Origin of the sequence: Amycolatopsis albidoflavus (assembly GCF_039525725.1) — a bacterium.
In the GTDB taxonomy this organism is placed as follows: Bacteria; Actinomycetota; Actinomycetes; order Mycobacteriales; family Pseudonocardiaceae; genus Amycolatopsis; species Amycolatopsis albidoflava.
Genome location: NZ_BAAAHV010000027.1, coordinates 170,948 through 227,256 on the forward strand (window position 1 = coordinate 170,948; position 56,309 = coordinate 227,256).

Below are 56,309 nucleotides of genomic sequence, written 5' to 3' on the forward strand. Positions count from 1 at the left end.
GCGGCAGTACAACCAGGCCTCCCGCGCCGACCGGGTGTGGAACGCCCGCCGCCTCGCGGCCAGCCCCGCCTGGTTCCATCCGGTGTTCGAGGCCGAGCAGGAAGCCGCGATCGTCCTGAAGTGGACCGGCGAGCGCATCAGCGGGATGCTGCAGACCGAGGACTACATGATGGAGCAGTTCCAGGCCTACGGCCGCACGGACGTGACCGACGCCGTGCACGAACGCAAGCTGCGGGCCAAGCTCCTCGACGACTACCCGGACCGGACGTACAAGTTCATCCTCAGCGAAAGCGCGGTCCACCGGCTGACGCGGGCGCACACGGACAACCCGTACGTCGCGCTCGGCCAGGTCCGGCATCTGCTCGGCCTCGCCCGCAACCATCCCGGGGCGACGATCCGGTTCGTGCCTTTCGAGAAAGGGCCGCTGCACGTCGGCCCCGATTTCACGATTTTGCAGTTCGCCAACAGCAAGCTCGACCGTTCGTTCGCCGAAACGTCGAATGGCGTCCAGACGTTCATGAACGACTCCGAAACCTACGACACCGATCTGCAATCCTGGGAATCCCTTTCGAGTGTCGCCCTTTCGGCGGAGGAATCGGCAATTCTTCTCGAAGAAGCCGAAGCGGATCTGATCAGCACCCGTACGCCCGCTGTCCGGCGGCCCGGAGAGCGGCTACGCTGATCCCGCGCCGTCGACCACGAGGAGAAGCTGGTGACTGGCCTGGAACACGAGTCCTTTCCGCCGCCGGGGATCGACCTCAGCCATCCCAGCGTGGCCCGCGTCTACGACTATTACCTCGGCGGAACCGCGAACTGGGAAATCGACCGGCAGTTCGCCGAACGCATGCTGCGCGATTACCCGATGGTGCGCCCGATCGCGCAGGCCAACCGGAGGTTTCTGCACCGGGTGGTCCGGCATCTCGTGCGCAAGGGAATACGGCAAATCGTCGACCTCGGTTCCGGCGTCCCCACGATGGGGCACGCGCACGAAATCGCCGAGCAGATCGCCCCCGGAGAGGTGAAAGTCGCCTATGTCGACTGCGAACCGGTCGCCGTCGCGCATTCCACCAGCCTGCTGCGGGACCAGGGCGATCCGGCCCGGCACGTCGCCCTGCACGCCGACCTGCGCGACCCGCGGCGGATGTGGTCCCTGCTCGCCGGATCGGGCGTGATCGACCTGGACCAGCCGGCAGCCCTGCTGCTCATCTCCGTCCTGCATTTCGGGCAGCCGCCCGCCCCGGACAGCGGCGGCACCGAAGACCTCGGGCCCGGCTCCGTCGCCGCCTACCGAGATCTCCTCGCGCCCGGGTCGTACCTGGCGCTGTCCCACGTCACCGACGAGGGCGTCCCGCCGCACTGCGAGCAACTCCTCGCCGACGCGAAGGAGCGGTACGCCAACGCGGGCACCGATCTCATCTACCGCAGCCGGGCCGAGATCACCGAGCTGTTCGGGGACTTCGCGCTGCTCGACCCCGGCGTCACCTGGACGCCGCTGTGGCATCCGGAGGAGGCGGGCCCGGACGACCAGCCGCTCCCGCTCTGCGCGGCCAACGAGTCGCTGCTGCTCGCCGGGGTGGCACGCAAGGAGCTACCCATCTGAAATAACGGAGATTTGCGTTATCTCAGTCATTACGCTAACTTGAGCTGCATGGACGAGGACTGGGAACTCGCGTTCGCCGACGACGCCGGCCGCCACTTCGCGCGGCAGTACGGCATGACGCCGATGACCGGGCGGGTGATCGGCTGGCTGCTGCTCTGCGATCCGCAGCAGCAGACGATCGCCGAACTCGCGGGCGCGCTGCGGGCCAGCCGCAGCGCGGTCACCAGCGCGATCAGCGAACTCGAAGAGTGGTCCTGGGTCCAGCGCACGCGAACGGCCGGGGAACGGGTCGACCGCGTGCGGCTCGCTCCGGACGTGTGGCTGCGCCTGCTCGACAACCAGTCCGAGTACGCCTCGCTCAGCGCACTGGCGCGACGCGGACTGGAAGCGATGACCGATCAGCCCGCTGAACGGCGGGCGCGGCTGGAAGAACTCGCGGAGTTCACGAAGTTCCTCGCCGAGCGGATGCCCGAGCTCGCCGTCGAATGGCGTGCTCGGCGCGAAGCCTTGCACAGCAAGTAAATCCGGCTTCACCACGCGCCTGGCGAACCTCGTCAGGCGATTTCGCCCTGCCCGAAATATCTCACTGGGGAGAACTGATGTCCTTCAATCACGCGCACTGGCAGGCCCGGCTCGACACTCTGCGCGCCGCCCACGGCGTTCCGGGTGCGTCCTTGGCCGTGCTCGCCGGCGGAGAGGTGCACGAACTCGCGAGCGGCGTCCTGCACCGAGGGACCGGCGTCGAGGTCACCACCGACTCGGTGTTTCTGTCCGGCTCGCTCGCGAAGACCTACACCGCGACCGTCGTGCTGAACCTGGTCGACGCGGGCGCCCTCGACCTCGACACCCCGATCGTCAAGCTGCTGCCGGAATTCGCGACACCGGACCCGGTCGCCACCGAGACCATCACCGTCCGGCAGCTGCTCAGCCACACCGGTGGCCTGACCTGCGACTTCACCTACGACTCCGGCCGCGGCGACGACTGCCTAGCCCGCTACGTCGAGGCCGCCGCCGGGGTGGCGCTGGACTGCCCGCCCGGCACCGCGCTGTCCTACAGCAGCGTCGGGTACGCCGTGCTGGGCCGGGTCATCGAGGTCGTGACCGGCAAGACGTGGGACCAAGCGGTTAAAGACCTGCTCTTCACCCCGCTTGGGCTGGAACACTCGATGACGCTGCCCGAGGAAGCTTTGCGCTTCCGGGTGGCGATGAGCCACCTCGGCGAGGAACCCACGCCTGCCTGGGATTTGATGCCGCGCTCGGCCGGACCGTACGGCCGCGTCATCATCTCCGCCGGCGACGTCGCACGCTTCGCGAAGATGCACCTGGACGGCGGCGTCGCGGCCGACGGCACGCGCGTGCTGTCCAGCGAGGCGGTCGCGCTGATGCAGCGCCGGGTGGTCGACAGCCCGGACAAGTGGACCGTCTCCGCCGACGGCTGGGGCCTCGGGTGGACGCTCTACGACTGGAACGGCGTCGCCGGGTTCGGACATGACGGCAGTTCCGTCGCGCAGCATTCGTTCCTGCGAGTGGTGCCGCACGCCGGCGTGGCGCTCGTGCTGCTGACCAACGGCGGCGACTTCGACCGGCTGTACCACGAGCTGTTCAGCGAACTGCTGCGCGAACTGGCCGACGTTGAGATGCCTCCGCCGTTCGCGCCGCCGACCGACCCGCCCGCGGTCGATATCGCGCCGCTGGTCGGAACCTATGTGCGGGAAGGCGTGATCACCACGATCAGCCGGGCCGACGACGGCAAAGCGCGGATCAGGTACGAGTTCGTGGACGGGATGAAGGACCTGTCGCCGCCGCTGGAAGCGGAACTGGTGCCAGTGACCGAGACAGTGTTCGCTGCGTGCGGGGAATCTTTCGGCGCGAACCCGGTACCGGTGGTGTTCTCAACGCTCGCCGACGGCAGCCCATGCGTCTACATCGGAATGCGAGCCACACCGAAAACCTCGTGACCGCAACTCACGACAACAACCGCTGTTCCTTCGCGACGGCGACCGCACCGGCCCGGAACCCGTGCCAGAAGGCACGATCACCACGACCAGCCGGGCTGACGACAGCACAACGCCGATCAGTCACCACCGCTGGAAGCGGAACTGGCGCCAGTGACCGAAACAGTGTTCGCCGCCTGCGGAGAATCCTTCGGCACGAACCCAGTGCCGGTGGTGTTCTCAACGCTCGCCAACGGCAGCCCATGCGTCTACATCGGAATGCGAGCCACACCGAAAACCTCGTGACCACAACTCACGACAACAACCGCTGCTCCTTCGCCACCGCGACCGCACCGGCCCGGGTATCCACGCCGAGCTTCTCGTAAATCCGCCCCAGATGCGTCTTCACGGTCGCCTCGCTGATGAACAACCGTCGCGCGATCTCCCGGTTCCCCAGCCCCTGCGCGAGCTGTTCGAGAATGTCCCGTTCGCGGTCAGTGAGCGTCGGCCGCGGCGCGCGCAGCTGGGCCATCATCCGGTCGGCGACCGGCGGCGACAACGCGGTGCGTCCCGCCGCGGCCGACCGGATCGCCGCGTACAGCTCGTCGGCGGACTCGGCCTTCAGCAGATATCCCGTGGCACCGGCCTCAATGGAGCGCGTGATGTCGGCGTCGGTGTCATACGTGGTCAGCACCAGCACGCGCGGCGGCGTCGGAGCCGAGCGGAGCCGCCGGATCGCTTCCACGCCGTCCATTCCGTCGCCCAGCTGCAAATCCATCAACACCACATCCGGTCGCAACGCGGCGGCGAGGTTGAGCGCTTCCTGCCCCGTCGCCGCCTCGCCGACGACCTCGATTCCACCGGCGCCGGCCAGCAGCGCGCGCAGTCCGGCCCGGACCATGGCGTGGTCGTCGCAGAGCACGACGCGGATGGGCTGATCGTCAGACATGGTTGGGTCCCAACGGAATCGCGGCCGAGATGGCGGTGCCCTGTCCGGGCGCGGATTCGACGGTCAGCCGGCCGCCGAGCTGCGTCGCCCGCGCGCGCATGGCGGGCAGGCCGTGGCCGCGGCCCTCGGCGCTCGGGGCGGCCGGGTCGAAACCCCGGCCGTCGTCGGTGATGTCCAGCACGACCTCATCGTCTAGGTAGGTGAGGGTGAGCGCCACTCCCGACGCGTCCGCGTGTTCGCGCGCGTTGGCCAGCGCGCCCTGCGCGATCCGGACCAAAGTGGACTGCACGCGGCTGGGCAGCGGCCGGGCAGGCCCGTCGACCTGGACGCGCACCGGCCGCGGTTCGCGTTCGGCGACGTTGCGCAGCGCTTCCTCGACCGAGTGTCCGTCGAGATCGGCCGGGGCCAGGTCTTGCACGAGACCGCGGGCTTCGGCCAGATTTCGCGTGCCGATCTGTTGTGCCGCATGCAAATGCTCGCGCGCCAGGTCCGGGTTCGCCCACGCGCGGTCGGCCGCTTGCAGCAGCATCGCTTGGCTGGACAGACCTTGCGCCAAGGCGTCGTGGATCTCGCGTGACAGCCGCTGCCGTTCGTCCAGCATTCCCGCGCGACGCTCGGTTTCCCGCAGCCGCACCGCCTGCCGCCGCAGGTACGTGATCACCGCGGCGGTCACGGCGGCGACGGCGACCGGCACGATGGTCAGGTTCGGGTCGAAGCCGGTCGAAAGCCGGTTCTGGGAGAGCACCACCAGCGCGGTCACCAGCGTCACCAGCACTAACGCGGGAACGGTCGGCAGCGTGCGGAGGCCAGTGACGAACAGCGGGACCGCGCACCACGCGAAACTCGGCGCGAGCAGCACGAGCACCACCCACAGCACGGTCACGACGGTCAGCCAGGCCAGATACGGCACGGTCACCTCCTCCGGACCGGTCACCCGCAGCACCAGGCCGACCGCGTAGACCGCGGCGAGGCAGCCGGTCAGCGCGATCACCCAGGGCGCGGCCGGTTCTCCGTGATGGTGGTCGAGGAAGCGCACGATCGACGCGACCAGCAGCAGGAAGAACGCCGTGTGCATGGTCGCGGCCAGCCACCGCGCGTCCCGATCAGTCATCGCCACCTCCGTTTCGGGTCCTCAGTGGAGCCTGACCTGTGCGAACCCGGCCGGCATCAGCCGATCGGATGACCTGAGTGTCGGCCGTTCCGCGCCGCGAGGCGAGCCGAGACTCCGATCCGGTGAAGGCGGTCCCGGACGCACGATGAACGCATCAAGCCGGACAAGCCAAGGAGCACCCGATGAAGAACTTCACCGCCAAGACCCGCATCGCCACCGTCGTCGGCGGCCTCGCCGTGATCGGAGCCGCCACCACCGGCGCGCTGGCCGCCAACGCCGCCACCCCGGCCGCGTCCGCCGCGCCCGCCGCCGCTCCCGCTCAGGCCGCGCCGAAGGGCCTGGTCCAGACCACTCACCTGTCGATCGCCGCCGCGCAGAAGGCCGCGCAGGCCGCGCTCGCCGCCGCCGAGAAGGCGGGCCAGCACGTGTCGGTCGCGGTGGTCGACCGCGACGGCAACACCATCGTCACCCTGCGCGGCGACGGGGCGGGCCCGCAGTCGTACTCGTCGGCCGAGGAGAAGGCGTTCACCGCGGTTTCGTGGAACGCCAAGACCTCCGAGCTGACCGGCCGGCTGCAGCAGGCCCCGACCCTGAAGGACATCAAGGGCACCCTGTTCCTCGCCGGAGCGGTCCCGGTGGACGCGAACAACGCCCCGATCGCGGCGGTCGGCGTGGCCGGCGCGCCGTCCGGTGCGCAGGACGAGAGCTTCGCGCAGGCCGGGGTGGACGCGCTCGGCAAGTAAGACTCCCGCGGAGATGCGGCCGGTGGTCCGGTTCCGGTTCGGCGGGCCTCGTCGTTGACGGCGAGGCCCGCAGGCCGGGCGAGGCTTTGGCTGAATCCGCCGGTGTTGGTCGCCTCGAGCCCGGGCTTCGGGTCTGGGTGAACCTGCCGATGTTGCCCGCCTCGATCCCAGGACCATGCCCTGGTTGAGCCCGAGCCACCCCCGCGACAGGAACCGGTCGACCTCGCCGATAACCGGCAGGCGAACTGCCCGAGCAGCCGCCCCGGCATCAGCCCGTTCGACCCCCTGCCGCTCACGAAGTCCGCACAGCCCCGTACCGCAATCCGTCCAGCAGGATCTCCGTGATCCGGACTGCCTCGTCCCGCCAGCCCTCCGTGATGCGCATGCCGCACATCCCGCCGAGCGCGCGCAGCACGGTGCGTCCGCCGATGTCGGCGCGGAGCTTTCCGGCCGCGGCACCGGCGTCGAGCAACTCGTCGAGCGCACCCGCCATCTGCACACGGGCGTCCTCGAACACCGGCGAATCCGTCGCCATGATGCTCTCCAGCGCGACCGCCATCCCCTTGCCGACGGCCGCGTGATCCACCAACCGCAGCAGGAAATGTCTCAACGCCTCGTCTGGCGCGTGCTGCGCGAGCAGTTGAGCCGGCACAGCGCACAACTGGTCGACCTCCTGCCGGTACACCTCTTCCACGAGCGCTTCCCGCGTCTCGAAGTGCCGGTAGAGCGTGCCGACCGCCACCCCGGCCCGCTTGGCGATTTCGTCGACATGTGCGTCGGACTCTCCGGCGAGGAACGCTTCTCGCGCGGCGGCGAGGAGCGCATCACGGTTGCGTCGCGCGTCGGCGCGCAACGGACGGGTGGACGGCACCAGCACCTCCATAAAGTGAGTCCGGTTCAGTTTAGTGTATCGTTTCCGGAGTCAGACTCACCTTAGTGCGGGAGCGATGCCATGACAGTTCCGGACGAGGGTCTCGAGGGCCTCCGTGTGCTGGTGACCGGCGGCAGCCGAGGGCTGGGTGCGGCAACGGTCCGCCGCTTCGCCGCCGCCGGCGCGACCGTGTTGACGGCTTCGCGCAGCGCACCGCCGGACGATCTGCCCGCGACGTTTCTCCCCGCGGACCTCTCGACCGAAGCAGGCGCGGCGGAGCTTGGCCGCCGGGTGGTCGAGAGCGTCGGCGGGGTCGACGTCCTGGTCAACAACGCGGGAGCGGCGACCGAACCCTCGCCGACACTCAAGCGGACCGACGAATCCTGGTTCGCCGACCTGGAGATGAACCTGCTCAGCGCCGTTCGCCTCGATCGTGCGCTGGTGCCGGCGATGGTCGAGCACGGGTCCGGCGTGGTCGTGCACGTGTCGTCGATCGCGAGTCACCTGCCGCAGCGCGGTGAAGCTCCTTATGCGGCGGCGTAGGCCGCCCTCAATGTGTACAGCCGCTCGCTGGCGACGGAGGTCAGCGCGCAGGGCGTGCGGGTCGTGTGCGTGTTGCCGGGGTTTGTCGTCACGGAGGGCGCGGCCGCACATCTTCAGCAGATCGCGTCCCAGGAAGGCGTTGGGGTGGACCAGATCCAGCAGCAGATCGTGGACCGGCTGGGCGTGCCGATGGGGCGGCCGGGCGATCCGTCGGACGTGGCGGAGATGATCGCGTTTCTCGCGTCCAGCCGGGCGAAATGGCTGACCGGGGCGGAATTCCGGGTCGACGGCGGGATTATCCCGGCCGTCTGACCGTCGCAACAGAGGGAGTGTCCCATGGATTTGAAGCTTGGTGCGGTGATCATCGACGCGGCGTCGCTTGGGGAGGAGAGCGCGTTCTGGCATCGGCTGCTCGGCGGTTCGGTCGCGACGACGGAAACTCACCACTTCCTGCGGGCTGAAGGGTTTCCGGTGCTGGTGATTCAGCACGCCGCCGGGCAACAGCCGCCGGAATGGCCGGACGGAGGGTCGCAGCAGATGCATGTGGACGTCACCGCGGATGATCTTGCCGCGGCGGAGAAACGGGCAGTGGAGGCGGGTGCGCGTCGGCTTTCCGGCCGCGTGTATGCCAGTCCGGCTGGGCATCCGTTCTGCCTCCGGCAGGCTTGAAGCTCCGATAGGCTCGGTGGATGAATCACCCTGCCTTGTCGTTCGGTGCGGCGGCGTCCGCGTACGCCGAGCATCGCCCGGACTACGCGCGGGCCGCGGTGCGCTGGGCGCTCGACGCGGCACCTGGGCCTCGGGTGCTCGATCTCGGCGCGGGCACCGGAAAACTCACCGCCGCTTTGGGCGCCGACGTGATCGCGGTCGAGCCGGACCCGGCGATGCTCGGCGAACTGCGGCGCGCGCTGCCGGACGTCCGCGCCGAGCGAGGCAGTGCCGAAACGATCCCGCTGCCGGACGGGTCCGTCGACGCCGTGCTGTCCGGCAACGCGATGCATTGGTTCGACATGGACGCCGCCGGACCGGAGATCGCGCGAGTCCTTGCGCCCGGCGGGATTCTGGCCGGATTGTGGAATGTCGTGGACGACCAGGCGGACTGGGTCGCCGAGCTGGCCCGGGTCAGCGGCAGCGCGGCGATCGGGCCGCGCGACACCCCGTCCGGCTGGCGTTCCGCGACCGCGCATCTTCCGGAAGCCGGTTCGCCGACCAGGTTCGAGTCGCCGGAGCGAGCCGAGTTCCCGCACGGTCAGGCCCGGACCGCTGACACGTTAGTCGCGACTCTGTCCACCCGGGCCGGGATGCTGGTGCTGCCGAAACCTGAGCGGTCCGCGGCGCTTGACCGGATCCGTGGTTTCCTCGCGGAGCGGCCGGAGACCGCGTCAGGCACGTTCACGCTGCCGATGTCGACTTGTGCACTGCGCGCTCGACGGCTCTGAAACAGCCATCGCGGCAGGAAATCTGATGCCAAAGAGCTAGCCGCCGAACCGCTTCACGTAGTCCTCGACGATCGGCCGTTCCGGGGCGATGATGTCGTCCGGCAATCGGTCCAGCTCGAAGAATTCGTACCCGGTGATCTCCGCCCCGTCCACAGTGACCTCGGTGTTCTCGACGGTCGCGGTGAACGCGGCGGTCACGTTATGGACCTCGTCGCCGTGTGGGTACCGGTAGAAGTACTCCGGTCCGGAATAGACACCCAGCAGTTCGAGATACCTTACCACCAGGCCGATTTCCTCCCGAACCTCGCGCCGGCCAGCGTCCTCATAGGACTCCCCGGGGTCGAGGAACCCGCCGGGCAGGCCCCAGTCCTGGCTTTCCCCGCGGAACACCAGCAGCAGCCTGCCGCGTTCGTCGGCGATCAGCACCGACGTTCCGGGCAGGATCAGCGGGCGAGTGCCGACTAGTTCGCGCAGTTCGGCGATGTAGTTCATCAGCGGTCTGTACCTTCTTGGTCGGTTTCGGCTCCGCCGCGCGGACGGAAGGCGACGATCGGCAACTGCTGGACCATCCGGTGTCGCGCCGCGTCGGAGCCGTCATAGTGCCAGCCCAGCAGTTTGCTCAGCACGGGATGCAGGACTGGGCGCAGCAGCAGGTTTCGCCGTTCGTAGTCCGCGATGGCGTCGGCTGCTTCGGGTTCGTCGAGGATCCGGTACTGGGGAGCGAACTTTCGGCGACCGATCGCGACCTCCGCCGCGGGAGCCGCCTGGATGTTGCGGTACCAGTCAGACGACGGGCCCAGACCGGCGATGGCCAGTACCTCGTCGGTTTGAGGACGGAGGCCGATCACTTCCAGCACCGTCCGGTACTGCCGGCCGGATTTGCGGCCGACGTGCGTGAGGCACAGGAAACGCTTGCCCAGCACCCAACCCAGGTCGCGGTCGTACAGTTTCGCCGGCGCCTTGAAGACCGTGCGCGCTATCGGGTTCACGGTCGGACTCCTTCCCTCGCCGAATGGTGCAGGTTCGTGATGAGCGCAGTGGATTTCCCGGTCAAACTCCCGGCCACGAATCGGTCAATTCCGGGCACCCGCGCCAGTTTCAGCGCGAGCCGACGCAACTGGAGCTGCGGTTTGCTGTCCGGGAGGAACCAGCGCGCACCGTTGCGGGCGACTTGCTGTTTGTCAGCCGCGACGGGACGCCAGAGCCGCTCGTACTCCGCCAGCCCCTCGGAGATGGTCGACGCTCGGCTCAGTTGATCTGCCAGCACGTACGCCCCTCCGATGCCCAGTGACGCGCCCTGTCCGGCCAGCAGCGACACCGCGTACGCCGCGTCCCCGACCAGCGTGACCCGGCCCTTGCTCCACGTTGGCATCTCAATCTGGGCGACCTGGTCGTAGTAGATCTCCTCGGACGGCGGACAGTGCGTCAACGCTTCCGGCACCATCCAGCCCAGCGAGCCGTAGGTGTCCAGCAGCGACGCCCGGATGTCGTCGGGCATGGTGGGATCGGGCGTGCGATGAACGGCGAAGGCGGCGACTGTTCCGGCGCGCAGACCGTAGAAACCCATCTGGCGGCCGACGGTGTCGGTGAGGCAGAACCGGCCAGCCGCCACCGCCTGGATCTCGGGCGACTTGAACAGGAACGCCGCGGTGTGGAAGCCGAGATAGCGGAGGAATTGCGATTCCTCGCCGAACACCAGCCGCCGGACCGTGGAATGGATTCCGTCGGCGCCGACCAGCAGATCGGCTTCCAGGACTGAACCGTCCGACCGGGTGGCGACGACTCGGTCTCCGTCGTCCTCGACTGCGACTACGCCGCTGTCGTACCGAAGCTCGACCTCCGCGGGCAGCGTCGCGCGCAAAGCCTGTTCCAGATCCGGCCGCAGGACGCTCAGCAACCGGCCGCCGACGGTGCGCGCGAACCGGCCGAACTGAATATCGGATCGGCGCTTCCCTTGTGCGTCAAGGAGAATCGCTTCGGAAACCGGGTACGCCGCCTCCTTGATCGCGGGCAGCACACCCATCGCCTCGGCCGCGTCGTAGCCGGTGCCGAAGAAGTCGATCATGTATCCCTGCCGGCGCGGGCCGGGCGACCGCTCGACCAGCGTCACCTCGTTGCCCAGCGCGGACAGCCGGTTCGCCGCGGCCAGCCCGGCGATGCCAGCGCCGCAGACCAGGACTCTCATCGCATCCCCCTAAGGTTGAGTGACCAGCCCTCGCAGCACGGCGGTGACCGCCGCCGAATCGCCGCCGGGGGCGAGGCCGCGGTGCAGCAGCAGGCCGTCGATGGTCGCCACCAGCACCTCCGTGGTCGCATCCGGTTCGGGAACGCCGCGTTCGGCGAGCCAGCGGCTGACCTGCGCGCGGAACGCCAGGAGCAGTCCGCCGATCTGTTCCCGCAGCTCGTCGTCGCGCCGCGCCGCCAGGTAGGCCTCGACGAAGAGCACCGACAACGGATCCACTCCGGTGTACGGCTCGACCGACCCGAACAGCGCGGACACCAGGTCAGCCGGGTTCTGCGTCGCGGCCAGCGCCGGGCCGACGCTCTCCAGCACCTCGCGCATCGCGTCGAGGACCGCCTCGCGCAACAACGCCTGCAGGGACGGGAAGTGGTAGTGCACCACGCTCGACGTCACCCCGGCACGATCCGCCAGCACGCGCGTGCTCACCGCGGTCCAGCCGCGTTCCGGCACCAGCTCCGTCGCCGCTGCCAGCAACCGCTGCCGTACCTCTTGGCCGCGTGCCGCCGCCGGAGAACTCATCCCGCCCCCATCTCGGTCAATCGCCCTGTGCAGTCGTACAGGGCGATCGTCCTGTACGACTGCCCTGATCGTAGCGCGGCCCGATGGACCAGGTAAAGCGAGTGATCCAAGACTCACCTGAAGGCGGGAGGCGGCGTCATCCACGGACGCGCACTCGAACAAGACCCGGGAGCGGTCGGGCAGGCATCGCCAACGTCGTCACCGGGATTTTCAGCGGCATGGGCGGCTGCGCGATGATCGGCCGGACGATGATCAACGTGAAGGTCGCGGGCAGCCAGACCCGGCTGTCGCCGTTCCCCGACAACCTCGCGTCCAGCAACGATCTTGTCTATCAATTCGACTACGCCGACGACCCGGATCGAGTAGTCATCGGCCTCTCGTCCACGCACATCCGGGACGCGCGGCGATGCACGAGAAGCTGTCCGGGGAGCTAGCGGCCAGCTGAGGTCAGCTCCGTCGCCCGCTCGCGGATCCGCGGCCGGACAGTGAACCCGCTCGGCTTCAGCGTCAGCGATTCCACGATCTTCAGCTCGTACGCTGGATCTGCCTCGAAGTCGTAGCGCTGCAACATAATCCCCAACGCCAGCACCGCTTCGTGCAACGCGAACTGGCGGCCGATGCACGCGCGTTCCCCGGTGCCGAACGGTTTGTACGCCTGAGCCGGACGCTTCCGCACCTCCGCCGGCTCGAAGCGGTCCGGGTCGAATTTCTCCGGGTCCGGGCCCCACACCGTCGGGTCGCGGTGGAGCATCGGCAGCGGAACGATGATCGAATCTCCCTTGCGCATCCGGTATTTTCCACCCAGCACCAGGTCTTCGCGAGCCTCCCGGGTGTAGCCGGGCGCGGTCGGCCACAGCCGCATCGCCTCGTCGAGCACGCGCCGGACGTACCGCAGCTTCGCCACATCCCCGAACGCCGGTTCGCGATCGCCCCACACCGCATCGACCTCGGCGCGGGCCTTCTCCAGCATTTCGGGATGCCGCGTCAAGTAGTACAGCGCGAACGACAGCGCGCCCGAGGTCGTCTCATGGCCCGCGACCACGAAAGTGATGGCCTGGTTGCGAATGTTCACCGGGTCGAGCCGCTCCCCCGTCATCGGGTGCCCGTCGGTGAGCATCAGGCCGAGCAGGTCACGCGCTTCGCCGCCTTCCCGGCGGCGGCTCTCGATGACCTCGTCGACCAGATTCGTCATGGTCGCGATGTCAGCCTGATTCTGCGCGGACGACCCGGCCAGCGCACGCCGCACGAACGGAAGCTTGACGTTGTCCAGCTGCGCGAACCGCAACGCCCGGATCATCGCAGTGACGAACGGATGCGGTTCGGCCCGCTCGAACGACCCGAACCGGTACCCGAACCCGGCGAGACCGATCGTCTCGAGAGTCAGCCGCGTCATGTCGGCCGCGACGTCGACCGGACCGGTCGCCCCGTCCCACGACGCCGTCAACTCGCGGGCGACCTCGAGCATCATCGAGTGGTAACGGCGCATCGCCTCGGCGGAAAACGCGGGCTGCAGAATGTCGTGAGCCAGCCGCCAGTTCGGCTCGCGCGTGTGCGCGGTGAACAACCCGTCGCCGACGACCCCGCGCAAACGCTCGACGCCGAGGCCGACGTGCTTGCCGAACCTCGACTCGTCGTTCAGTTCGGTGACCAGGTCGAGCCCGCAGGCGAACACGATCTCCAGCCCGAAGAACTTGCGGGTGAAAATCGGCCCCAGCCCCGCGCCGGCGCGCATGGTGCTCTGCAACGGCGTGCGCACATTGGTCCCGAGCAGGTCCCCGAGCACCGGCAACCGACCCGGCCGGTGCGGAATCGCGGTGGTGTCCACAGTTCGCTCCCTACTGAACCCGCATCCAATAGGGTCACCATCCCCCGCTACTGAACCGGTGTCAAGTAAGCTGGGAAGATGCGGACGCGCCTGAGCACCGAACAGCGGCGCGAACAGCTGCTGACCATCGGCGCAGGCCTGTTCGCGGGACGCCCCTACGACGAGGTGTGGATCGAAGAGGTAGCCGAAATCGCAGGCGTCTCGCGCGGCTTGCTGTACCACTACTTCCCCACGAAGAAGGACTTCTTCGCCGCGATCGTCCGCGTCCAGCGCGACCAACTGCTGGCGATGAGCGAACCCGACCCAGCGCTGCCGGTGGCCGAGCAACTGCGCGCGGGGCTGGAGGTATACCTGGAATTCGCCCGCACCCATCCCGACGGCTACCGCATCGTGCACCGCAGCGCCGGCGACGCGGACCGCGAAATCCGGGAAATCTGCGAGGCCGGAATGGCAGCGAACGCCGAGCGAATCCTGGCCGCGGTGAGTTTGCTGCGCCCAGTAACCGCAACGACGCAACTGGCGGTCCGAGGGTGGCTTTCGTTTGTGGCGACGCTGATTTTGGATTGGCTGGACGAGCCGAAAATCAGCACGGAGGAGCTGCGGGACCTGTGCGCACGGACTCTTTTCGCCGCAGTTGACGTAGATCCCGGCACGATCTGATCCACGGGGCTGCTCCCTTGCCCGCGTCCGTGAGGGGAACCCTGAGGGACTCTGAGTCCCTCAGGGTTCCCCTCACGGACCACCCACCGCCGCAACGCACCCAACGCCACTTCGGTGCACCCCACGCACCCAACGCCACATTGGGTGCGCCACATGCACCCAATGCGGCATTCGGTGCATGTGACGCACCCAATGCCACATTGGGGCGCAAGCCCCGCCTCACTCACCAAACCGCAGCCGATGCACCCAACCGTCAAAGCACCCACCCCGCCCCCAACCCCGATACGAAGCCAAAAACACGGCGCGAGGGTGCTTGTCAAGGCATCTTTCCAGCCTTGACAAGCACCCCCGCGCCGTAGTCACAATAAAACTTCGGGGTGGTGGCCCCCACTACGGGCGCAATGTCGCCGCCAGGCGACGAGCCGCCAGCGATCAGAGACTCACCACAACCTCATCCCCCACCACCCGAACCGGTACCCCTCGCAACCCCACCCGATCATCCGCCGGATGCCGCCCAGTCAAGATATCGAACTCGAACCCATGCCAAGGACAAACAATATTCCGATCAGCCGGATGAAACGCGGGCCCGGCACTCTTCCGATCCTCCCGAACCGGCTGAATAGTCCGAGGCATGATCTTCCCCTGGCAAACCGGCCCGCCCTGATGCGGGCAGACGTTATGCCAAGCCCGCACCTCCCCAGCATGGAAGTAAAGCCCCACTTCCAGCCCGTCAACCTCCACCACGATCCGCCCGCGCGCCTGGAGATCCGCCAGACCGGCAACGACAACATCCCGCCGCACAGCGCTCATTCGGCCCTCCGATACCAGATCGCCATGTCGAAAAGGTTCACATCCGCCGCGTCCAGCAACGCCGTCACCAAGACAACAGTCTCCGTCGCGGTCAGCGCATCCTCACGAATCGGCCACGCGATCTTCCCCACCCGATCAGTCTTGGCAGAGAACAACCGAGCCGCCGCATACAGCAAATCCGCGATTTCTTCGTCGGGAACCGCAGCAGCCTGGTCCTCCGAAACAACCTGGGAGGTCAACTCACCCAACCGAGACACCAGCGAAGTCAACTCAGCGGCCGTCATCACGAAACCCCAGGACGGTCGTGGAGCACGCTCCGCGCAGCGGGCTTCCGGCGGTCAGTGGGCAGATTGAAAACGCGAGCCGCGTTAAGACCGAGAATATTCCGCTTAGCCTGCTCAGACAAAAACGGCAGCCGAGTAATAGTCGAAGGCGCGTCCCAGTCCCAATGCGGCCAATCCGACGAGTACAACAACTGCGTCTCCGCGTTGAACGCCTTCATCCCAGCCTCCAGCAACTCCATGCTGGTCCGCTCCATCGGCTGGCTCGTATACCACATTTCCTTCATGTACTCACTAGGCAACCGATTCAACCCAGGAGCCTCGCTAGGCCGCATCAGCACCTCATGGTCAAGCCGCTGCATGAGGAACGGAATCCAAGCAAGCCCGCTCTCCACCCAGACCATCTTCAGCCGAGGAAACCGCTCCGGCATCGCGTTGATGATCCAGTTGGTCACATGAATCTGATTGTAATGCGTAAAAGACAACGCATGCATCGACAGAAACCGGTTCAGCTGAGCGAAAGACGGATCGCCCCAGTGGTACCCGGAGTGAAAAGCGAGCGGCTTCCCACTGTCCTCAATCAGCTTGTACAGCCGAGTATAAACATCCGAATGAACCGGATTATTGCGAGTCGAACAAACCGTGTACCCGATAATCCCGTCGTCATCGGCATACTTCTCGACCAGCTCCTCGCAAACCTCAGGCGTGTTGTACGGCAGATACAACATCCCCTTGAGCCGATCATCCTGCGGCAGAACAACCTCAGTCAGCCACCGGTTGAAAGCCCGCCCCAGCACGACCTCGATCTCATCCTGCGGGTGCATGCCCAGCAGCAACATCGCGCTGGGAAACACAACCTGATAGTCCAGCCCCATCGCGTCCATGCCACGCCGGGCAGCGGCGACGAACGGATGTCCGGACACCCCGTCAAGGGGCTCCTTGCGGCCTTGATGACCGATCCGTCCGCCGACACTCTGATGCGACATACCAGGCTGGATGTTCAGCAACGCGTTATTGCCGGCGAACTTGCCGAACTGGTCCATCCCGATCTGCCGCCACACATCGTTGTCGATGAGTTCCAGCACCTCGCCCCAGAAGTGATCCTCCGAGACGTGCGCGTCGATGTCGACGATGAAATAATCGTCGTACTCCCGCTCGGCCTGTTTGGTCGCGTGGGCGAGAACATCCCGGGTGTCGGTCCGCCCGCCGATCTCGGCGAGTTCCCGGATCCGAGGCCCGTCGGAACGGGGCGTATTCAAGGGCACGGATTCTCCCCTTCGTCCGGCGTCAGCGAGGCGCGACGGCGGCATCGGTCATCGTGGTCAGGTAGTCGTCGTCAGCGGGAGCCGCGTTCTCGTGCGGAATCACGACAGCCCGCTCCGGGCTCACCGCGAAAGTGTGTTCCTCACCCGCGGTTGGCACGGATTCCGCGGACAGCTCAGCCGTTTCGGTCCGCACTCGCATCGGGAGCCCGTCCGCGCGGACCAGAAGGTTGACGGCACTGCCGAGATAAGTAGTGCGCTCAACAGTGCCACGGAATCGGCCCAAACCGGAACTGTCCGAGGAAAGCCGAGCATGCGCCGCACGAAACGCGATGTCAGCCCGGTCGCCCACGGAAACATCCCCGGTCGTGATCCCGGAGAAGACCAGCGAGGTGTCATCCACTCGCACCTCAGCGGTTTTCCCGCGCACCCCAGTGACCGTGCCGGGAAGGATGTTCTGAAAGCCCATGAAATCCGCGACATAGGCCGAATTCGGCCGGTCGTACAGGTCGCTCGGCGTACCGGACTGAACGATCACGCCCTCGCTCATCACGATGATCCGGTCGGACAGCGTGATCGCTTCCTCCTGATCGTGCGTCACGTAGACCGACGTCGTCTCGAACCGGTTGTGCAGCGAGCGCACCTGCTGGCCCATCTGGTACCGCAGTTTGCTGTCCAAATTGGACAATGGCTCGTCGTAAAAGATGATCCCCGGCCGGGCGGCCAGCGCACGCGCGAGTGCCACGCGCTGCTGCTGACCGCCCGACAGGGCAGTGACCGGGCGCTTCCCGAGATCGGAAAGGCCAACCGCGTCCAGCATTTCCTGAACCCGCTGCGCCCGCTCCCGGCCGGGCATCCGCGCGACCTTCAGCGGGTACGCCACATTGTCCGTGACATTCAGGTGCGGCCAAAGCGCATAACTCTGGAACACCATGCCGACCCGGCGCTTGTCCGCGGGCACGAACGTGCGCCGCGCGGTGTCGACGACGACCCGGTCGCCCATGACGATCCGGCCCGAGGTCGGCCGCTCCAGCCCGGCCAGGCAGCGCAACGTCGTCGTCTTTCCGCAGCCCGAGGGGCCGAGCAGCGTCACGAACTGCCCGGACTCGATCGTCAGATCCAGTTCGTGCAGCGCCGCCTTCGCGCCGTACTTCTTGGTGAGTCCGGATACCTGGACCTCGGTCATCGTGACCTGCGCTTTCTCTTCGGCCGGGAGGCGAGGCGTTACTTCTTGAAGGCCTGGGTGATGAAGTCGAAGTAGGGCTTGTTGAACGCCGGGTCCGGGTTCGAGAACGGCAGCCGCGGCAGCTTGTCCAGAGACGGCAGACCCGCAGGGCCGGGCGCGGTCGGCGTGCGGCCGTAGGAGTTGTCCTTTTCCGCCAAGGCTTTCTGGCCTTCCGGCGAGTACAGCCAGTTGACATACAGCTGCGCGGCCTCGGAATGCGGCGCGTCCTTGATCAGGCACAGCGCCGAACGCGCCATGTAGTTTCCGCCGTCCTCCAGCGGGAACACCATGCCGATCGGCGCGCCCTTCTGCTTCTGCGCCTCGAAGTAGCCCTGGTACACCGCGATGCCGACCGGGAACCGGCCGCTGGCGACATCGGTGGGCACCATCGGCTCGGACTGCGAGATCTGCAGGTCCTGCGCGGCCAGCTTCTCCAGGTAGGAACGGCCCCACTTCTTCTCGTTCTCGGGCAGCATCAGCGATTCGAGGATGTACCGGATGCCGCCGGGCACGGTCATGTCGCCGACCGCGATCTTGCCCTTCCACTTCGGGTCGAGCAGGTCGTGCCAGTTCTTCGGCGCGTCCTGCTTTTGCACCTGGTCGGTGTTGTAGACGAACCCGAAGTAGCGCAACGCGAAGTAGGTGAGCCTGCCGTCGTTGTCCGTCGGCACCTTGAACCCGGGGTCGGCGGTGCGCACGTCCGCGGGCGTGCAAATGTTCGGCTTCGCGGCGGCCTGCGGAGATTCACCGCCGACGTAGATGTCCGCGATCCGGTTTCCGCTCTGCGCCTCGGTGTCCAGCTTGGTGAGGATCTGCGCGTCGGCCTGGTCCTGCGGAAGCAGTTTGATCCCGGGGAAGCGCTTCGTGAACACGTCGTTCAGCGCCTGGTTCGCGGTCACCCCGGGCCCGTACAGCACGAGCTGGGTGTGGTTGGCCGCGAAGGCCTTGTCGTACAGCTCGTTCATGTACTTGTTGGCCGAAGCTGAGGCACCGGGGACCTCAATCGGCGTGCTCGACTTGGACGCGCCCGCGGACGCACAGGCGGTAAGCGCGGCGAGCAGGCCGGCGGTGACCGCCAGCGCCGGCGCGCGCAGTTTCGTACGGGAGAACTTCATTGTTCTTCCTCTCGGGTCAGGGGGTGAGACGGGAGAGCGGACCTGCGGAACGGTCGCGGCCGAGGATCCGGCCGCCGAGCTTGACGGACACCGCGGCGAGCGCCAGCACGACGAACGCGGCGATCAGGATGATCATGAACAGCGCCGCGCCCCGGGACATCTCGCCGGTGAGGAACTGCTGGAAGGCGGTCAGCGACACGGGTTCCAGGCCGGGCGGGGCGAGCAGCATCGGCACGGCGAGGTTGCCCGAGATGAACAGCGCGGAGAGGAACCAGCCGGCCAGGAAGCTCGGGATGACCAGGCGCAGCACGATGGTCACCAGCACCCGGCCCGCGCTCGCGCCGGACATCCGGCCCGCTTCCTCCAGTTCGGGCGACAGCTGGGCCAGCGCGCCCTCGGCGATCCGGCTCGAGACCGGGATCGTCGCGACGACCAGCACGAGCGTCATCAGGAACGCCGAACCGTAGAGCCCGCGGAAGGCCGGGAGGTAGAGCACGGCGAACATGTAGGCCAGGCCGAGCACGACGCCGGGCAACGCCCAGGGAATCCAGACGGCGAACGAGGTGTAGCTCCGCAGGAATCCCCGGCGCCGCGCGGTGACGTAGGTGGTGAGCAGCGCGATCGCGATCGAGCCGAAGCCGCCGATGACCGCGAGCCACGCGGTGAGCGCCAGGCTCGAGCTGAACTGCGGGTCGGTGAGCATCGTGACGTAGTTGTCCAGCGTCAGCCCGGTGCTCATCACCCCGAAGATCGGCTGGAGGCTGCCGAGCACCATCGCGAACAGCGGCAGCAGGAAGTTCAGCAGCACCACCACGACGATCAGCGCGGACAGCACCCAGCGGACCGGGCCCAGCTCCTGCGGGTCGCGCCGCGACGTCTTGCCGGTGAGCGTGGTGAAGCTGCGGCCGCGCAACATCCAGCGCTGGGCCAGGAACAGCAGCAGCACCAGCAGGATCAGCACGAGCGACAGCGCGAACGCCTTGGTGTACTCGGCTGGCGCCTCATCCCGGACGTAGTGGTAGATCTGCGTCGAGAACACGTAGATGCCCGCTTGGCGGCCGATCAGCTGCGGTCCGTCGAACGACTGGAACACCAGCACCGCGATCAGCAGGGCCGCGCCGGTGATCGCCGGGCCGACCGACGGGATGGTGATGGTGAAGAACGTCCGCACCGTTCCCGCGCCGCTGATCGCCGCGGCCTCGTCGAGCGACTGGTCCCGGTTCTTGAACGCGCCGAGCAGCAGCAGGTACGCGAACGGCATGTAGCCGAGCGACGTCAGCAGGATCAGCCCGCCCCAGCCCTGGATGTTGATCAGCGGCCCGTGCGTGCCGAGCGCCCGGCCGAGCTGGTTGAGCAGGCCGTTCTGCGCGTTGCCGAGCATGATCCAGCCGAGGGTGTGAAACAGCGGCGGGACGAAGAGGTTGATCACCATGATCGGCGTGAGCAGCTTGCGGCCGGGCACGTTCGTGTTGGCCGCGATCCAGGCGAACAGCCCGCCGCCCGCCACCGAAATCGTGCCGCACACGACGACCAGCACGATCGAGTTCCACAGCGTGTGCCAGGTTTCCGGCGCCTCGAACGCCGCGAGCAGGCCGCCCATCGTGAACGGCATGTTGTCCGAGGGCAGCCCGTCGCGGAAGGCGCCGAGCACGATCATCGCCACCGGATAGACGAAAATCAGCGTGAGCCCGGCGAGCAGGGTCGCTTTGAGCACACCGCCGGTCACCGAGCGGCGCATCGAGGCCCGCCGGTCGTGCTCGAATAGGCGCTCGGTCACTGCACCGTTCCTTCCTGCGAGCGATCGGTTACCCGCCGCGTGAACGAACCGCTTCGTCCGTCCTGCCGGTTAGCGTAAGAACTCGGGTGCGGCGGCTCATCGAGCGGCTCTCCGAAGTCCTTCCGGTTTCCTCAGACACGGTGTCGGAGGAAACCGCTGATCAGATCAGAGCGGCGAGCACCGCGTCGTTCTCTTCGGGCAGCCCGATCGTCACGCGTGCCCCGCCCGCCTTCGGGAACGGCCGGGCGAGCACGCCGCGAGCCTCCAAACGGGACAGAAGATCGGCCGCATCCCCGGGCAGGAAAAGGAAATTCGCCTGGCTCGGCACATACGCGACGTTCGCCGCCTTCAACGCGGCTTCGACGCGAGCGCGTTCGGAGACGATGACGGCGGTTCTTTCCTTCGCCACAGCCAATCCTTCCGCGCTCAACGCCGCGATGACCGCCGCCTCGGCCACACTGTTGAGCGCGAACCCGACGGACGTACGGCGCAGCGCTTCCGCGATCCTCGGTGCCGCAGCGGCATAACCGACACGGATTCCCGCCAAACCGTGCGCTTTGGACAGTGTCCGCAGCAGCACGAGATTCTCGAACTCGTCGAGCAATCCGACAGTCGCGTCCAGTGGTTCGACAGACACGAACTCGCGGTACGCCTCGTCGACAACAACCAGCACGCTCGACGGGACGCTTTTCAGGAAGTCGCGGATATCCTCGACGCCGCGCAGCCCGCCGGTCGGGTTGTTGGGATTGCAGAGGTAGACAATGCGGGTTTCCGGGCCGACCGCGGCGAGCATCGCGTCGAGATCCATCGCGCCGTTCGCGTCGAGACCGACCTCTGTGGACTCCGCGCCGGCCAGCGAAAGCGCCGCCGCATACGCCTCAAAGGACGGTCCCGGACGCACCCCGTGCACGCCTGGTTCGCACACCAGCCGGGCCAGGGCGTGCAGCAGAGTGCCGGAACCGTTGTCGATCGCGATGCGCCTCGCGTCCAGCCCCATCGCCTCGGCGACGGCGGCGCGTGCCGCGGTGCGGTGGTAATCGGGATAGCGATGGGCATTCCGCGCCGCCTCGGTCATCGCAGCGACGATGACGTCAGCGGGCGCCCACGGCATTTCGTTCTGTGACAAGCGGATCGGCGGCTGCGCACCGCGGGACGAGCGATCGGGGGCGGCGAGCACGCGGTCGACCACACTGCGGAGCTCCAGCAGCATGCATCCTCCTCAAGCCGGACGATTAACTGTAATGAATATACATAATTCTGAGCGCGTGTACATCCATCAGTTCTCCGGCTGGCGAGGATCAGGAAGGCCGGGCTGCCACCGCAGGACGCCGGTGCCGCGAAATCGCCGACTCCGCGAGCTTGTGGTCGCGCCGCACGACCGCCTCGGCGAAGTCGAGGTGCGTGCGCAGCCGCTCCTGCGTGGTCGGCGCGGTGACGCCTTCGAGCCGCGCGGCGATGATGTAGTCGACGAGATTCGTATACAGGCTGCGCAAAAGCTCGTTCGGCGACACCTGCGCGATCCGCGCGTGCAGCGCCCAGATCGCGGTCGGTGCCTCCGCGGAATCCCAGGCCGCCTTCAGCGTCTCGGCGCACGCTGAGATATCGGCGATGTCCTCGTCGCTCGCGTTCTCGACCGCGTCGTGCAGCACCGAACCGTCGAGCGAGTCCAGGACGCGCAGGCAGTTCTCCACCGTCGCCTTCCCCTCGCGCAGCTGCAGCAGCTGATCGCTCAGGTGCGTGAACGGCGAACGCGTCGCAACGAAGATCCCACCGCCCGGCCCCGGCTTCGCGTCAACAATGCCGCGAGCGCGCAACAGCTGAATCGCCTCGCTCAGCGTCGCCGGCGCAACCCCGAAGCGCGCCATCAACTCCTGACGGCGCCCGACGAAGTGCCCAGCGCTCCAGCCCTCCGAGACGATCTCGTCCTCGAGCGCGCGAGCGACCTGGACGGCGGCGGCGGTGTTCGTGATCTGCGGCAAGAAGTCCTCCGAAGTGCTCGGTCCGGTGACGTCGCCGACGCGGGTCACGCGTAGTGACAGATTAGAGGCGCACCGGAACCCCCGACACCCGGCATCGTCTATATTGATTGTAGACATTAGACGCTGGCGTCACCAGCGCGGCACGCACCGTTGCCTCTAAGGAGCCCCATGCCGGTTTCCGACTCGATCCTCGCCGCTTCCGCCGCCCTCCTGCCAGACCTGGTCGCGCTCCGCCGCACCCTGCACGCCCGGCCCGAAGCCGGGTTCGCCCTCCCCCACACCCAGCGAGCCGTGCTGGCCGCGATGGCCTCGCTCGACCTGGAGACAACGCCCGGCCCGCACGATTTCACGTCAATCATCGCAGTCCTGCGCGGCGCGCGGGCCGGACCGTCGGTTCTTTTGCGCGCAGACATGGACGCACTGCGCGTCACGGAAGAGACCGGACTGCCGTTCTCCTCGCAGACTCCCGGATTGATGCACGCCTGCGGACACGACCTGCACACAGCCGCGCTTGTCGGTGCGGCAAAGCTCCTCAACGCCCACCGAGACGAGATCGCCGGCTCGGTGGTCTTCATGTTCGAACCAGGCGAGGAAGCAGGCGGCGGCGCACAACGGTTAATCGAAGAGGGAGTGCTCTCCGACGTCGAGGCCGCCTACGGCATCCACGTCCTCCCCGGCCAATCCGGCGTATTCACGACCCGCCCCGGTCCGGTCATGGCAGGGGCCAGCAGCCTGACCGTACGCGTGCTCGGCCGAAGCGGACACGGTTCGCGCCCGCACCAAGCAGTAGACCCGGTTCCCGCCGCGGCACAGATCATTTCCGCACTGCACACCTATGTGACCCGGCGGTTTCCGGTGTTCGATCCGGTGGTGCTGTCGGTGACCAAAATGCAGGCGAGCGAGATCATCAACGCCATCCCCGACGAGGCAACCCTAGGCGCGACGATTCGCGCGCTGTCCGCGGAGAGCGTGGACATCCTGGCCCGTGAGCTTCCCTCGCTGGCCGACGGGATCGCGTCAGCGTTCGGCTGCCGTGCGGAGACGGAATTCCGGTCGGTCTACCCAGTCACCACGAACGACCCGAAAGCAGCGGCACATGCGTTGACCGTTCTCGGCGATCTGTTCGGCACGAAACGAGCTGTCCCACTGGAGAACCCGGTGATGGCTTCGGAGAGCTTTTCCGCGGTGCTGAACGAGGTCCCCGGCGCGTTCATCTTCCTAGGCACCACCCCCGACGGGATCGACCCAGATGCGGCGGAGATGAACCACTCCCCCCGCGCGGTCTTCGACGACAGCGTCCTCGGCGACCAAGCCGCGGCCCTGGCGACCCTCGCCCTCAGCCACGTCGCCGTCCGTGAGGGGAACCCCGAGGGACTCTGATTCCCTCAGGGTTCCCCTCACGACCCACCGCCGTCCGTGAGGGGCTCCTTCACGGAATCAGATTCCCTCAAGGAGCCCTTCACAGCCCACCCCGCTCGTTCGCTCGCTCGCCCACCCGCTCGTTCGCTCGTTCGCTCGCTCGCCGCCGCGATGCGCCCCAACGCCACATTGGGTGCATCCCACGCACCCAACGCCACATTCGGTGCGTCACATGCACCCAATGCGGCGTTCGGTGCGCCACATGCACCCAATGTGGCATTCGGTGCGTCACATGCACCCAATGCCACATTGGGGCGCAAGCCCCGCCTCACTCACCAAACCGCAGCCGATGCACCCAACCGTCAAAGCACCCACCCCGCCCCCAACCCCGATACGAAGCCTCCTCTGCGGTTCGGGGGTGATTGTCAAGGCATCTTTCCCGCCTTGACAATCACCCCCGAACCGTCAGCACAATAAAACTTCGGGGTGGTGGCCCCCACCCGAGCGCAATGTCGCCGCCAGGCGACGAGCCGACAGCAATCAGTGCTTCTCGTGAATCAACGGCCAAGGCGAAGGAAACACATCCACCGGCACCTTCACCACAGCAGGCCGCCGCGCAGCAATAGCCGCAGAAACATACTTCTCCACCGCAGCAGCATCCTCCGCAAGCGCAAAATCCAACCCAAACGCCCGAGTAAGCAACTCAAAATCAGGATTAGTCAGATCCGACCCGATAAACCGACCACCATAAGTATCCCGCTGAATCCGCCAAACATTCCCAAACCGAGAATCCTCGAACAACACGGTCACCAACGGAATCCCATACTTCTTAGCCGTAGCGAACTCCTGCAGAGACCACCCAATCCCCCCGTCCCCCGTAACCGCGACAACAGGCCGCCCACCAGACCCAACCGCGGCACCGAGCGCAGTAGGCATCGCATACCCCAACGTCCCCTGATACCCAGGCCACACATAAGACCGCGGCGCCCGCACAGGAAACCCGTACGTAGACACATACCCAATCTGCGTCAACTCGTTGACATAAACCCCATCCTCAGGCAACGCAGCACGAATCGCGTCCACGAACTCCATCTGCGGCCCAGCCTGCTTCCGAATCCGAGCCTCGCAATCCTCCCGAAGCCGAACCAACTCAGCCCCCCAAGCAGCACGAGGCGCAAGCCGCTCAACCAACGCCTCCAGCACCGCCACCGCATCAGCATTAACCGCAAGATCCGGCCGCCGAGGCGCACGAAGATCAGCCGCATCAATATTGACCAACGCCAGCCGAGCATCGCCGATATTCAACTGCTGCCCAAACGGCGTCAGGAACCGGCTCCCGAACGACACCACCAAGTCAGCAGTAGCCCGCAGCTCCCACAAAGCGAACGCAGGCAACGCATGCGGATCCCGAGCATCAATCGCCCCGCGCCCGTTCTCGCTCATCACCACCGGCGCGTCCAGCAACTCAGCAAGCCGAGCCAACAACTTGAACGCCCGAGGATCCCGCATCCCACCGCCGACATGGATTACCGGCCGAGTGGAAGCCGCCAGCAACCGAGCAAGCTCAACAACATCCTGCTCCGGCGCCTCCGGCTCCCGAACCCCAAACGGCTCCCCCGGCTTAAGATCCGCAACCGCGTGAAGCAGATCCGGCCCCAGCTCCAGCGCAACAGGCCGAGGCCGCCCAGTACGCATCTGCCGGAACCCCTCATGGACGAGATCCGGAATCTCCTCAACCCGCTTAGGCCGAGCAGACCACTTAGTCAGCCCCTGAACCGTGTCAGTCTGCCGAGGAATCTCGTGCAGCGCACCAAGTCCGCCGCCGACGAGTGGCGAAGGGATCGTCCCCGCCAGCAACATCACCTGCGACGAGCACGCATACGCCGTCGCCATCCCAGCCCCGGCGTTCAGCACACCCGGCCCCGGCACCACCATCGCCACACCAGGACGCCCGGAAGCCCGGTAATAACCGTCCGCCATGTAGCTGGTCGCCTGCTCATGCCGCGGAACGACCAGCTCCAGCTCGTCGCGCTTGCGGTACATGCCGTCAGTGAGCCCGTCCAGCTGGACTCCGGGAATGCCGAAGACCGTGTCGACACCCTCGCTGATGAGCGCCCTGGCGAGCGCGTCACCGCCTGTCATCTGTGCCATGCGGATCCCTCTCGTCAAATGTCTATAATGAATATAGATCAAATCTCCGGCAGCTGGCAACGGAAGAGGCGAGCATGACTCTCGAAGGACAGGTGCAGGCCTACGCGGACCGGCTCGGCCGGCCGATCATCGTGTTCGACGTCGACTTCACCGTCATCGCATTCAGCGTGCACGACCAGGACGTCGACCACGCCCGGTTGGCGATCATCTTGTCCCACAAAGGATCTTCGCGGGCCAAGGAGTCCATTCGGGACTACCGGGTCGGCCAGGCGCAGGAGCCGGTGCGGATTCCGCCGCTCGACGGCGGGCAGTCCCGGCTGGTCGCGCCGGTCCGGCACGAGGGACGACTGGTCGGCTACCTGTCCTCGACGATCCCCGAGGACGACAACTCCGCCTACGAGGACGACGACGAGTTGCGCGACCGCCGCGCGCAGATCGGCTTGCTGCTGGCCGCCATGGCGCTGGGCAACCGAGAGGACGAGGACCGCGCGCGACGGTTGCTCGCCGCACTGCTCGAAGGCACCGACGACCAGCGCGTCCGGGCCGCGGACGAACTGCTCGCGAGCGGTCTGCTCTCCCCCGTCCCGCACTACACGGTGATCTCGATCGCGACCCCGCCGCGGGCGGAGCCCAGCTCAGCGACGCTTCGGCTCGTACTGGACCGGGCGCTGTCGAGCATTCCCGTCTTCCCGACTCTGAAGGCGGCCGGCGCGGTGCTCGGCAGCGAAGCGATCTTGCTGGTGCCGTACGAGATCGACACCGAGCGGCTGTCGGCCCTCCTTGCCCAGCCTGCCTTTTCCGGCCTGCACGCCGGTGTCGGCGGAGCGCACGCGCCGCTGTCCGGCGTGCACCGCTCGCTGCGGGAAGCCCGGATCGCCTTGCGCGGCGGCGACACCGGCTGCGTCGCCCACTGGTCGAAGCTGGGATTGGATCGACTGCTGCTGCAACTCCCGCTCGAGGACGTTGACATCGCAGATCTCCCCGATGCCGTACGACGGTTGCTCGACGCGCAGTCCGGACCGGATCTCGCACAGACGCTGGAGACCTACCTCGACTGCGGCTGCGACGCCCAGCGCACCGCACTGACCCTGCACGTCCACCGCAGCACCCTCTACTACCGGCTGGATCGCGTGCGGGCAGTCGCCGACGTCGATCTCGCCGACGGGAAGGTGCGCCGGGAACTCCACACCGGACTGCGGATCGCGACGCTCGCCGGTCTTCGCTAGCCCCGCCGCTCCCAATTGACTATATTCAATGTGAACTTTTACGGAAAGGTCCCGCATGAACGCACTGCTGACCACCGTCTCGGTCGCCGACGACCGCGGGCGGCCGATCCTCGACGCCGCGACCCGGGAAGTCGTCGGCCACGCACCGGTGCACACCGTCGACCAGCTGAACGCCGCGATCGCCGCTGCCGCGACGGCCCAGCCCGCCTGGGCCGCACTGGGACACGCTGAACGATCGCGAATCCTGCACGTCATCGCCGACGACATCGACGCGCACGCCGAAGAACTCGGCGAGATCATCACCGCTGAGCAAGGCAAAGCCGGCGGCGCTGGCGAGGCCCACGGCGCCGCGCACTGGCTCCGGTCCGCCGCGGACACCGTGCTCGAACCGCAGACGCTGCCGGACGGAGCGGAACAGCACTACGTCCCGCTCGGCGTCGTCGCGTCGATCGGCCCGTGGAACTTCCCGGTGATGATCGCGGTGTGGCACGTCGCGCCGGCATTGCGCATGGGAAATACCGTGGTGCTCAAGCCTTCCGAGAACACTCCGCTGAGCGTGCTCGCCCTCGCGGAGATCTTCCGCCGCCACCTCCCCGCGGATGTGCTGACCGCGGTCTCCGGGGATCGCGAGGTCGGTGCCGCGCTGGCCGCGCATCCGCGGATCGCCAAGATCGTGTTCACCGGCTCGACCGCGACCGGCCGCCGGATCGTGGAAAGCTCAGCGGGCAACCTCGCGCGGCTCACCCTTGAGCTGGGCGGAAACGACGCCGCGATCGTGCTTCCCGGGACTGACGTGGACGCCGTCGCGGACAAGTTGTTCTGGGCCGCCTTCATGAACACCGGGCAGGTGTGCGCCGCGCTCAAACGGCTTTACGTGCACGAATCGATCTACGACGACGTCGTCTCCGCACTGGCCGAGCGCGCCGAGAAGGCACCGATCGGGCCAGGACAGGATAAGGCGAACCGGCTCGGGCCAGTACAGAATCCCGCGCAGTTCGAGATCGTTTCCCGGCTGGTGGAAGAGGCGCGGGCGCGCGGGGCCCGGATCGTCACCGGCGGCCTGCCGGCGACGGAGCTGGGTCCGCTGTTCTACCGACCGACGATCATCGCGGACGTCGAGGACGGTGCCGCGGTGGTCGACGAGGAGCAGTTCGGTCCGGTGCTGCCAGTGATCCGATACTCCACTGTGGACGACGCAGTGCAGCGGGCCAATGGCACTGACCAGGGATTGGGTGCTTCGGTGTGGGGTCCCGACGCTGACGAAACCGACGCGGTGGCGCAGCGGATGGAGGCGGGCACCGTGTGGATCAACCAGCACGGCGGCGTCGATCCGGCGATTCCCTTTGGCGGGACCAAGTCGTCCGGATACGGGCTGGAGTTCGGCGTCGAAGGCCTGAAAGCCATGGCGGCCAGCAAAATCATCCGTCGCTGAAACCAGTGAAGGCCTCCTGGAGGGATTTCCTCGAGGAGGCCTTCACCGTGGGCCGGGGGTCAAGCGCCGCGAAGCTTTTCCCACAAGTCGGCCGCGGCCGCCCGGTCGGGCGGAGCACCTCGCCACGCCACAGTCTGGTCCTGACGTACCAGCGTGATCGAGCAACGATATTCATCCGGCAGCGCGTCGACTTCAACGACCGTGAAGGGGATGCCTCGGTCTGCCGCTTCAACGTTCAGCGCTGAGATATCTACACCGCGCCCGGCTATTGCGGTGTAACCGGGTGAGAAATGGTCGTACAGCGAGGAGCCGTCCGCCAGTGTGAAGTGCGGGGCGCGGCAACCGGGCACAGTGGACGGTGTGTAGCTGCCCATCGTGTAGCCGGGAGCTTCTTCGCGGTCGTAGGCGATGATCGGGGAATCGTGGTACGCGTAGCCGTAATTCAGGCCAGCGGCGGCGAACTGCGGCTCGTTCAATTCCCGCACCGCCGCGCCGAAAGCCGCACGTGCGGCTTCACCGTTCGTGGTGTCATCTTCGAGGTCGGCGGGAAGTCCTGGCCGGGCGAGCTTCCGCTGGTGGTTCATCGCGAAGTGCGACACCTGTTCGGTGATCGGCCGCCGCTCGGCTTCGTAGGCGTCCAGGATCCCTTCCTCGGCCCAGCCGCCGAGGTGCGCGCCGAGCAGCCAGGTCAGGTTGAGCACGTCCGCGATGCCCGCGTTCATCCCGAATCCGGCGAACGGCACCCACAGGTGCGAAGCGTCTCCGGCCAGGAACACCCGCCGGTCGCGGAACCGGTCGGCGAGCAGCCGGCGCGCGATCCAGTCCTCTTTGGACACGACGTCGTACTCGAACGCCTCGTCCACACCCAGAATCGCGCGAATCGCCGCGTCCCGGTCGACGACCTCCTCCGCCGACGAAAGATACGTGTGCACAAGGAAGGTTTCGCTGCCGTCAATCGCGTACACGTGACCGACGCGGCGGGCGTTGAACGTGTAGTAACCCCACGCCCGCGGTTCGTCGGCGGACATCAGCGAGTACAGCTTCGGCGCGCGGATACAGGTGGACTGCACGTGCTGAAGCACCGGATCGCCGCTGAGCTTCGCACCGATCTGCTTGCGCACCGCCGAACGGCCGCCGTCCGCGCCGATGAAGTACCGAGCGCGGAGAGTCCGTTCGCCTGAGCCGTCGGAGACCACTGCCGAGACCGACGACGCGTCCTGCTCGACCGAATGGAATCGCGTGCGGTTGAGCAGCGTCACGCCGGGCGCGGCGGCGGCGTTCCGGGCGAGGATCGGTTCCAGGAACGTCTGGTTGATCCGGTGCGGCGGTTCCGGCGTCGCCCAGCTCGTGTCGGGGCCGACGCGCGAGGTGTACCGCTCGCCGCTCGCCGGGATCGGGATGCGCGACAGTTCCCGCCCGGTCAGCGAGGTCCGGAACGCGACGTCCTGCGGATAGTCGCACGGCAGCCCGGCCGCACGCACTTCGGCCGCGATGCCGAGCCGGCGGAAGCTCTCCATGGTGCGCGAGGCGACGTGATTGCACTTGACGTTCGGCGGTTCGAGAAACTCCCGTTCCTCGACGACGATCACCGACACCCCGCGGCTGCTCAGGTCGAGTGCGGCGACGAGACCGACCGGACCGGCCCCGACGATGAGGACGTCTGCGTCCATGGTTTCTCCGTTCAGCACGGCATTCCTTGCGCCACCACGCCAAGGTGCTCAGTCATCAGTCGACGAGCAGCATCCTCGTCACGGTCCTCAATGGCCTGAAGGATGCGGCGGTGCGCATCGACGGCACGAGAAGCCCGCTCAGCGTTGGTATGCATGGCATATACGCTTTCCCGCGGCCGGTTGAGCGCGCCGACCGACGCGGCGATCGCCGGGTTTCCGCTCAGCATCCCCAGCCGGGCGTGGAATTCCAGCGACAGCGGGTTGTACCGGCTGGCGTCGTGGACGTGCTTCTCCGATTCCTCGACCAGCGCCCGCAATTGCGCGACCTGGTCGTCAGCAGCGGCACGAGCGGCGAGCGCGGCGGCTGCCGGTTCGACCGCGTGCTGCGCTTCCAAGAGCTGTTCGGTTCGCATGCCGTGTAAATGCAGCTGAATCGAAAGCGAATCGGCGATCCGGCCGATGTCCGCCTCTGCTTCTTCCACTGTGTTGAGTTCGCGGTATTCGCCGGACCAGTACAGCAACGGCTGCCCGGTCCCGCCGCCCGCGGAAACGACTTCGCCGACGAGAATGATGTGGTCGCCGCCGCCCAGCATTGTGTGCACGGTGCAGTCGAACCAGCTCAACGCACCGGTGACCACCGGCGCACCGGTAGCCTCGGTGTGCGTCTCGACCTCATCGAATCGCTCTTTGCTCCGGCCGCGGCCACGGCGGGCGAAGCACGCGGAAACCTCCTGCTGATGGCGGCCGAGCACGTTGATCGCGAAGACCCCGCTCGCGCGGATCTCTTCGAGGATCGGGCTGTGCGAATTGATCGACACCGTCACCAAAAGCGGGTTCAGCGACAGAGAAACGAACGAGGTCGCGGTGATTCCGTAAAGGTGCCCGTCGAGCGCGGTAGTCACCACAGTGACGCCTGAAGCGAATCGTCCGGCTGCCTGCCGGAAGCTGTCGATCCGTTGCTGGTCGGAGGTCATCGGGTTCACCTCGCTCCGTCCGGAACGCCGAGATGACGGAAGTCGTAGACGTCCAATGTGGTCTCACCGGCGCGTAGACGGTCCATATAGGACTCTTCCTTCTCCGCACGAGCCCGGGACGCGGCCAGAACACGGTCGTACTCGTCCGCCGGAAGAACGACGATCCCGTCCCGGTCGGCCACGACGACGTCTCCGCGCCGAACCACCCTGCCGCGCAAGGTGATCGGCCGGCCGACCGTCCCCGGCCAGGCCTTGATCGTGCCGCGGATCGAGATCGCCGTGCTGAACGCCGGGAACCCGAGCGACGCGAGCTGCTGCGTGTCGCGGACGCCGCCGTCGATGACCAAACCGCAAATGCCGCGCGCCTGCGCCGCGACCGCCAGCACCTCGCCCCAGTACCCGAACGGTGCGCCACCGGCGTCGACCACAAGCACATCACCAGGACCAGCAGCTTCGATTCCGTGGTGCAGCGCCAGATTGTCGCCGACCTGCGCGGACACTGGCACCGCGCGGCCGACGATCTGCGCGCCGTCCCAGGCTGGCCGGAACGCGGCGTCCAGGAAACAGTCCATACCGGACGCTTCGTACAGCGTCGCCGTGCCGAGCGTCAGCAGTTCCTTGGTGTCTTCGGCCAATGTGGTCATGTGTCCGCCCGCTGCAGATCGTGGTAGCCGTACTTCGCGCGGGCTTCGGCGATCGTCGCGCCGCCGAGCGCAGCGGCGAGGATCGCCTCCTCGCGCGCCTGGATCATCTCGGCGACCTCCAGCACGTCGTCCTCGCAGTCGCGCGGGATCGCGACGACACCGTCCGAGTCGCCGAGCAAGATGTCCCCGTGGCGGACTGTCACGCCGCCGATGGTCACCGGTCCGCGTTCCTCGGCCACCTCGACCCGGTCCTTGCCGGTGCGCATGAAGCGACCGCGACTGTAGATCGGATAGCCGATGGACAACGCGCGATGCGTGTCGCGGCAGACACCTTCAATGACCGTGCCGGAGATGCCGCGCTGATGCGCGACCGCGGTCAGGATGTCGCCCCAGACCGTGCAGTCGAGACGACCGTCGTTGTCGAGCACGATCACCTGACCAGGCTCGACCTGGTCGATGAAATCGCCGACCGTGCCCGCCGGGACCTGCGCGCTGACATACCGCACGGTGAACGCACGGCCGATCATGCGCTGTCCGTCCGCGAGCGGGGCGAGGCCGAGCAGGCTGCCTGGGCGCTTGAGTTTGTCGAGGGCATCGGAGACCGTCGCGGTGCCGAGCCCGGCGAACCGGTCAAGGAGAGACATCAGCGCTGCTCCACAGTGACTGAGGGGAATTGGGAATCGTGCATGACCTCTTGCACGTCACGGCCGGAGCGGACGGCCTCCGCCATCCGGGCTTCGCGCTCGGCGATCCGCTGCGCGAGCTCGATGACGCGTTCGGCGTCTGCAGCGGCGACGAAGACGACGCCGTTGACGTCCGCGAGCACAAAGTCTTGCGGGGCAACGGAGATACCAGCGATCTGAATCCGCTCGTCCATCGCGGCCTGCACGATGCGGCCCCGCGCGCTGACCGGAACGGCCGTGCGGGCGAACACCGGAAGCTTCAACGCTTCGCTCTCCTGGACGTCGCGGCAGGCACCGTCCACGATGACGCCGGCCACGCCACGCCGGACCGCGGCCTCGGCGAGCAGGCCGCCCCAGCAGGAGACGTCCGTACGACCGTGGTTGTCGATTACCACGACGTCGTCCGGTTCGGTGATCGCGACCAGCGGGGTGGCGATGTGCGTCGCCGGTCCAGCGGTCGCTTTGGGCGCAGCGGTGACCGTGCGCACGCGACCGGCCAGAACCGTACCCGCAGGCCACATCGGCTTCAGTGCGGTGACCGCGCCGGGCAGGCCCAGCGTATCGAGCGCGTCGGAAACCGCGCAGCTGTCGAGGCCGCGCAGTGCGGTGATGATCTCTTCGGGAGACATGGTCACTTCCGTTCCCAGGTAAGGAAACCCATCGCGTTGCCAGTGCCAGCTTCGGTTCGGTAGCACGGTTCGTAGTCCACACTGGTCACGGCGAGACCAGCCTCGTCGGCGATCCCGGCAACTGCGATCCAGTTGCGCAGCTCCGAGGCACCGGACCGCATCTCGGCGGCCGGGACGGTCGAAAGGTAGTCGGCGTCGTGGTCGCGCAGGGCCTGAAGGAACTCCTGGTCCAGCTTCTCGTCGATCACGAAGTGGCTAAGCCCGCCCGAAGCGACGACGCCGACGCGCAGGTCGCCGGGGAACGACCGGATCGCCCGGCCGACCGCGCGCCCGAAGTCGTAGCAGCGCTTGGCTCCCGGCGGATTCGGCTCCCAGAACGTGTTGATGAAGATCGGCACCATCGGCAGCGTCGATTCCTGGCCGAGGAACCGCTGGTAGATGAACCCGAAGCCGTGCGGGATCGTGTGATTCTCGTACCGCCCGGCCGGGATGACCTCGGTGGCGCCGGTGTCGAAGTCGTCGGCTTGGGTGGACTGGATGATGTGCTTGCCGAGCGCGCGGTGCGTGGGCCGCATGATCGTGCGGTCCGGGACGTCGCCGGTCGCGGCCTCGGCCAGGCCGGGAGCCATCGCGTCGAGCTGTGCCTGGGTGAACGGCACGTGCGCGACCTCGTCGCCCCAGAACACCGAGAACGGGGCGAGCCATTCGTCGCCGTAGGTTTCCTTGTGGTCGCTGGAAACTATCACCAGGACGTCGACGTCCTGGGCGCGAATGAAGTCCGCGAGCCGGTCCATCGACCGCTGGCAGCTTTCCCAGCGACGAGCCATCACCTCGGGAGTGATCTCTTGCGAAAAGTCCTCCCGCAGCTCGCGAAGCTCCTCGTAGCGGTACGTCTCGCCGCGGAATTTGAGCCCCTTGCTGGCGCGGTCTGCCGTGCCCCTGGTGTCCCAGGCGTGCGGCGGTGGCGCCTTCAGCTGCGGTCCGTGCGAGGTGCCGATCCCGGCGACGATCTCGGTCATGATCTCCCCCTCAGAGCTGGAAGAGCGCGCGGGCGTTGTTCTCGAGGACGTCGGCGCGCTCCTTCTCGCCGAGCCAGGCGATGTCGTCGATGAGCAGGTGGATGTCGTCGAACCAGCGGCCGGTCTCCGGGTCGATCTGCGATCCGGTGCCCGGTTTCTCCGAGCCGAACAGCACCCGGTCGGTGCCGACGACCTTCATCAGCAGCTCGAGACTGTCCTGGGTGTACAGGCAGGAGTCGAAGTGCAGTCGGCGCAGTTTGTCCAGATAGGACACACCGGTGCGCACCACCGACGGCAGAAAACGGCCCACCTGGTACGGAATCGCGCCGCCGCCGTGCGAGACGATCACCTTGAGGTCCGGGAAATCCTTCAGCACGGTGGAGTTCACCAGGCTCCACACCGCGATGGTTTCTTCCTGGATGAAATGCAGGCTGTACGGCTCCCGCGCCGGCGGTTTGCACCCGGCAGCGTGCAGCAGCACCGGCACGTCGAGTTCACACAGCACCTCGTACACCGGGTACCAGTACCGGTCGCCGAGCGCGAGCGGGGTTTCCGTGCCCTCGTAAGGATCGGTGTTGAGCATCGCACCGACGAAGCCGAGTTCGGTCACCGTGCGGCGCAGTTCAGCGGTCCAGTCCCGGGGCGTCAGGTCCGGGCTCTGCGGGAGTCCGGCGACGCCCTTGAACCGGCCGGGGAACAGTTCCGTCGCGCGGTGGATGAGGTTGTTGGTCTCCTCGGTGAACCACTGCACGAGCTTGGCGGGCCGTTCGCTGTGCATCATCTGGAACGGGCGCGGCGAGATCATCTGCAGGTCGATCCCGGCACCGTCGAGGTGCGCCAGATGCGAGATGTCGCCGAAGCTCGGGTGCGGGGCGTGATACGCGGCGGCGAGCGCGTCGTCGCTGATGGCGGGCGGTTTGCCGCCGTGCGCGCCGCGGTGCGACAGCAGCGAGGCTTTCCAGGCGTAGTAGGCGTCCGGCGCGGACATGTGGCCGTGGACGTCGATGATCACGGGATGCTCCTTGCGGTCTCAGACGAGCGGCTTGCTGATGAGTTCGTCGACGCGCGCGTCGGTCGCCGACGTGTCGTAGAAGCGCAACAGCCGGGTGCGGCCCGCGCCGGGGTCGCCGCGGTGCAGGTACTCGTAAAGTTCCTGGCGCATCCCGAAACTCGAGCCGGCGAGCTCCCAGCCGAGCCGGAACAGCCGTGCCTTCTCCGCGGCTCCGATGTCGTGGCCGCGCATGTAGAGGTCCAGGAACGGGCGCAGCTCCGGGTTCGCGAGGTCGGCTTCGGTCGGCTGCATGATGAGGCCGGACGCGGCGACCTGGCGCAAGATCTGCACCATCCGCGCTGAGATGTCCGCCGACCAGAAGCCGACGCCGTTGGTATTGCTCGGGGCGAGGTGCCCGCCCGGCGTCACGACCGCGTCGGCCTCGGCGCCCTTGATCGCCAGTTCGAGCGTTTGGACGTAGGAGATCAGTTCGCCCAGCTGTTCCTGGATGCCGCGGAAGGTGTCCACGCCGATGGAGTGCGCGAGCTTCTTCGCGACCGAGGTGAAGAACTTCATCCGGGCGAGGAAGCGGATGTGCGTGCTCTGCAGGCTCCAGACGTTGATCCGGCCGAGGCCCTTGAGCGCGCGCAGGGAGTCGCCGAGCAGGAAGATGCGTTCGCGCGGCAGGAAAACGTCGTCGAAGAACAGCATCGCGTCCTGCTCGTCGTACCGGTTGCCGAGCGGGTGCGAGTGGCCGCTCTCCGGCGCGCCGAGCGGTTCGCGCAGCAGGATCTTCAGGCCCGGCGTGCTCATCGGGAGCGCGAACCAGATGACGAAGTCTTCCGCGCCGCGTGCCGCGGTGACACCGTTGAGGTACACCAGGACTTCGTGGGAGAACGGCGCGAGCGTGGCGAGTTGCTTGGCCCCACGCAGGATTACGCCGTCCTCGCGCTCCTCGACCACGCGCAGCGCGAGGTCCGGGTCGTCGAGCGGGCTGGCGCTGCGGTCGATCTGCGGGTCGCCGAGGGCGTGCGTCAGGACGAGGTCGTTTTCCATGGCGAACCGGCGGTAATCCCGGGCGTTCTGGCCGAAACCTTCGCGGTTCTGGTCTAGTTCGTCGGCGTAATCGGCGAGACCCGCCGCGACATTCGACATGAAGTCGGGCGAACGGCCGAGCTGCCCGAGGCTTTCCCGCATCCACCATTCCGACGCGGCGAATTTGGCGCGCAATTCCTCCGGGGTCTTCGGCAGCGAAAACGCGTAGCTCACCTCGTTGCCGGTCTCCTCGGACTTGAACAGCGTCGCCGCCCGCCCCTCGGGGGTGGCGAACCGCAGGTCGAGCAGCCGGGCGAACTCGTCGACGGTCGGCTTCAGCGCGGGGTGTTCCGCGACATTCTCGATGCGCTTCCCGTCGAGCCACACCTCGCGGCCGTCGTTGAGGCTCTTTTTGTACTGCTCGCCGGTCAGCGCCCCGGTGGCACCGGAAATGTCCATGTACTCCGACTCCTTTGTCTGTGACGGGCCCGCACCGGGCGACGATTCGAAGCTACGGAAATCGCGGCGCCACGGAATCGGTCCGCTGCGGGAATCTCCGCCAGGGGTTTCCGACACCGTGTAGGAAAGTCCGACGCGGTGTCGGAAACCCTCAGTGCTGGATCGTCGGAACCGTCACCCATTGCCAGTAGGTGAATTCGTCCAGGTTCCAATGCCCGCCGTGCCGTCCGCCGTTGCCGGACGCGCCGAGGCCGCCCATCGGGATGTGCGCGGCGTCGTAGATGGTCTGGCCGTTGAGCGCGACCATCCCGGCGCGCAACCGCGAAGCGAAGCCGAGGGCGCGCGCGACGTCGCGGCTGTGGATCGCCGCGGACAGGCCGTATTCGGTCGCGTTGGCCAGTTCGAGCGCCTCTTCTTCGGTCGAGAAGCGGGTTACCGGCGCAACCGGGCCAAAGATCTCGCTGCGGAAAGCCGCGTTGTCAGCTGTGACGCCGTCCAGGATGGTCGGTTGGTAGTACGCGCCGTCGTGCGTGGCCCCGTGCACGACCCGCGCTCCCCCGGCGACCGCGGCCTCGACGATGCCGTGCACCCGCTCGGCCTGCGCGGTCGTGATCAGCGGGCCGAGGGTCGTCCCCGGTGCCTTCGGGTCGCCGAGCCGCAGTTTCTCGGCGGCTGCTTTGAGCCGTTCGACGTACTCATCGGCGATGCTTTCGTGGACGAGGTGCCGTCCGGTGGCCATGCAGATCTGGCCTTGGTGCCGGAAAGTTCCGCCGACGCCACCGGCCACGGCTCGGTCGAGATCGGCGTCCGCCAGCACGATGAACGCGTTGTTGCCGCCGAGTTCGAGCACTACCCGCTTGAGCAGGCCGCCCGCGATCTCGCCGACTCGGCGGCCGGCGGCGGACGAGCCGGTGAACGAGATCGCGTTCGTGTGCGGCGAACGCACCACAGCCTCGCCGGTCGCGGCACCCCCGGGCAGCACGTGCAGTACGCCGTCGGGCAGCCCGGCTTGCTCGAAGATGTGCGCGAGCACTGCGCCTCCGGAGAAGGCAGTCTTCACGTCCGGCTTGACCAGCACCGCATTGCCCAGCGCGATTGCGGGGGCGACCGAGCGCATGGCGAGCATCAACGGCGCGTTCCAGGGCGCGATCACCCCGACGACACCGACGGGGATTCGCCGGGCCAAGCCCAGCGTCGTCGGGTCTTCCACCGGGAGGAGATCGCCTTGCGACATCGTGACCAGCCCGGCCGCGGCGATCAGTTCGTCGATCGCTTTGTCGACCTCGTGCTTCGCCTTGGCGGGCAGCGAGCCGCTTTCGCGCACGAGCACGTCCTCGACGTCGGCGCGGATTTCGCGCAACGCGTCCGCTGCGCGAGTGAGGACGTCGGCCCGCACCCGGTACGACGCTCGGCTCCATTCGGCCTGCGCCTGCGCGGCGCGCGCTCCGGCCCGCTCGACGTCGTGCTGGTCGGCGATACCTGCGAGGCCGACTTTCCCGCCGTCGCCCGGCGAGACCACCGGCTGCGTGCCTCCCCCTCCGCTACGCCAACCGCCGGAGTAGATCTGCCCGTCTGCCTCGCGGATATCCCACCGGGCCATGTGCGTCGCCTGCCAATCCTGGTGCGGGTTCGGAATCACTGCCACAACTCGTCATTCACGCGGACCTCGATCAGCCGCGGGCCGTCCTCCGGGTCCTCGGCGAGTGCGGCTCGCAGCCCGTCGGCGTCGTCGACCTTCGTCGCCTTGATGCCGAATGCCTGCGCCAACGTGGCGATCTCAACGCCGCTGATGTCGGTGAGCGGATACTCGTCGCGCTCGCCCCCGCTTTTCTTCAGACCGGCGACCACGGCTTGGTACTTCCCGTTGTTCACCACGAGATAGGTCACCGGCAGCCGATACCGCACGACGGTCCAGAACGCCGGCACACCGAACTGGACCACGCCGTCGCCGACCACCGCGAGCACTCGCTCGCGCCGCGCCATCGCCACCCCCGCCGCGGCTCCCATTCCCCAGCCGAGCGAGCCGCTCGCGGTGGCGAACAGCGAATCCGCCCGCGTGCGCTGGAGAAACCGCAGCAACGGCAGCGTCGAGGTGACCGCGTCGAGGACCAACAGCCGTTCCCCGCCGATGACGTCCGCGAGAATGCGCATCGCCAGCGCAGCGCTGAACTCCCCGTCCCACGGAACTTCGGCCTCCCAGCGGGCTCGCCGGGCTTCACTGTCCTTCCGCACCCGGGCAAGCCATTCGTCGCGAGAAGGCGCGCGGACCCCTGCCGCCAGCTCGCGCAGCACCGCCGCGGTGTCGCCGACAACCGCCCCAGCTGGCACGTAGCGGCGGCCCGGCTCGGCCGCGTCTTCAGAGAGATGGAGCAGAGGGACGCCGGACGGCAGCGCCGCGACCTCGGCCGAGAACTCCAGCGGCGTCGGCATGCCCGCCAGCACCAGCAGGTCGGCGTCCGCCAGCAGCGGCGCGCGGGGGTCGAACACTCCGGCGTAGTGCGGATGATCCGTGCGGAACGACCACCGTTCGAGGTCCCGCCGGGACTCCACGAACACCGGCGCGCCAAGCCGTTCAGCCAACCGCTCCAGGTCTGCCTCGGCCCGCCGCCGCGCGACGTCCGATCCAGCGACGACCACCGGCCGCCGCGCCGCGTCGAGCAGCGCGCTCGCGTGCCGAACCGCTTCCGCGGCCGGGCCTTGCCGCGCACCCCGGCGGACCGGAGGCGCGACGCCGGGTTCGGCCGTCAGATGGTCTTGCGGGATCGTGAGAATCGCCGGTTGCTCCGGAACGACCGTGGTGTGCCACAGCGTCCGGCTGAGATCTTCCAGCAGGTCCTCCGCGCGGAGGTTCTGCCAGGCGTGACCCACGTACGGCGCGGCTGTTTCGAGCAACCGTGGCGAAGTCGTCAATGCGCGGTGCGGGAGGGTCGCCGTCCCTTTGATGCCAGCGAGAATCGCGACGCTGCTGCGCGCGACCTGCGCCGCGTACAGATGTGCCAGGCCGTTCGCGACGCCGACGTTCGTGTGCAGGTAGGCCACGCCGATCCGGCCGGAGGCGCGCGCGTAACCGTCGGCCATGGACACCGAGATCGCCTCGTGCGTGGTCAGCACGAACTCGGGTCCGCCTCGCCTGGCGGCAAGAGCGTCGAGCACAGGTATCTCGCTGGTCCCGGGACAGCAGAAGACGTGCTCGATTCCCCACTGCGCCAAGGTTTCCAGCAACCGCGCGGCAGCCGTCATGCCCAGCACGCTACGCAGCACGCCGGGCCGGGCGCTCCGACGCGGCGACGGAAGAAACCTGGCGAACTGTGCGACACGGTGTCGGGATCGGAGTAGGTTGCGGTCTCGACACCCGGCGAAAGACAAGGCGGCTCAATGACTTCTGCCCGGCACGACGGAGACACCTGGGACCTGGCGTCCAGCGTCGGCGCGACCGCGACCATGGCCGCGGCGGCGCGGGCGATCGCCACCCGCGAGGACGGCACGCTGTTCTCCGACCGGTTCGCCGAACCGCTCGTGCAGGCAGTCGGTGTCGACCTGCTCGCCAAGCTGGCGTCCGGCGCGTCCGCCTCCGGCGCCCTCGTCGGGCAGATCTGGATCGACGCGGCCAAGATCCGCGGCAAGTTCTACGACGAGTTCTTCCTCGCCGCGGCGGACGCGGGCCTCACCCAGGCCGTGATCCTGGCGTCCGGATTGGACTCGCGCTCCTACCGGCTGCCCTGGCCGGACGGAACCGTGGTGTACGAGATCGACCAGGAGCCGGTGGTCGAGTTCAAGGCCCGCACCCTGGCCGAACTGGGCGCCGAGCCCACCGCGGACCGGCGAGCGGTCGCCGTCGACCTGCGCGAGGACTGGCCCGCCGCACTGCGCGCCGCCGGTTTCGACCCGGCCCGGCCGACCGCGTGGAGCGCCGAAGGCCTGCTGGGATATCTGCCGCCCGAAGCACAAGATCGCTTGCTGGACACCATCACAGAACTCAGCGCGCCGGGAAGCCGGGTCGCCACCGAAAACCGGCCCAACCCGCGTCCCGGCGACGAGGACAAGACGAAGGAACGCCTCGACCGCATCTCCGAGCAATGGCGCGGCGAGGGTTTCGACACCGACATGACGAGGCTGCGCTACTTCGGCGAGCGCAACGAAGCGGCTCCCTACCTGACCGGGCTCGGCTGGGAGGTGCGGGGAAGCACCGTCCGGGAGCTGCTCGCCGACAACGGCCTGCCGCCGCTTCAGGACGACGATCTGCGCATGGGCGACCTTCGGTACATCACCGGCGAATGGGGCTAGCACACCGGCCTGTCGTGAGGGGAACCCTCACGGACTCTGAGTCTCTTAGGGTTCCCCTCACGGCACGCCGCTGGCGCATCGCTCGTGGTCAAGCCATCACGCCTGGTCACGTGTGGTTCGTAGCCGATTTGTGATGGTGGTCACGGGCCATACCGCGGGTTTGCCCCGCGCGGTCGCGAATCCCGAGCACAGTCCCCGATCCCGAAGAGTTTTCCGGTTCGGCCGCCGGCCGGGCAGGTCAACGGGAGATAACGGTTTTGTGGAGATCCGTGCGTTCCGGGCGAGGATTTGCGTGTGCTCGCCCCTGCCGACCAGGTCCGTTTCGCCTTCGAGCCGCTGTACAGCCTCTACAGCGGCTCGGCTGTCGCAGTCGAAGCGGTCGGGCATCCCGCGGCGGGCTGGGTCCAGGACCTCCTCGACGCGGCGGGCGACCAGGCCCAGCTGATCGACGCCGACCTCGACCTCGCCGCCCGGGCGGCCGCCGCAGCCCCGCAGGTCGCGGCCGGGGTGTCGCTGCATCTCAACCTGAGCGCCAGCGCCGCCGGCGCCCCCGCCGAGCGGTTCATCCCGCTGCTGCAGACCCTCGAACGCGCGGGCCGCCGTCCCGCCGACGTCGTACTGGAAGTCACCGCCCCGCTCGCCGTCCCGAATCCGGGCACTCTGCTGCAGGGCCTGCACCGGCTCCGCGACCTCGGCTTCCGGCTGGCTTTCGACCGGCTCGGCGCCGCGGGCCTGCCAATGAATCTCCTCGCCGAAGCGCCGATCGAGATGATCAAACTGGACCGCGCGACGTTGCGGCGGCTTCCGGCGAACGCGGCGACGGTCGCGCTTGTCGAGGCGCTGGTGCAATTCGCCACGCAGACTGATTTGCGGCTCGTCGCGACGGGAATCGAGAACGACGCGGAACTCGACGTCGCGCGACGCGCCGGAATCCGTCTCGTGCAAGGGAATCTGTTCGCCACCGCCGCCCCCGAACGCGTGCTGCCCACCGCCGAACGCGGCGACCAGCCGGGAACCACGGCGGTCTCGCCCGCCGCCGGACTGCGGATCCCGGAATTCCTCCGCCAGGCCAAAACCCTGCCCGACGACGCGACCTGCGACGACGTCCACGCGATCCTGTCCGCCGAGCACGCGCCGAAGGCCATCGTCGGGCTCGACCAGCAGGCGCGTCCACAGTGGACGATCGACCGGATGCGCTTCCTGCTGGCGGTGACCGGCCGGTACGGGCACGCGCTGTACGCCGGGAAACCCGCCGCGAAACTGGCCGGCCCGCCGCGGCTCGTCCGGATCGACACCGGCACCCGCGAACTGCTGGAGATCATCGCCGACGGCGGAGCCGAGCACAGCGGCGACGACCTCGTGGTGACCGACGCGTCCGGCCGCTACCAGGGCGTGGTGCGGCCGAACGAGGTGATGCGCCGGATGGCCGCGGTGAAGGTCGAGGCAGCGGTCGCGCTCAACCCGCTCACCCGGCTGCCCGGCAGCGACGCGATCGCCCACGACGTCGCCCGCCGCGCGGACGCCGGACGGCCGTTCGTCGTGGCCTGGCTGGACATCGACCAGTTCAAACGGCTCAACGACACCGCCGGGTTCGCCGCGGGCGACGACCTCATCCGCGCCATCGGCCGGGCACTGACCGACCACGCCCGGCGGCTCGGCGACGTCACCGTCGGGCACGTCGGCGGCGACGATTTCCTGGTCGTCTGCGGCGTCGAGGACATCACCTCGCTCGCCGACGCGGTCCTCGGCCACGGCTGGTCGGCCGACGGTGTGTCCGTCACGCTCTCCCTCGCGAGCCTCGTCCAGACCGGCGCCTCAGCGGGCTCGTACCGCGAAAGCGCGCGGCTGCTGGCGCCGTTGAAGAAGCAGGCCAAGGAGATTCCGGGATCGAGCTGGGTCAACAGCTGGCCGGGCGCCGGACGGGCCCAGATTCTCCGCGGCGGCAAGGAAACGAACGGCCGGGCGCCGATGCTGCTTTCCCGGCAGTAGTCAGCACTCCGGCAGTTCGTCCGCGGTCAGCAGCGCGTGCAGCCTTCCGAGGCGCGGCCGCGCGGCTGGACCGAGCTGATCGACCAGCACTGCGCAGCCGATCAGCTCCGCACCCGCCTCCAGCACCAAAGCACGCACCGCCAGCGCCTGACTGCCCGTCTCGATCCAGTCGTCCACCAGCAGCACCCGGTCGCCCGGAGACAACGCCGAGCGCTGCATCCGCAGGACGTGCCGGAAACCCCGGTAGTCCGGGTCTGTTTCGCGGGTCAGCTTTTCGCCGGGGAACATCCCGGCGGCCTTCCGGACGGCGGCGAACCCGACGCCCAGTTCCAGCGCGACTGCCCCGCCGAGCAGGAATCCCCGCGACTCGATCCCACACACGGCGGTCACGCCCGCGTCCCGGAACGGCTCGGCCAGCGCCCTGACCACCTCGGCGAACGCCTCGCCGTCGCGGAAGACCGGCCAGAGATCGGCGTGTCCGTCGACCCACCGGAACCGGTCGAGCAGAAGAGCACGTGTCATGCCGCGATCCTGGCCGGTCGGCCCTCGGCAGGGCCAGCCGATTTCGTCACCTGGCAAGCCGAGCCCTTGCCTCCTCGGTCTGCGGCGCGAACAGGTTCACCAGGTTGCCGTCCGGATCGCGGAAGAGCAGCGAGCGGTTGCCCCACGGCATCGTCGTCGGCTCCTGCACCACCTCGGCGAGCAGCGGCCGGAGCCGGGTGAACTCGCGGTCCACGTCCTCGACCTGGAATTCCAGGATGACGGTCCGGTTCGACTCCGGCACCGCCGCACCCGCGCTGAACAGCGCCATCGTCTCGGCGCTGCCGATCGCCAGGGTCGCGGTCTCGCCGACGAACTCGGCGAACTGCTTCGCCGGGCGGCTCGCCACGAGGCCGGTCACCTGCTCGTAGAAGGACGTCAGACGGTCGATGTCACCGGTGATGATCCGGACGGAAGTCAACTGCACGGCCAAATTCCTCTCTGGTTGCTTAGTGGCCACGCTAGAACCAATAGTGGACAGGATCCGCCCGGTATTGCGAGAATTCTCCGTATGACCCGGCCGATCGCCCGCGTGCTGGCGCTGCTGGAAATCCTGCAGGGCGGCGGCACCCGGACCGTCGCCGAACTCGCCGGGCGGCTCGACGTGGACGAGCGCACTGTCCGCCGGTACGTCGAGCACCTGCTCGACCTGGACATTCCGGTCCGCTCCGTGCGCGGCCGCTACGGCGGGTACCGGCTCGCCCAGGGCTACCGGATGCCGCCGCTGATGCTCACCGACGAGGAGGCGCTCGCGGTCCTGCTCGGGCTGGTCGCGGGCCGGCGCGCGGGGCTGGTCACCACCTCGGTCGCGGCCGCGGAAAGCGCCGTCGCGAAGGTGCGCCGGGTGCTGCCCGAGGCGCTCGGCCGCCGGCTCGACGCGCTGCTGGAGGTCGCCGACTTCACCGCACCCGCGCGTGCCGCGCTCACCGCCGAGGCCGAAGTGCTGCTCGCGGTCGCCGAGGCAGCGCGCGACCAGCGGCCGGTCAAACTCGCCTACACCGCGGCTCACGGCCGCAGCAGCGAGCGCGTCGTCGAGCCGTACGGTGTCGTGGCGCATTCCGGCCGTTGGTATCTCACCGGCTTCGACTCAACCGCCGGGCAGGTGCGCACGTTCCGCGTCGACCGCATCGAACGGGCCGAACCGCAAGACGGAACCTTCAGCGCCCCAACGGATTTCGACCCCACTCAGCAGGTGCTCACCGGTATCGCCGAAGCCCCGCACCGGCACGACGTATCAGTGCGGATCCGCGCGACCGCGGAGGAGATCCGCGCGGTGTTCCCGCCGTCCATCGCCATCCTGGAGGCGGACGGCCCGTGGACGCGGGCGCGCATCCGAGCCGAACGCCTCGACTGGATCCCGCCCCGGCTCGCCGCGCTGGACCGGCCGTTCGCCATCGAGCGGCCGGACGCCCTCCGCGACCAGATGCGCGCTCTCGCCGAACGGCTGACCGGTTACGCCGGGTCAGACTCCAGCGCGACGTCCAGCAACGCGCCCAACTCATTCAACTGAGCCGCCGACAGTCGGCTGAACGACGTCTTCACCACCGCATCCGCCAGTTCCTGCCCCGCCGCCCGCAACTCGGCGCCCTTCTCCGTCAGCCGATGCCGCACCGCGCGACCCGGGCCGGGCACCCGCTCGATCAGGCCGCGGTCGACCATCCGCGCGGCCAGCGTGCCGAAGGACTGGTCGGTCTGGAAGGTCAGCACGGCGAGGTCGTGCAGCGATGCCTCCGGGTGATTGTCCAAGTGGCGCAACGTATCCCACTGCACCAGCGACAGCCCGAGCGGCTGCAGTGCCTGACTCAGCGCGCGGTGATGGCGGTGCTGCAGGCGCTTAACGGCCAGTGCGACGTCGGCGTGGCGGTACCTCATGGCCGGGAAGCCTACCCCGGTTCAGAACAGGTTGCTTATCTAAGCTTCCTTATATAAGCTTCCTGATATGACTTCCTCCCAGATCCTCCAGTTCCCGTCCTCCGGTCCGGTCGAGATCAGCGTCCAGGACCACGACCGCACCCGGACTTTCCTGCTGCTGCATGGCGGAGGCGGCGTCGCGACGATGGCCGGTTTCGCCGGCCTGCTGGCCGAACGCACGCGCTCGCGAGTGCTGCTCCCCACCCACCCCGGCTTCAACGGCACGCCGAAAGCCGCCGGACTCACCGACGTCACCGCGCTGGCCAAGGCGTACGTCGCGATGCTCGACCACCTCGGCGTCTCGAACGTCACCGTGGTGGGCAACTCCTTCGGCGGCTGGCTGGCCGCCGAAATCGCCCTGCTGCACAGTCCGCGAGTCAGCCGCGCGGTGATCGTCGACGGCATCGGCATCGAGGTCGACGGCCATCCGCTGGCCGACGTCCGCGGCAAGACGGTCGCCGAGATCCAGCAGTTCTCGTTCCACGACCCGGCGAAGGCGCCGACCCCGCCGGCCGGCAGCAGCGGCCCGAGCCCGGACGTCCTGGCACTCGTCGGCTACACCGGTCCGGCGATGACCGACCCGACCCTGGCCGAGCGGCTGGGCAAGGCCGAGACCCCCGTCCACGTCGTGTGGGGCGAAAGCGACCGCATCGCCGATCCGCGGTACGGCGAGGCCTACGCGGCCGCGATCCCGGGCTCGACGTTCACCGTGCTTCCTCGCACCGGGCATTTGCCGCAGGTCGAAACCCCGGAGGAACTGCTCGAAGCGCTGTTCGCCTTCGACGCCTGAGCACGCCTCCGGGTTAAATGGCGGCTACTGCTCAAAGGGGGATTCTCATGACCACCGCGCTGATCATCGGCGACATCCAGCGGGGCATCACCGACGGCTACCCGTTCGCCCGTCAGGTCGTGCCGCCGCTCGCCGACCTGCTGCCGCGGGCCCGCGAAACCGGCACCCTCGTCGTATTCGTGCATTTCGCCATGCGGGACAACGGAACCGACCTGCCCGACGGCGCGCTGTACCGCTCGTTCTTCGAGGCCGGAGACGCTTTCCACGAGGGTTCCCCCGGCACTGAACTGACGCTGCCGGTCGCCGAAGAAGACGTCATCGTCCTGAAGCGCCGGGCCAGCGCGTTCGCCGGAACCGACCTCGACCTGGTGCTGCGTGCCCGAGGCATCAGCCGCGTCGCGATCGCCGGGGTCGCGACCAGCGCGATGGTCACCGCGACGTGCTACGACGCGGCGGATCGCGGCTACCAGGTGACCGTGCTGCGCGACGGATGCGCCGACGGCGACCAGGCCGTCAACGACTTCCTGCTGGACAAAGTGTTCCCCAGCCGGGGATTCGAGATCGTGTCCTGTGCCGAGTGGACCGCGTGAGCACGCGGTCGCCGCTGGTCAGCGCGGTGAAATAAGGCTGGCTGGCATCCGGGCGGCACCGGTTTCGCGACGTCGGCGAAGTCCGCTACTCTCAGTACGGCAACTATCACCGTGTCAGCACGCGGGAGGTACGCGTCGTGGCCGACGCAGTCAACGCACCGCCGGGGGTCAACCCGAACCAGTCGAGCGCGGCCCGCGTTTACGACTATCTCCTGGGCGGGAAAGACAATTACGAGATCGACCGGCAGGTAGCCAGGGAAGCCGCCCGGGTGATGCCGGACATCGCGGAGACCGCGCGGGTCAACCGGCATCTGATGACCCGGATCTGCCGCTTCCTCGCCTACCACGCGGGCGTCCGCCAGTACATCGACTGCGGGTCCGGCATGCCGACCGCGGAAAACGTGCACCAGATCGTGCAGCGCGCGGACACCGCCGCGAAGGTCGTCTACGTCGACTACGACCCGGTGGTGGCCAGCCACGGGCGGGCGCTGCTCGACGAAAACGAGTTCACCGAATACATCCAGGCGGATTTCTTCGACCCGCCGAGCATTCTCGACCATCCGACGGTCAACGAGCACCTCGACTGGGACCAGCCGATCGCGGTGCTGTTCCTGCTCGCGCTGCACCACCAGACCGGCGACCGCGAGGTTCCGGCGAAGGTGACGAAGGAATTCATCGACCGGCTCCCGTCCGGTTCGTACGTGGCGATCTCGCACCTGCTCGACGCGCACGACGGTTCCGAGGACGACGAAGCAGTGCAGGGCATCATCGAATCGATCCACAATGGCTCGATGAAGGACGTCTCGTCCCGCACCCGCGCCGAGATCAAGGAACTGTTCCACGACATGGAGCTGATCCCGAGCGGGCCGAACAAGCCGGCGGAGATCGTGCCGGTGGTCGAATGGTGGCCGGACGGTCCGTTGCTGGGCGACCCGACGGTGGCGCAGCGGATCGTCGCGGTCGGAGTCGCGCGGAAACCCTGACGGCGCACTAGATTTGCCGCGGGCCGGTGTCCCGAGCTTCTGGCTCGGGACACCGGCCCGCTGTCGTGTGTCGTGGAAACCCTGACCGCACAACAGGTCTGCCGGGTCGTCAAGACGCGACCGGCACCGGCTCCGCAACCCGCGCCGCCGCCGTGGACCGCCGCAGCGCGACCATCCCGACCACCGCGAACACCACCACGATCGCCGCGCCGATCCCGGCCACCGTGTGCAGCCCGGAAGTGAACGCATCCCGCGCGGTGGCCAGCAACTGCTCTCCCGTCGCACCGGGCAGCGTCGCGGAAGCCGCCATCGCACCGGCCATGCTGTCGGTCGCCTGCGCGGCCGCCGCGGCGGGCACGTGTGCCGGAACCGCGATCTGGCCCCGGTACACCGCCGTCGCGACGCTGCCGAACACCGCGATCCCCATGGCAATCCCGAATTCCGCGCTGGTCTCCGACATCGCCGAAGCCGCGCCCGCGCGCTGCGGCGGGACCGAACCGACCACCATCTCGGTGCACAGCACGCCCTGCGGCCCCATCCCGAAGCTCGCGATCGACATGCCCAGCACCACGAATGTCACACCGCCGGAGCCGCTGGCCAACGTGAACAACAGGATTCCGCCCGCCGCGACGAGCATTCCGAAGCCCAGTACGAATTCCGGACGGAACCGGCGCGCCAGCCGAGGCGCGATCATCGACCCGGCGACCACCGCGAGCGCCTGCGGAACCAGCGACAGCCCGGCGTCGACAGTGCTCAGCCCGGCGACCATCTGCAGATACTGGCTGACCAGCAGGAAAACCCCGCCCATGGTGACCGCGCCGACGAGCATGATCGCCACCGCCGCGCTGAACGCGCGCACCCGGAACAACCGCAGGTCCAGCAGCGGATGCTCGAGCCGCTGCTGCCGCCGGACGAACACCGCGCCGACCGCGAGACCGGCGGCGAGCACGACGATTTCGGTCAGGGACAAGCCGTTCTTGGCGATTTCCTTGAGCGCGTAGATGACCGGCAGGATCGCGGCGAGCGAGAGGCCGACGCTGGCGAGGTCGAGGCGTCCGGCCGAGGTGTCGCGGTACTCCGGCAGCAGCTTCGGCGCGGTCGCGAGCAGCAAGACCATCACCGGCACGCCCATCAGGAACACCGAGCCCCAGCGGAAATGCTCCAGCAGGAACCCGCCGGCGACCGGGCCGACCACCATGCCGCCCATGAAGCAGCTCATCCACACCGCGATCGCGGTGCCGCGCTGCTTCGGGTCCTGGAACATGTTGCTGATCAACGCGAGCGTCGACGGCATGAGCGTCGCCCCGGCGATCCCCAGCACCGCCCGCGCGGCGATCAGCATCTCCGGACTGGTCGAGAACGCCGCCGCGACCGACGCGAGCCCGAACGCGCCGCCGCCGATCATCAGCAGCTTCCGCCTGCCGATCCGGTCGCCGAGGGTGCCCATCGTGACGAGGAACCCGGCGATCATGAAGCCGTAGATGTCGATGATCCACAGCAATTGCGTGCTGGAGGGCCGCAGATCCGCGGCGAGGTGCGGAACCGCGAGGTGCAGCACGCTCATGTCCAGCGACAACAGCACGGTCGGCAGGGCCAGCACCGCCAGGCCCAGCCACTCGCGTCGTCCTGCACTCATTGGTCTCTCCCCTGAAGTCGTCTCGTCGGCGGTCTCGCTGACTGGTCTCACTGACCGGTCTCACTGACGCGACGATCGGGGTGCGGGCGGATCGACATCCCGGGGAGAACTTTTTTCGCGCGGGTTTCGGCGGGAGCTCGAGAGAGCCGGACTCCTGTCCTGCGGCTGCAGCCTCCCTCCTGCCAGATCAGGCCACCGCATACTTCCCGAGCGCAGGTTCCAGCAGGTCGAACGCCCTCCGCGCCTCCTTCGCGACCGTCTCCGCGATCTCGTCGTCCGGCCGTCCGGCCAGGGTCAGCTCCTCGATCCGCTCGAACAGGCTGTGGTGCACCGCCCCGAGCACCGCGGCCGCGGTGCGGACGGTGATGTCCGACCGGTCGCTGCCCACCGCGTCCGCCAGCGCGTCGGCCAAGGCCCGTTCCCGCTGTTGGTGCAGGCCTCGCAGGCACGCGGACAATGTCGGGCTCTCGGCGACCATCCGGCTGAACTCCAGCCCCGCGAACCCGACCACCGGGTCCTTCGCGGCGACCGCGGCCTCGAACGCCCGCCGCAGCGCCCCGAGCGCGGACTCCCCCGGCTCCCGCGACCCCACCGCGGCGGCCAGGGTCGCGACGAACTCCTCCTGGTGGTCCAGAGCCAGGTCTTCCTTGCGGGCGAAGTAGTTGGTCACCGTCTTCTTCGCGACCCGCGCGGCCGCCGCGACCTGGGCGATCGTCGTCTCCTCGAAGCCCTGCTCCAGGAAAAGCCGCGTCGCGTGGTCGGAGATCAGCTGGCGTGTCTCCTGCTTCTTGGCTTCTCGCAGGCCTAGCTCCATCGAAAACTTACCTCCGACGTAATTTTACCTTGACAGCAGTTCTGAGTCCAGGCATACTTTTACTACCGACGTAAACATAACCCGAAGGAGAACCACTTGTCGATCGCCGCTCTCCCGTCGCTCGCGGACCAGGCAGGCCACCTGATCTCGCTGGGGGTGCCCGAAATCGCGCAGCTTTCCGCCGCCGACCTGCGCGCTTTCGCGGCAGACCACAGCGACGCCGACGGCGCACTGCTGGCGATCCACCCGGACCGGGCGCCCGCGTCGGCTCTCTCGCCGCTGCTCCGACGCGAGGGCAAGGCCGGATTCGTCGTCACCGACATGCCCGACGTCGACCAGTTCGCGCCGCGCGACGTCGACCTGCCCGACGCGCCGCTGTACCTGGTCACCGGCATCGACCGCGGCGACGAGATGGGAAACTGGAGCCCGGAGGAGGCGCTGCCCGCGATCACCAAGGCCGGACGGAGTCCGCTGCTGCTCACCGAGGGGATCCACTGGGTGCTGCAGCAGCCGTCGGTGCTCGAGCGCAATCATTGCTTCATGACCATCGGCTCCCGGCTGCGCAAGGAGAACGGCAAGTTCGACTCCCGCACGCCGGCACTGTGGATCAGCAACGGCACCGGCCGCGACGGCAGCGAACGACGCAACGCCCCCAAAGTCGGCTGGTGCTGGTGGGGCAACCGCCACACCTGGCTGGGCTTCGGATCCACCGCGGGCCGCCGCTGAGACAACAGCCCTGAGGAGAGTATCCAGCCTCGACCGCCCCACCCGAACAACCGCGGCTGGCGCTGGCGGAGCGACCGCCACCCCAGGCTGGGCTTCGGCTCCACCGCCCGCCGCTGAGTCCCAACCCTGAGAAGAGTCCCCGTCTCCCAGACCCGGTCCTCCCGCCCAAACAACCGCGGCCGGCGCCGGTGGGGCAACCGCCGCACCCGGCTAAGTTTCGGATCCACCGCGGGCCGCCGCTGAGACAACAGCCCCGAGGAGAGTCTCCAGCCTCGACCGTCCCACCCGAACAACCGCGGCTGGCGCTGGCGGAGCGACCGCCACCCCAGGCTGGGCTTCGGCTCCACCGCCCGCCGCTGAGTCCCAACCCTGAGAAGAGTCCCCGTCTCCCAGACCCGGTCCTCCCGCCCAAACAACCGCGGCCGGCGCCGGTGGGGCAACCGCCGCACCCGGCTAAGTTTCGGATCCACCGCCGCCCACCACTGAGACAACAGCCCCGAGAAGAGTTCCCAGACCTGACCGTCCCGCCCGAACAACCGCAGCTGGCACTGGCGGAGCAACCGCCACCCCAGACCGGGCTTCGCCTCCGCCGCCAACCGCCACTGAGACAACAAACGACGAGGAGAATCCCATTTTCCCTGACCCGAACGTCCTGCACCCGATGCCCGAGCAGCCGCGAGTGGTGCTGCTGAAGCCTTTGGTCACCTCGCCGCTGATCGACGTCGGCGAGTTCTCCTACTACGACGACCCGGACGATCCGACCGCCTTCGAGACTCGCAACGTGCTGTACCACTACGGGCCGGAGAGGCTCGTGATCGGCAAGTACTGCGCGCTCGGCGAGGGCGTGCGGTTCATCATGAACGGCGCGAACCACCGGATGGACGGGCCGTCGACGTTCCCGTTCCCGATCATGGGCGGCGGCTGGGCCGAGCATTTCGACGTCATCACCGGCCTGCCCGGCCGCGGCGACACGGTGCTGGGCAACGACGTCTGGCTCGGCTACCGGGCGATGGTCATGCCGGGCGTCCGCATCGGGCACGGCGCGATCGTCGCGTCCGGGGCCGTCGTGGTGGACGACGTGCCGGACTACGGCATCGTCGGCGGCAATCCGGCCAAGCTGATCCGGCGGCGGTACAGCGACGAGGACGTCGAGCGGCTGCTGGCGATCGCGTGGTGGGACTGGCCGCTGGAGCACCTCACCAAGCACGTTCGCACGGTCATGTCCGGCAGCGTCGACGAGCTGGCGAAGGCCGCGGCCGAACTCGCGTAACTCGGTAACGTGGCAGGCGTGCCCGATGAGATACCAGAGGAAGTCCGCCGAAGCACTACCCTGTTCCTGTCCACAGTGGACCGAGTCGCGCCGGGACTGGTGACCGGTTTCTACCTGGTCGGCTCGGTTTGCTTCGGCGACTTCCACGCTCGCGGCGCCGGACGCGGGCGGCTGAGCACGGCCAGCGACATAGACTTCGTCGCGGTCACTGATCGACGCGCGGAACCCGGCGAGATCGAGGCGCTGGCGCGGGCGCATGCCACGACGGTCGCCCAGTTCCCGAAACCGCATTTCGACGGCTCCGTACTGACCTGGGCCGACCTCTCCGCCGGGCCGGATGCCTGTCCGGACGTTCCTTGCGCGCAGGAAAGCCGATTCACCGAGGCGGGCCGCGATGGCGTCAATCCGGTGACGTTCTGCGAGCTCGCCCGCCATGGGATCGCGTTGCGTGGGGCGAAAGCGTCCGATGTGGACGTTTGGGCGGACCAGGATGCCTTGCGCGCGTTCACTGTCGACAACCTGAGCCGCTATTGGCGGCCGTGGTGGGAGAAGAACCGCCGCACCAGTGCGTTGTCGCTCGCGATCGGAATGAGCTCCTGGTTCCCAGTGTGGGCCGTGCTCGGCGTGAGCCGTCTGCACCACCTGCTGGCGACCGGAGAGCTGACGTCCAAATGCGGCGCGGGGCGTTATGCCGCAAGGGAACTCGACTCGCGATGGCAGCGCGTCGTCGCGGAGAGCTTGAGTCTCCGCACCGAAGGCGCGGAAGGCCGTCGCAGCTACCGAAATCCTCTAGCGCGACGACGTGACACGCTCGCCTTCCTGGACGCCACGATCGACGACGCGCTCGCCCTGGCGTAGCGCACGGATCGGGCCAGGAATGGCCGGAATTGCTTGCTTGCGGCCGTCCCCGGAGGCACCTAGCCTCGATATCCAGCTAGTACAAATACAGTTCTGTACTAGCACAATATGGGGAGCGGACTGATGGCGAACGGGCAGGACCGCGGCGGGGTCGCGACGGACGCGGAATCGGCGGCAAGGCTGCTGCACTGCGTGGTGGATCAGCTGGTCGAGGGGTGGCGCACGAGGCCGGACCGTCCGGCGAGCCCGGTGACTGCGGACGCGGCGGAGATCCGCGGCTGGCTCGGGAAGTACCCGCTGGAGAAGCCGGAAGACCTCGAGCAAGCGGTCCCGGACGTGCTCGCCGCCCTCGACCGCTGGACCGTGCACACCGACCACCCGGGGTACTTCGGGTTGTTCAACCCGTCCGCGACCTGGGCGGGGGTGGCCGGAGACCTGATCACCGCGGCGGTCAATCCGCAGCTCGCCGCGTGGAGCCACGCGCCGTTCGCGGTCGAGGCGGAGCAGCGCTGCATCGACCTCTTCACGGCACGCCTGGGTCTCCCGGACACCGCGGGCGGCCACTTCACCAGCGGCGGTGCCGAGGCCAACGCGACCGCCGTGCTGACCGCCCTCACTCACGCGTTTCCCGAATACAGCACCGGTGGCCTGCGCTCCCTCGACGCCGCGCCAGTGTTCTATGCGGGCGCGGATTCTCATCTGGCCTGGCTGAAGATCGCGCACGCGACGGGGCTCGGCCGGGACGCCTGCCGCTTGGTGCCGTCCGACGCGAGCGGTCGCCTGGATGTCGCCGCGCTCGAAACCCTGCTCGCGAACGACCGGCGCGCCGGAAAAGCGCCGTTCCTCGTCGTGGCCACGGCCGGGACCACCGGTGCCGGAATGATCGACCCGTTGCCGAGGATCGCCGACATCGCGCAGGCCGCCGGGCTGCGGTTCCATGTGGACGCCGCGTGGGGCGGTGCCGCCTGCCTGTCGGATCGGCTGCGCGGGTTCCTGACCGGGATCGAACGCGCGGACACGATCACGGTGGACGCGCACAAATGGCTGTCGGTGCCGATGGGCGCCGGGATGTTCTTTACGCGCGATCGGGCTGAGCTGAGTTCGTCTTTCGCGGTGTCGACCTCGTACATGCCGGGCCGGGTGGACGACACCGCCGATCCGTACACCACCAGCACCCAGTGGTCGCGGCGATTCATCGGGCTCAAGCTGTGGCTCAGTCTGCTGGCGTACGGGGTTTCCGGCTACGGCGACCAAATCGAGCACGACGCGGCGCTCGGGCAGGATCTGCGCGACCAGCTCACCGGGGCGGGCTGGATCGCCATCAACGACACGCCGCTGCCGATCGTGTGCGCGACCCGCGCCGACGCGCCGGTCGATCCGGAGGAATCCTGGCGGTGGCACAGCGAACTCGCGGATCGGGTCAACGCCACCGGCTCCGCGTGGGTGAGCCCGGTCCGCGTCGCTGGGCGGCCGGCGTTGCGGGTGTGCGTGATCAGCTGGCGTACGCAAACCGAGGACATCGTGCGGCTGCGAGAGATTCTGGACCGGGTCTGAGCGCGATATGTTCGCGTTCTGGGCAGGCATGCTCGGCGGCCAGGTGAAGGCGGACCGCGATTGGCACATGGTCACCGTGGACGGCGCCCCGCGCATCGGCGTGCAGCTCGCGCCGAACCACGTGCCGCCGCAGTGGCCGGACGGCCCGACGCGGCAGCAGGTCCATCTTGACCTGTGGGTCGAGGACTTCGCCGAGGCTCACGAGCACGTCGCGGCGCTCAGGCAGCCGCTCAAGCGGGATAACCACGCCCGTCGCCCCGCAGAATCGCATGCAGCGTCGCCGCGAACTCCTCCGCCTCAACGGGCGACAAGCTCGCGAAAGTCACCCGCAATCCCGCCGGAACATTCGTCCGGAACCCCTCCCCTGTCCGCACCGCCCAGCCCCGCGCGAGGAGCGCCTGCGCCACCGCGCCCTCGGCCGGAGTCGCGATCCAGCCGTTGAACCCAGACCGTCCAGACAGGGTGATTCCGCGTCGCGCCAACGCTTCCGTAAGCGCCTGACGCCGTTCGCGGTACGTCTCGCGGGCGGTGGCGAGCAGCTTCGGCGTCGTTGGGTCAAGCAGGATCGCGACCGCCAGTTCCTGCAGGAGGTGGCTCACCCAGCCCGCACCGACTTGCTGTCGCCGGAGCACCCGGTCGACGGTCAACTGGTCGCCGCTCACGACGCTGAGCCGGAGATCCGGTCCGAGGTATTTGGTCACCGAGCGGAGCACCGCCCAGTGCCGGAAATCCCCTTGTCCGGCAACGGTTACCGCTTCCGTGCCAGCGACGGCGGCGGCGTGGTCGTCCTCGATCACCAGCACGTTTTCGTGGCGCTGGAACACTTTCCGCAGTTCGGCGGCCCGCTCCGGGCTGAGTGCGGCACCGGTCGGGTTCTGCGCTCGCGGCGTCAGAACGCAGGCCGCCGGGCGTTGTTCGAGCGCGCGTTGCAGGAGGTCGGCGCGCAGGCCGTCGTCGTCGACCGGCACCGCGATCGGGCGCAAGCCCAGCGCGGACACGAGATCCAGGACGCCGCCGAAGCCCGGATCCTCGACAATCACGGCGTCCCCCGGCCACAGGTGTGCCTGCAGGACCCGCTCGATGCTGTCCATCGCGCCACCGGTTACCGCGAGGTGGTCGGCGGCGAGGCCGTCGCGTTCGAAGTCGAGGCGGAACCAGTCCAGCAGCGCGGGCAGGTTGCCGGATTCGCCGTAAAGCCATTGCCTTC

General features: G+C 68.0%; 54 protein-coding genes and 3 pseudogenes (2 of these 57 running past the window's edge). 24 read left to right on the forward strand and 33 right to left on the reverse strand.

Going from position 1 to position 56,309, the window contains the following annotated elements; all coding sequences use genetic code 11:
* From ABD156_RS42430 to ABD156_RS42445, 4 genes are all read left to right on the forward strand, one after another.
* Positions 1 to 682, forward strand: partial view of a Scr1 family TA system antitoxin-like transcriptional regulator gene (locus ABD156_RS42430; RefSeq protein ID WP_344286882.1) — the 3' portion only. 221 nt of this gene lie to the left of the window's left edge; 682 of the gene's 903 nt are visible here — the last part of the coding sequence; its start codon lies beyond the left edge, outside the window; the stop codon is at positions 680 to 682.
* A gap of 30 nt (positions 683 to 712) precedes the next feature.
* Positions 713 to 1,600, forward strand: a complete 888-nt coding sequence (locus ABD156_RS42435) for an SAM-dependent methyltransferase (RefSeq protein ID WP_344286884.1) — start codon at positions 713 to 715, stop codon at positions 1,598 to 1,600.
* Between the two features lie 48 nt (positions 1,601 to 1,648).
* Complete coding sequence (locus ABD156_RS42440; protein ID WP_344286886.1) at positions 1,649 to 2,122, forward strand: GbsR/MarR family transcriptional regulator; 474 nt, start codon at positions 1,649 to 1,651, stop codon at positions 2,120 to 2,122.
* Between the two features lie 77 nt (positions 2,123 to 2,199).
* The gene (locus ABD156_RS42445) at positions 2,200 to 3,558 is read left to right on the forward strand and encodes a serine hydrolase domain-containing protein (protein WP_344286888.1); all 1,359 of its coding nucleotides are present in this window, start codon (positions 2,200 to 2,202) and stop codon (positions 3,556 to 3,558) included.
* Positions 3,559 to 3,847: 289 nt separating this feature from the next.
* On the opposite strand, the gene ABD156_RS42450 is transcribed toward ABD156_RS42445, so the two are convergent.
* Entirely contained in the window at positions 3,848 to 4,483 is a 636-nt protein-coding gene (locus ABD156_RS42450; protein ID WP_344286890.1) for a response regulator, read from the reverse strand.
* The gene (locus tag ABD156_RS42455) at positions 4,476 to 5,594 is read right to left on the reverse strand and encodes a sensor histidine kinase (protein ID WP_344286892.1); all 1,119 of its coding nucleotides are present in this window, start codon (positions 5,592 to 5,594) and stop codon (positions 4,476 to 4,478) included. Before ABD156_RS42455 ends, ABD156_RS42450 begins: the two co-directional genes overlap by 8 nt.
* Before the next feature lie 182 nt (positions 5,595 to 5,776).
* On the opposite strand from ABD156_RS42455, the gene ABD156_RS42460 reads away from it, so the two are divergent.
* Complete coding sequence (locus ABD156_RS42460; protein ID WP_344286894.1) at positions 5,777 to 6,337, forward strand: GlcG/HbpS family heme-binding protein; 561 nt, start codon at positions 5,777 to 5,779, stop codon at positions 6,335 to 6,337.
* A gap of 292 nt (positions 6,338 to 6,629) precedes the next feature.
* Here ABD156_RS42460 and ABD156_RS42465 read toward each other — a convergent pair whose 3' ends face one another.
* Positions 6,630 to 7,208, reverse strand: coding sequence for a TetR/AcrR family transcriptional regulator (locus tag ABD156_RS42465; RefSeq protein WP_344286896.1), 579 nt, complete (start codon positions 7,206 to 7,208; stop codon positions 6,630 to 6,632).
* An 81-nt stretch (positions 7,209 to 7,289) separates the two neighbouring features.
* On the opposite strand from ABD156_RS42465, the pseudogene ABD156_RS42470 reads away from it, so the two are divergent.
* The 3 genes and pseudogenes from ABD156_RS42470 (at position 7,290) to ABD156_RS42480 (ending at position 9,190) form a co-directional block, all read left to right on the forward strand.
* Positions 7,290 to 8,063: pseudogene (locus ABD156_RS42470) on the forward strand (oxidoreductase).
* 24 nt (positions 8,064 to 8,087) lie between these two features.
* On the forward strand, positions 8,088 to 8,420 hold the full coding sequence (locus tag ABD156_RS42475) for a VOC family protein (RefSeq protein ID WP_344286897.1): 333 nt from the start codon (positions 8,088 to 8,090) through the stop codon (positions 8,418 to 8,420).
* A 20-nt stretch (positions 8,421 to 8,440) separates the two neighbouring features.
* Positions 8,441 to 9,190, forward strand: a complete 750-nt coding sequence (locus ABD156_RS42480; protein WP_344286898.1) for a class I SAM-dependent methyltransferase — start codon at positions 8,441 to 8,443, stop codon at positions 9,188 to 9,190.
* Positions 9,191 to 9,226: 36 nt separating this feature from the next.
* On the opposite strand, the gene ABD156_RS42485 is transcribed toward ABD156_RS42480, so the two are convergent.
* From ABD156_RS42485 to ABD156_RS42500, 4 genes are read right to left on the reverse strand one after another with little or no spacing between them, the layout of a single operon-like run.
* Positions 9,227 to 9,682: an NUDIX hydrolase gene (locus ABD156_RS42485; RefSeq protein WP_344286899.1), complete on the reverse strand. Its 456-nt coding sequence runs from the start codon at positions 9,680 to 9,682 to the stop codon at positions 9,227 to 9,229.
* A complete protein-coding gene (locus ABD156_RS42490; protein WP_344286901.1) occupies positions 9,682 to 10,179 on the reverse strand; it encodes a nitroreductase family deazaflavin-dependent oxidoreductase in 498 nt (165 codons plus the stop codon). The genes ABD156_RS42485 and ABD156_RS42490 overlap by 1 nt, the downstream gene beginning before the upstream one ends.
* Positions 10,176 to 11,375, reverse strand: coding sequence for an FAD-dependent monooxygenase (locus tag ABD156_RS42495; protein WP_344286903.1), 1,200 nt, complete (start codon positions 11,373 to 11,375; stop codon positions 10,176 to 10,178). Before ABD156_RS42495 ends, ABD156_RS42490 begins: the two co-directional genes overlap by 4 nt.
* Before the next feature lie 9 nt (positions 11,376 to 11,384).
* Positions 11,385 to 11,951: a TetR/AcrR family transcriptional regulator gene (locus tag ABD156_RS42500; protein ID WP_344286905.1), complete on the reverse strand. Its 567-nt coding sequence runs from the start codon at positions 11,949 to 11,951 to the stop codon at positions 11,385 to 11,387.
* Between the two features lie 142 nt (positions 11,952 to 12,093).
* On the opposite strand from ABD156_RS42500, the pseudogene ABD156_RS47930 reads away from it, so the two are divergent.
* A pseudogene (locus tag ABD156_RS47930) lies at positions 12,094 to 12,247 on the forward strand (SulP family inorganic anion transporter); the annotation flags it as partial.
* Between the two features lie 134 nt (positions 12,248 to 12,381).
* On the opposite strand, the gene ABD156_RS42510 reads toward ABD156_RS47930, so the two are convergent.
* Positions 12,382 to 13,776: a cytochrome P450 gene (locus ABD156_RS42510; protein ID WP_344286907.1), complete on the reverse strand. Its 1,395-nt coding sequence runs from the start codon at positions 13,774 to 13,776 to the stop codon at positions 12,382 to 12,384.
* A gap of 78 nt (positions 13,777 to 13,854) precedes the next feature.
* Here ABD156_RS42510 and ABD156_RS42515 point away from each other — a divergent pair, with 78 nt between their 5' ends.
* Positions 13,855 to 14,436, forward strand: a complete 582-nt coding sequence (locus ABD156_RS42515) for a TetR/AcrR family transcriptional regulator (RefSeq protein ID WP_344286909.1) — start codon at positions 13,855 to 13,857, stop codon at positions 14,434 to 14,436.
* Between the two features lie 432 nt (positions 14,437 to 14,868).
* Here the strand turns inward: ABD156_RS42515 and ABD156_RS42520 are convergent, their stop codons facing one another.
* From ABD156_RS42520 to ABD156_RS42555, 8 genes are all read right to left on the reverse strand, one after another.
* Positions 14,869 to 15,246, reverse strand: coding sequence for a Rieske (2Fe-2S) protein (locus ABD156_RS42520; protein ID WP_344286911.1), 378 nt, complete (start codon positions 15,244 to 15,246; stop codon positions 14,869 to 14,871).
* Complete coding sequence (locus tag ABD156_RS42525; protein WP_344286913.1) at positions 15,243 to 15,530, reverse strand: hypothetical protein; 288 nt, start codon at positions 15,528 to 15,530, stop codon at positions 15,243 to 15,245. Before ABD156_RS42525 ends, ABD156_RS42520 begins: the two co-directional genes overlap by 4 nt.
* On the reverse strand, positions 15,530 to 16,792 hold the full coding sequence (locus ABD156_RS42530) for an amidohydrolase family protein (protein WP_344286915.1): 1,263 nt from the start codon (positions 16,790 to 16,792) through the stop codon (positions 15,530 to 15,532). The genes ABD156_RS42525 and ABD156_RS42530 overlap by 1 nt, the downstream gene beginning before the upstream one ends.
* 22 nt (positions 16,793 to 16,814) lie before the next feature.
* Positions 16,815 to 17,975, reverse strand: coding sequence for an ABC transporter ATP-binding protein (locus ABD156_RS42535; protein ID WP_344286917.1), 1,161 nt, complete (start codon positions 17,973 to 17,975; stop codon positions 16,815 to 16,817).
* 38 nt (positions 17,976 to 18,013) lie between these two features.
* Entirely contained in the window at positions 18,014 to 19,129 is a 1,116-nt protein-coding gene (locus ABD156_RS42540; protein WP_344286919.1) for an ABC transporter substrate-binding protein, read from the reverse strand.
* A 16-nt stretch (positions 19,130 to 19,145) separates the two neighbouring features.
* Positions 19,146 to 20,906 (reverse strand): ABC transporter permease, encoded by a 1,761-nt coding sequence (locus ABD156_RS42545; protein WP_344286921.1) that lies wholly within the window; start codon positions 20,904 to 20,906, stop codon positions 19,146 to 19,148.
* A 160-nt stretch (positions 20,907 to 21,066) separates the two neighbouring features.
* On the reverse strand, positions 21,067 to 22,116 hold the full coding sequence (locus ABD156_RS42550) for a pyridoxal phosphate-dependent aminotransferase (RefSeq protein ID WP_344286923.1): 1,050 nt from the start codon (positions 22,114 to 22,116) through the stop codon (positions 21,067 to 21,069).
* Positions 22,117 to 22,204: 88 nt separating this feature from the next.
* The gene (locus ABD156_RS42555) at positions 22,205 to 22,933 is read right to left on the reverse strand and encodes a FadR/GntR family transcriptional regulator (protein ID WP_344286924.1); all 729 of its coding nucleotides are present in this window, start codon (positions 22,931 to 22,933) and stop codon (positions 22,205 to 22,207) included.
* Between the two features lie 120 nt (positions 22,934 to 23,053).
* On the opposite strand from ABD156_RS42555, the gene ABD156_RS42560 reads away from it, so the two are divergent.
* Positions 23,054 to 24,265, forward strand: a complete 1,212-nt coding sequence (locus ABD156_RS42560; protein WP_344286926.1) for a M20 metallopeptidase family protein — start codon at positions 23,054 to 23,056, stop codon at positions 24,263 to 24,265.
* A gap of 519 nt (positions 24,266 to 24,784) precedes the next feature.
* On the opposite strand, the gene ABD156_RS42565 is transcribed toward ABD156_RS42560, so the two are convergent.
* Positions 24,785 to 26,413 carry a thiamine pyrophosphate-binding protein gene (locus ABD156_RS42565; RefSeq protein ID WP_344286927.1) on the reverse strand — a complete coding sequence of 543 codons (1,629 nt, stop codon included), beginning with the start codon at positions 26,411 to 26,413 and terminating at the stop codon, positions 24,785 to 24,787.
* A gap of 56 nt (positions 26,414 to 26,469) precedes the next feature.
* Between ABD156_RS42565 and ABD156_RS42570 the strand changes: the two genes are divergently transcribed.
* Together ABD156_RS42570 and ABD156_RS42575 are read left to right on the forward strand one after the other, a co-directional pair.
* Positions 26,470 to 27,621: a PucR family transcriptional regulator gene (locus ABD156_RS42570; RefSeq protein WP_344286929.1), complete on the forward strand. Its 1,152-nt coding sequence runs from the start codon at positions 26,470 to 26,472 to the stop codon at positions 27,619 to 27,621.
* Between the two features lie 55 nt (positions 27,622 to 27,676).
* Positions 27,677 to 29,053, forward strand: a complete 1,377-nt coding sequence (locus ABD156_RS42575) for an aldehyde dehydrogenase family protein (protein ID WP_344286931.1) — start codon at positions 27,677 to 27,679, stop codon at positions 29,051 to 29,053.
* Positions 29,054 to 29,112: 59 nt separating this feature from the next.
* Here the strand turns inward: ABD156_RS42575 and ABD156_RS42580 are convergent, their stop codons facing one another.
* From ABD156_RS42580 to ABD156_RS42625, 10 genes are all read right to left on the reverse strand, one after another.
* Entirely contained in the window at positions 29,113 to 30,723 is a 1,611-nt protein-coding gene (locus ABD156_RS42580) for an FAD-dependent monooxygenase (RefSeq protein WP_344286934.1), read from the reverse strand.
* 11 nt (positions 30,724 to 30,734) lie between these two features.
* Positions 30,735 to 31,697, reverse strand: coding sequence for a flavin reductase (locus tag ABD156_RS42585; protein ID WP_344286936.1), 963 nt, complete (start codon positions 31,695 to 31,697; stop codon positions 30,735 to 30,737).
* A 5-nt stretch (positions 31,698 to 31,702) separates the two neighbouring features.
* Positions 31,703 to 32,341 (reverse strand): 4-carboxy-4-hydroxy-2-oxoadipate aldolase/oxaloacetate decarboxylase, encoded by a 639-nt coding sequence (locus tag ABD156_RS42590; RefSeq protein ID WP_344286938.1) that lies wholly within the window; start codon positions 32,339 to 32,341, stop codon positions 31,703 to 31,705.
* Complete coding sequence (locus ABD156_RS42595; protein WP_344286940.1) at positions 32,338 to 32,985, reverse strand: RraA family protein; 648 nt, start codon at positions 32,983 to 32,985, stop codon at positions 32,338 to 32,340. The genes ABD156_RS42590 and ABD156_RS42595 overlap by 4 nt, the downstream gene beginning before the upstream one ends.
* Positions 32,985 to 33,653 carry an RraA family protein gene (locus tag ABD156_RS42600; protein WP_344286942.1) on the reverse strand — a complete coding sequence of 223 codons (669 nt, stop codon included), beginning with the start codon at positions 33,651 to 33,653 and terminating at the stop codon, positions 32,985 to 32,987. Before ABD156_RS42600 ends, ABD156_RS42595 begins: the two co-directional genes overlap by 1 nt.
* 2 nt (positions 33,654 to 33,655) lie before the next feature.
* Entirely contained in the window at positions 33,656 to 34,672 is a 1,017-nt protein-coding gene (locus tag ABD156_RS42605) for a DODA-type extradiol aromatic ring-opening family dioxygenase (protein ID WP_344286944.1), read from the reverse strand.
* 10 nt (positions 34,673 to 34,682) lie between these two features.
* Positions 34,683 to 35,684 (reverse strand): amidohydrolase family protein, encoded by a 1,002-nt coding sequence (locus ABD156_RS42610; RefSeq protein WP_344286946.1) that lies wholly within the window; start codon positions 35,682 to 35,684, stop codon positions 34,683 to 34,685.
* Between the two features lie 18 nt (positions 35,685 to 35,702).
* Complete coding sequence (locus ABD156_RS42615) at positions 35,703 to 37,157, reverse strand: 4-hydroxyphenylacetate 3-hydroxylase family protein (protein ID WP_344286948.1); 1,455 nt, start codon at positions 37,155 to 37,157, stop codon at positions 35,703 to 35,705.
* 151 nt (positions 37,158 to 37,308) lie between these two features.
* Complete coding sequence (locus ABD156_RS42620) at positions 37,309 to 38,802, reverse strand: aldehyde dehydrogenase family protein (RefSeq protein WP_344286950.1); 1,494 nt, start codon at positions 38,800 to 38,802, stop codon at positions 37,309 to 37,311.
* On the reverse strand, positions 38,793 to 40,397 hold the full coding sequence (locus tag ABD156_RS42625; protein WP_344286953.1) for a thiamine pyrophosphate-binding protein: 1,605 nt from the start codon (positions 40,395 to 40,397) through the stop codon (positions 38,793 to 38,795). Before ABD156_RS42625 ends, ABD156_RS42620 begins: the two co-directional genes overlap by 10 nt.
* 135 nt (positions 40,398 to 40,532) lie before the next feature.
* Here ABD156_RS42625 and ABD156_RS42630 point away from each other — a divergent pair, with 135 nt between their 5' ends.
* Positions 40,533 to 41,441: an SAM-dependent methyltransferase gene (locus ABD156_RS42630; protein ID WP_344286955.1), complete on the forward strand. Its 909-nt coding sequence runs from the start codon at positions 40,533 to 40,535 to the stop codon at positions 41,439 to 41,441.
* 294 nt (positions 41,442 to 41,735) lie between these two features.
* The gene (locus ABD156_RS42635; RefSeq protein WP_344286957.1) at positions 41,736 to 43,430 is read left to right on the forward strand and encodes a bifunctional diguanylate cyclase/phosphodiesterase; all 1,695 of its coding nucleotides are present in this window, start codon (positions 41,736 to 41,738) and stop codon (positions 43,428 to 43,430) included.
* On the opposite strand, the gene ABD156_RS42640 is transcribed toward ABD156_RS42635, so the two are convergent.
* Positions 43,431 to 43,952: a phosphoribosyltransferase family protein gene (locus tag ABD156_RS42640; protein WP_344286959.1), complete on the reverse strand. Its 522-nt coding sequence runs from the start codon at positions 43,950 to 43,952 to the stop codon at positions 43,431 to 43,433.
* Positions 43,953 to 43,998: 46 nt separating this feature from the next.
* Positions 43,999 to 44,397 (reverse strand): VOC family protein, encoded by a 399-nt coding sequence (locus ABD156_RS42645; RefSeq protein WP_344286961.1) that lies wholly within the window; start codon positions 44,395 to 44,397, stop codon positions 43,999 to 44,001.
* 84 nt (positions 44,398 to 44,481) lie between these two features.
* Between ABD156_RS42645 and ABD156_RS42650 the strand changes: the two genes are divergently transcribed.
* Positions 44,482 to 45,480, forward strand: coding sequence for a helix-turn-helix transcriptional regulator (locus ABD156_RS42650; protein WP_344286963.1), 999 nt, complete (start codon positions 44,482 to 44,484; stop codon positions 45,478 to 45,480).
* Here ABD156_RS42650 and ABD156_RS42655 read toward each other — a convergent pair.
* Positions 45,423 to 45,842: a MarR family winged helix-turn-helix transcriptional regulator gene (locus ABD156_RS42655; protein ID WP_344286965.1), complete on the reverse strand. Its 420-nt coding sequence runs from the start codon at positions 45,840 to 45,842 to the stop codon at positions 45,423 to 45,425. The two genes, ABD156_RS42650 and ABD156_RS42655, sit on opposite strands and share 58 nt — an antisense overlap.
* A gap of 67 nt (positions 45,843 to 45,909) precedes the next feature.
* On the opposite strand from ABD156_RS42655, the gene ABD156_RS42660 reads away from it, so the two are divergent.
* The 3 genes from ABD156_RS42660 (at position 45,910) to ABD156_RS42670 (ending at position 48,244) form a co-directional block, all read left to right on the forward strand.
* Positions 45,910 to 46,671, forward strand: a complete 762-nt coding sequence (locus ABD156_RS42660; RefSeq protein ID WP_344286967.1) for an alpha/beta fold hydrolase — start codon at positions 45,910 to 45,912, stop codon at positions 46,669 to 46,671.
* 47 nt (positions 46,672 to 46,718) lie between these two features.
* Positions 46,719 to 47,261 carry a cysteine hydrolase family protein gene (locus ABD156_RS42665; protein WP_344286969.1) on the forward strand — a complete coding sequence of 181 codons (543 nt, stop codon included), beginning with the start codon at positions 46,719 to 46,721 and terminating at the stop codon, positions 47,259 to 47,261.
* Positions 47,262 to 47,398: 137 nt separating this feature from the next.
* Positions 47,399 to 48,244 carry an SAM-dependent methyltransferase gene (locus tag ABD156_RS42670; protein ID WP_344286971.1) on the forward strand — a complete coding sequence of 282 codons (846 nt, stop codon included), beginning with the start codon at positions 47,399 to 47,401 and terminating at the stop codon, positions 48,242 to 48,244.
* A 109-nt stretch (positions 48,245 to 48,353) separates the two neighbouring features.
* Here the strand turns inward: ABD156_RS42670 and ABD156_RS42675 are convergent, their stop codons facing one another.
* Positions 48,354 to 49,880: an MFS transporter gene (locus tag ABD156_RS42675; RefSeq protein ID WP_344286973.1), complete on the reverse strand. Its 1,527-nt coding sequence runs from the start codon at positions 49,878 to 49,880 to the stop codon at positions 48,354 to 48,356.
* A gap of 187 nt (positions 49,881 to 50,067) precedes the next feature.
* Positions 50,068 to 50,694 (reverse strand): TetR/AcrR family transcriptional regulator, encoded by a 627-nt coding sequence (locus tag ABD156_RS42680; RefSeq protein ID WP_344286975.1) that lies wholly within the window; start codon positions 50,692 to 50,694, stop codon positions 50,068 to 50,070.
* A gap of 96 nt (positions 50,695 to 50,790) precedes the next feature.
* Here ABD156_RS42680 and ABD156_RS42685 point away from each other — a divergent pair, with 96 nt between their 5' ends.
* The 5 genes and pseudogenes from ABD156_RS42685 to ABD156_RS42705 all read left to right on the forward strand — a co-directional run.
* Positions 50,791 to 51,420 carry a DUF5701 family protein gene (locus tag ABD156_RS42685; protein WP_344286977.1) on the forward strand — a complete coding sequence of 210 codons (630 nt, stop codon included), beginning with the start codon at positions 50,791 to 50,793 and terminating at the stop codon, positions 51,418 to 51,420.
* A 661-nt stretch (positions 51,421 to 52,081) separates the two neighbouring features.
* Complete coding sequence (locus tag ABD156_RS42690) at positions 52,082 to 52,690, forward strand: CatB-related O-acetyltransferase (RefSeq protein WP_344286979.1); 609 nt, start codon at positions 52,082 to 52,084, stop codon at positions 52,688 to 52,690.
* A gap of 18 nt (positions 52,691 to 52,708) precedes the next feature.
* A complete protein-coding gene (locus ABD156_RS42695) occupies positions 52,709 to 53,548 on the forward strand; it encodes a DUF4111 domain-containing protein (RefSeq protein WP_344286981.1) in 840 nt (279 codons plus the stop codon).
* 123 nt (positions 53,549 to 53,671) lie between these two features.
* A complete protein-coding gene (locus tag ABD156_RS42700; protein WP_344286983.1) occupies positions 53,672 to 55,102 on the forward strand; it encodes a pyridoxal phosphate-dependent decarboxylase family protein in 1,431 nt (476 codons plus the stop codon).
* A 7-nt stretch (positions 55,103 to 55,109) separates the two neighbouring features.
* Positions 55,110 to 55,310: pseudogene (locus tag ABD156_RS42705) on the forward strand (VOC family protein); the annotation flags it as partial.
* 22 nt (positions 55,311 to 55,332) lie between these two features.
* On the opposite strand, the gene ABD156_RS42710 reads toward ABD156_RS42705, so the two are convergent.
* Positions 55,333 to 56,309 carry the 3' portion of an aminotransferase class I/II-fold pyridoxal phosphate-dependent enzyme gene (locus ABD156_RS42710; protein WP_344286985.1) on the reverse strand. Its footprint extends 361 nt past the window's final position, so 977 of the gene's 1,338 nt are visible here — the last part of the coding sequence; its start codon lies beyond the right edge, outside the window; its stop codon occupies positions 55,333 to 55,335.

Coding starts and splice junctions, on each gene's coding strand:
- ABD156_RS42440 (WP_344286886.1), top strand. CDS start 1,649: ATGGACGAGGACTGGGAACTCGCGTTCGCCGACGACGCCGGCCGCCAC.
- ABD156_RS42445 (WP_344286888.1), top strand. CDS start 2,200: ATGTCCTTCAATCACGCGCACTGGCAGGCCCGGCTCGACACTCTGCGC.
- ABD156_RS42450 (WP_344286890.1), bottom strand. CDS start 4,483: ATGTCTGACGATCAGCCCATCCGCGTCGTGCTCTGCGACGACCACGCC.
- ABD156_RS42455 (WP_344286892.1), bottom strand. CDS start 5,594: ATGACTGATCGGGACGCGCGGTGGCTGGCCGCGACCATGCACACGGCG.
- ABD156_RS42460 (WP_344286894.1), top strand. CDS start 5,777: ATGAAGAACTTCACCGCCAAGACCCGCATCGCCACCGTCGTCGGCGGC.
- ABD156_RS42475 (WP_344286897.1), top strand. CDS start 8,088: ATGGATTTGAAGCTTGGTGCGGTGATCATCGACGCGGCGTCGCTTGGG.
- ABD156_RS42480 (WP_344286898.1), top strand. CDS start 8,441: ATGAATCACCCTGCCTTGTCGTTCGGTGCGGCGGCGTCCGCGTACGCC.
- ABD156_RS42485 (WP_344286899.1), bottom strand. CDS start 9,682: ATGAACTACATCGCCGAACTGCGCGAACTAGTCGGCACTCGCCCGCTG.
- ABD156_RS42495 (WP_344286903.1), bottom strand. CDS start 11,375: ATGAGAGTCCTGGTCTGCGGCGCTGGCATCGCCGGGCTGGCCGCGGCG.
- ABD156_RS42500 (WP_344286905.1), bottom strand. CDS start 11,951: ATGAGTTCTCCGGCGGCGGCACGCGGCCAAGAGGTACGGCAGCGGTTG.
- ABD156_RS42515 (WP_344286909.1), top strand. CDS start 13,855: ATGCGGACGCGCCTGAGCACCGAACAGCGGCGCGAACAGCTGCTGACC.
- ABD156_RS42520 (WP_344286911.1), bottom strand. CDS start 15,246: ATGAGCGCTGTGCGGCGGGATGTTGTCGTTGCCGGTCTGGCGGATCTC.
- ABD156_RS42525 (WP_344286913.1), bottom strand. CDS start 15,530: ATGACGGCCGCTGAGTTGACTTCGCTGGTGTCTCGGTTGGGTGAGTTG.
- ABD156_RS42535 (WP_344286917.1), bottom strand. CDS start 17,975: ATGACCGAGGTCCAGGTATCCGGACTCACCAAGAAGTACGGCGCGAAG.
- ABD156_RS42540 (WP_344286919.1), bottom strand. CDS start 19,129: ATGAAGTTCTCCCGTACGAAACTGCGCGCGCCGGCGCTGGCGGTCACC.
- ABD156_RS42550 (WP_344286923.1), bottom strand. CDS start 22,116: ATGCTGCTGGAGCTCCGCAGTGTGGTCGACCGCGTGCTCGCCGCCCCC.
- ABD156_RS42560 (WP_344286926.1), top strand. CDS start 23,054: ATGCCGGTTTCCGACTCGATCCTCGCCGCTTCCGCCGCCCTCCTGCCA.
- ABD156_RS42570 (WP_344286929.1), top strand. CDS start 26,470: ATGACTCTCGAAGGACAGGTGCAGGCCTACGCGGACCGGCTCGGCCGG.
- ABD156_RS42575 (WP_344286931.1), top strand. CDS start 27,677: ATGAACGCACTGCTGACCACCGTCTCGGTCGCCGACGACCGCGGGCGG.
- ABD156_RS42580 (WP_344286934.1), bottom strand. CDS start 30,723: ATGGACGCAGACGTCCTCATCGTCGGGGCCGGTCCGGTCGGTCTCGTC.
- ABD156_RS42585 (WP_344286936.1), bottom strand. CDS start 31,697: ATGACCTCCGACCAGCAACGGATCGACAGCTTCCGGCAGGCAGCCGGA.
- ABD156_RS42590 (WP_344286938.1), bottom strand. CDS start 32,341: ATGACCACATTGGCCGAAGACACCAAGGAACTGCTGACGCTCGGCACG.
- ABD156_RS42595 (WP_344286940.1), bottom strand. CDS start 32,985: ATGTCTCTCCTTGACCGGTTCGCCGGGCTCGGCACCGCGACGGTCTCC.
- ABD156_RS42600 (WP_344286942.1), bottom strand. CDS start 33,653: ATGTCTCCCGAAGAGATCATCACCGCACTGCGCGGCCTCGACAGCTGC.
- ABD156_RS42605 (WP_344286944.1), bottom strand. CDS start 34,672: ATGACCGAGATCGTCGCCGGGATCGGCACCTCGCACGGACCGCAGCTG.
- ABD156_RS42615 (WP_344286948.1), bottom strand. CDS start 37,157: ATGGACATTTCCGGTGCCACCGGGGCGCTGACCGGCGAGCAGTACAAA.
- ABD156_RS42625 (WP_344286953.1), bottom strand. CDS start 40,397: ATGACGGCTGCCGCGCGGTTGCTGGAAACCTTGGCGCAGTGGGGAATC.
- ABD156_RS42630 (WP_344286955.1), top strand. CDS start 40,533: ATGACTTCTGCCCGGCACGACGGAGACACCTGGGACCTGGCGTCCAGC.
- ABD156_RS42640 (WP_344286959.1), bottom strand. CDS start 43,952: ATGACACGTGCTCTTCTGCTCGACCGGTTCCGGTGGGTCGACGGACAC.
- ABD156_RS42650 (WP_344286963.1), top strand. CDS start 44,482: ATGACCCGGCCGATCGCCCGCGTGCTGGCGCTGCTGGAAATCCTGCAG.
- ABD156_RS42655 (WP_344286965.1), bottom strand. CDS start 45,842: ATGAGGTACCGCCACGCCGACGTCGCACTGGCCGTTAAGCGCCTGCAG.
- ABD156_RS42660 (WP_344286967.1), top strand. CDS start 45,910: ATGACTTCCTCCCAGATCCTCCAGTTCCCGTCCTCCGGTCCGGTCGAG.
- ABD156_RS42665 (WP_344286969.1), top strand. CDS start 46,719: ATGACCACCGCGCTGATCATCGGCGACATCCAGCGGGGCATCACCGAC.
- ABD156_RS42675 (WP_344286973.1), bottom strand. CDS start 49,880: ATGAGTGCAGGACGACGCGAGTGGCTGGGCCTGGCGGTGCTGGCCCTG.
- ABD156_RS42680 (WP_344286975.1), bottom strand. CDS start 50,694: ATGGAGCTAGGCCTGCGAGAAGCCAAGAAGCAGGAGACACGCCAGCTG.
- ABD156_RS42690 (WP_344286979.1), top strand. CDS start 52,082: ATGCCCGAGCAGCCGCGAGTGGTGCTGCTGAAGCCTTTGGTCACCTCG.
- ABD156_RS42700 (WP_344286983.1), top strand. CDS start 53,672: ATGGCGAACGGGCAGGACCGCGGCGGGGTCGCGACGGACGCGGAATCG.